Source organism: uncultured Intestinimonas sp., assembly GCF_944387245.1.
Classification (GTDB): Bacteria; Bacillota; Clostridia; order Oscillospirales; family Oscillospiraceae; genus Intestinimonas.
This window is the reverse complement of record NZ_CALXEE010000005.1, coordinates 1-54,777: the sequence shown is the minus strand read 5'-3', so window position 1 is coordinate 54,777 and position 54,777 is coordinate 1. Positions and strand designations below refer to the sequence as shown.

Below are 54,777 nucleotides of genomic sequence, written 5' to 3'. Positions count from 1 at the left end.
AATTTCCTTCATAATTATCTCCATGGGCAGAAAAAAGCCCGCCGCAGAATCTTTCGATTCTGCGACGGGCCCTTTCTTATGTAAGAAAAGCGTAATGCCCGCGGCCTTGCTTTTGGGGGGAGGCCGTTGTAAAATGGAGCTTGTTTTCAAACTCTCTCGCGAAAAGGAAAGAAACTGCCATGAGCGTCATGACCCCATCCCCCGCCAAGCTCCGCCGCCCCGTCTTTTACCGCCGGGACCGGCTTCTCCCCGCCGCAGTCCTGGCCGCCGCGATTTTTGCCGGCCTGGCTCTCTACGGACTGCCCCTGTGGCAGTGCGCCTGCTGGGCCCTGGCCTTTGGCGGCCTCCTCCCGCTGGGCGTGACATTGGAGGACGGGGCCGCCGCCCGGTGCCGCTGGGCCGCCTTCGTCATCGGTCCGCTGCTCGCCTTCGTGCTGGTGGAGCAGATGAACTACAACTACCTGGTCTGGGAGGAGCTCTCCGCCCTCCAGATTGCGCTGAACCTGGTGTGGTACTACATGGCCGCCGGAGTGCTCTACCTGGTCACCGGCCGGGTGCGGCTGACGGCGGGGCTCACCACAGGGCTCTTCACCTTTGTGGGCCTGGCCAACCGGTACGTCATCCACTTCCGGGGCCGCACCATCTTTCCCGGCGACCTCCTCACCCTCCAGACCGCCGCCAACGTGGCGGGGAATTACGATTATACCCTCGATGTGGTCCAGCTCCGGTGCCTGCTGGTGCTGGCCCTCTTCCTGCTGCTGCTGTGGAAGGTACCCAAACGCCCGGGGCGGCAGCGTCCCCACTGGCGGGCGGTCATCCCGGTGGCCGTCCTCTCCGCCGCCTACCTGACGGTCTTTTTCCAGACCGACTTCCTCCGGCAGCTGGGGATCGAGCCCTCCCTGTGGACCACCCGGGGCAACGGCTTCGTCCTCAACTTCTCGGTGTGCCTGCGGTACAGCACGGTGGAGGAGCCGGAGGACTACTCCCAGGAGACCCTCTCCTCCATCCGGCTGGAGACGGAGGAGGAGTGGCAGGCCGACCCCGACGCCGCCGGGGCGGAGACGCCGGTGAACCTCATCGTCATCATGAACGAGTCCTTCTCCGACCTGGCAGAGGTCTTTGACCTGGAGACCAACGCCGACCCGCTGCCCTTCTTCCACAGCCTCACTGAGAACACCATCCGGGGCACGGCCTATTCCTCCGTCTTTGGCGGCACCACCGCCAACTCGGAGTACGAGTTCCTGACGGGCAACACCATGGCCTTCCTTCCCGAGGGCACGGTGCCCTTCCACATGTATGTGGGCGCCGACGAGCCCAATCTGGGCGCCCAGCTGGGGAGCCTGGGCTACCGGACGGTGTTCATGCACCCCTATCTTTCCTCTGGCTGGAACCGCCGGGCGGTATACCAGAGCTTCGGCTTCGACGAGATCTATTTCCAAAATGATTTTACCGATGTCAGCTACATGCGCAATTACATCACAGACCAGGCCAACTATGAGAATCTGGTGCGGCGCTACGAGGAGAAGGAGGACGGCGAGCCCCTCTTTATCTTCAACGTCACCATGCAGAACCACAGCGCCTACAACGTGGCCTGGACGGGTTTGGACAGGACGGTGTGGCTCACCGGGGACATGGAGGGCCGCTACTCCACCGTGGACCAGTACCTCTCCCTGCTGCGGCAGTCGGACAGTGCCCTGGAATACCTGATCAACTACTTCTCCCAGGTGGAGGAGCCCACCATGATCCTCATGTTCGGGGATCACCAGCCCCAGGTGGTCACCAACTTCTACACCGAGGTGCTGGGGGGCGACTTTGAGAAGGTGGACATCGCCGCCGCCCAGCAGCGCCAGGAGGTGCCCTTCCTCCTGTGGGCCAACTACGACATCCCGGAGGCGGACGGGGTGACCACCTCCCTCAACTACCTCTCCGCCATGCTTATGGAGACGGCCGGCCTGCCTATGACGGAGTACCAGCAGTTCCTGCTCCGGCTCCGGGAGACGGTGCCCGCCCTCAACTCCGTGGGCTACATGGATACCGACGGCACCTGGCAGAAGAGCCGGGAGGACCTCTCGGAGGCGGCCCAGGAGGGGCTCCTCCAGTACGAGTCCCTCCAGTACAACCTGCTTTTTGACAGTGAGGAGGACCGGCTGCCCGACTTCTTCACCCTGCCCGATCAATAAGGAGGATCAGATGGAACAGGAATTTTATCTCCCGGTGCTCTCCCACTATGAAAACGACAACGGCTGGTCGGGGAGCCGGGGCCTGCTGTGCTACGAGATTGAAAAGCCCCAGGAAGGGGCCATGCGCGTGGTGATCTGGCAGGGACCTTTTTGCCGGAAATACGCCCGGCAGGAGGGGGAGGCCACCTTCCCGGTGAGTGAGGAGGGCATTGCCGCCATGCGGACCTGGCTCCTGGAGCAGGCCGACGCCATGAACGCCCATCCGCCCCGGACGGCGGCGGAGTGCCGGGCCTATTATGAGGAGTTGGCCAACGGCGCATCCAAGCCGGAGGCATAGACGGAAAAAGGAGGAAGGAACATGGAATGGAAACGGATGCTCAGCGGGACCCTGGCGGGACTCATCCTGGTGCCCGCCCTGACCCTGCCCGCCCTGGCCGCCCGGGAGACCGGAATGGCGGGGGAGACCTTTGAGGAGAAGGCCTTCCACGCCATTGAGCTGGCAGGCCAGTACGGCGGGGCCACCTCGGTGCGCTACGCCCTGTGGGAGGAGGGCGCCATCACCGCCCAGGGGGGCTGGGGGGTCTACTCCAAGACGGAGAACCGCCTCCTCACCGAGGACATCCTCTATGGCGTGGGTTCGGTGTCCAAGACCTATACCGCCGCCGCCGTCCTCACCCTGGCCCAGGACGGCAAGCTGTCCCTGGAGGACCCGGTGACCAAGTATCTGCCCGGGTTCACCATGGCCGACGAGCGGTATAAGGACATCACCGTCCGCATGCTGCTGGACCACTCCTCCGGCCTCATGGGGGACACCACCCGGGACGCATTCCTCTTCGGCGACACCGACGAGCGCGCCGCCGATGACCTGCTGGAGCGGCTGTGCACCCAGCGGCTCAAGGCCGACCCCGGCGCCTACTGCGTTTACTCCAACGACGGCTACACCCTGGCCCAGCTGGTGGTGGAGGCTGTGAGCGGCATGGACTATATGGGCTACCTCCACGCCGCCATCCTGGACCCGGCGGGCCTCGCCGACACCTATGCCCCCGGGGACGACTTTGACACCGGCCGTCTGGCCAAGACCTACGCCTCCGCCGAGGACACCCGGGACCTGCCCCAGGACACCATCGGTATCGTGGGCACCGGCGGCCTCTACGCCACGGCCGCCGATCTGGCCGCCTTCGGCGGCCTCCTGTGCGGCACCGACCTGCTGAGCCAGGAGTGGCTGGACCTCATGAACACCGACTGGGCGGTGAAGGGCCTGTGGCCGGAGAACAGCGAGAACGACACCCTGGCCTACGGCCTGGGCTGGGACAACGTCCACCAGTACCCCTTCAACCAGAGCGGCGTCACCGCCCTGGTGAAGGGGGGCGACACCCTGCGCTACCACGCCTCCCTCGTCGTCCTCCCGGGGGAGGAGAAGGCGGTGGCCGTCCTCTCCTCCGGCGGTGTGAGTACCTATAATCAGCTGGCGGGGGAGCGCATCCTCATGGACGCCCTGGCTGAGGAGGGGGTGACGGTGGACGAGAGCCTGCCCGCCCTCCCCGACGGCCAGCCCGCGGCCATCCCCCAGGAGCTGAAGGCCAACGCCGGCACCTATGTCTCCCTGGGCATGGTGGCCACCGTGGCCTTCCCCGACGACCAGACCATGACCCTGACCAACGCCGCCGCCTTGGGCGGGGCGGTGCAGACCTTCACCTACCGGGACGACGGAACCTTCCTGGACGAGACGGACAGCTTCATCGTGAAGTTCGTCACCGGGGACAACGGCCGGACCTACCTCTACCAGGAGGGCTATGCCGCCGTGCCCGGCCTCACCGTCTCCGGTACCGCCAATTACGCCCTGGAGAAGCTGGAGCCCAACACCGAGGCCGACCAGGCCGCCCTGGACGTCTGGGCCGCCCGGGGCTCGGAGCTCTACCTCATCGTCAATGAGAAGTATACCTCCCAGGTCTACCTGTCGGGGCCTTTTGCCGCCGTGGCCTCCATGCCGGAGACTCCCGGCTACGCGGCCGGCTTCCAGCGCATCGTGGACGAGACCCTGGCCCGGCAGTATGTCCAGCTCCCCGGCACCGGCAGCCGCAACGGCGCCGATTATGCCGCCGTCACCGTGGACGGCAAGGCCTACCTGAAGGCGGGGGACTACATCTGCGCTCCGGCCTCCGGCCTGGGAAACCTCTATGCCGGCACGGGGGCCTACTGCACCATCCTCAACGATGGCTACGCCCGGTGGTTCAATGTGGGGGATCTGGCTGGGCGGACCCTCGCTGTGACCCTGCCGAAGGCGGGCGGCTTTACTGTCTACGACGCCAACGGCGCCGTGACGGCCAGCTCCGTGGCTTTTGGGGATACCTCCGCCGTGCTGCCGGAGGGCGGCTGGGTGGTCTTTGCCGGTGACCCCGGCGCCCGGTTCTACCTGGGTCTGTCTGAATAAATGGCACAAGGACCCGCCGACTGTGTCGGCGGGTCCTTGTGCGTCCTGGCCAAAATGTAAACTTTCTGGGATGCCTTTACAGGGGGGCAGTCAGGGGGTAGAATGAAGGTGACCAAAGAAACAAAGGAGGTGCCCCATGAAGCTCACATTTTTCGGCGCGGCCAAGGCCGTCACCGGGAGCTGCCACTGCCTGGAGGTCAACGGAAAACGCATCCTCATCGACTGCGGACTCCAGCAGGGGCGGGACGAGCGGGACAACCGGGTGTTGGACTTCGCCCCCGGCTACATCGACTGTGTCATCGTCACCCACGCCCACATCGACCACACCGGCCGCATCCCGCTGTTGGTGAAGCAGGGCTTCCACGGCAGGATCGTCACCACCCGCCTCACCGGACAGCTCATGTCCATCATGCTGCGGGACTCGGCACACATCCAGGAGTCGGATGCCCAGTGGCAGAATCAGAAGGGCCGGCGGGCCGGCCGGGCGCCGGTGGAGCCCCTCTATACCATTGCCGACGCGGAAAACGCCATGGGATTGGTGGAGACCTATGAGTACGGCGAGATGGTGGACCTCTGCGAGGGGGTGCGGCTCCGGTTCACCGACGCCGGCCACCTGCTGGGCTCGGCCTGTGCCGAGCTGTGGCTCACCGAGGAGGGGGTCACCCGGAAGATCGTCTTCTCCGGCGACCTGGGCAACGTGGACCAGCCCATCATCCGGGACCCACAGCCCATCGACGAGGCCGACTATGTGGTCATGGAGAGCACCTACGGCGACCGGCTCCACGAGCCGCCGGAGAGCTATACCGAGGCCCTGGCCCAGATCATCGACGAGACCTTTGAGAAGGGCGGCAACGTCATCATCCCCTCCTTCGCCGTGGGCCGCACCCAGGAGCTTTTGTACTTCATGCGGGAGATGAAGGAGGAGGGCATGGTGAAGTCTCACCCCGACTTCCGGGTGTGCGTGGACTCTCCCCTGGCCAACGAGGCCACCCGCATCTACTCCGGTAACCTCCACGGCTACCTGGACGAGGACGCCATCGAGGCGTTGAAGGGGGGCGCCCTCTTCCAGTTCCCCGGCCTTACCCTCACCGAGAGCAGCGAGGAGTCCAAGGCCCTCAACCTGGACACCAGCTCCAAGGTCATCATCTCGGCCTCCGGCATGTGTGACGCCGGACGCATCCGCCACCACCTCAAGCATAATCTGTGGCGGAAGGAGTGCGTGGTGGTCTTTGTGGGCTACCAGGCCGAAGGCAGCCTGGGCCGGGCCCTCCTGGAGGGGGCCAAGTCGGTGAAGCTCTTCGGAGAGGAGATCGCCGTCAACGCCCGCATCGTCAACTTCAAGGGTCTCTCCTCCCACGCCGACCGGGACCATCTCTTGGCCTGGGCCAAGCACTACGCCCCCAAGCCCCGGCACATCTTCGTGGTCCACGGCGAGGCGTCGGTCACCGAGATCTTTGCCCAGAAGCTGCGGGACGCCGGTCTGGCAGCCCACGCCGCCGAGTATGAGGAGGTCTACGATCTGGCTGCCGACCGGATGCTCTCCGCCGGTGTGCCCCTGCCTCCCAAGCCGGTGTCGGCGTCCGGCTCCCCCGCCTACCGGAAGCTGGAGGCCGCCGGTCAGGACCTCATGGAGGCCATCCGCCACAACAAGGGCGGCACCAACAAGGACCTGGCCCAGTTTGAGAAGGAGCTCATGGCCCTCATCCAGAAGTGGGACCGCTGAGCCGAACTCCCTCCGAGATAGAAAACGGGCGCACCATGTATGGTGCGCCCGTTGGCGTAAGAAGGATACAAATCACTGTGCCGCCTGGGTCTCCGGCTCCTGCTCTTTCTCCGGCGGGCGTCCGAAATTCTGCACCCATCCGATGAGGAAGGAGGAAATAGTGACAGTGATGAGGGAGTATAGGATGCGGGTGAAGGGGATATAGCTCAAAGAGAGGGCCAGCACGGTGAGGTCAGTGATGAGATAGCACCGGGCAATGGGCCACTTGGAGAGGTGGGAGATGGTGAGGGCCAGGGCGTCGTCGCCGCCGCAGGCGCCGCCGATGCGGACCACCAGTCCCACGCCGATGCCCACAAAGGCCGCGCCCAGGATGGCGGCGGCCACCGGCCAGGCGCTCAGATCGGGGAGAATGGGCGGGAACTGCTCCCAAAGGCCGTGGAACACGGCAAAGGCCAGACTGGCGGTGATGGCGTAGCGGGCGAAGGAATTGCCCAGGAAGCGCCAGGCCAGCAGGTAGCAGGCGATGTCCATAACGGGGCTGGTGATGGCGGGGGAGAGCCCCAGCCAGTGCTGGAGGAAGAGGGTCATGCCCAGCACGCCGCCCTCGGTGACCTGGGTCCGCTCGTGGATGTTGTAGAGCCCGAAGGACAAAATAGCGGAGCCCAGCAGGATGATGCCGTAGGTGTACAGGAGGGACTTTGCTTTTTCCCTGGGGGAAGACATGATAAAACTCCTAACTTAAGATAAATTATATAAGATTATATCAAAAAAGTGCCGTACAGGCAAGGGGCCCGGATGGGCGAAAGGATGGGAGAGCCATGCTGGAAAACGAGGAACGCCGGACACATACCAAGGCCGAGCAAAAGGCGTGGAAGGCGGAGCGCAAGGAGCTGGAGCGGGCCCTGGAGGCTCTCCAGCAGCCGCTGAAGGAGGCGGGGATTCCGGTGATGCTGGTCTTTGAGGGCTGGAGTGCCGCCGGGAAGGGGGCGGTCATCGCCCGGACCATTGCCCGGCTGGACCCCCGGAACTACCAGGTGCTCACCTTTGGTCCCGCCACCGACGAGGAGAAGCGCCGCCCCCTGCTGTGGCCCTTCTGGAAGGGGCTGCCCGCCAAGGGACAGATCGCGGTGCTGGAGCGGAGCTGGTTCGGCCGGGCGCTGGAGCGGATGGAGGAGGAGCCGAAGGAGACGGCTCAGCTGGTGGAGGAGATCAACATCTTCGAGCGGCAGCTGTGCGACGACGGCTATCTGATCCTGAAATTTTTCCTCCACATCGGCCAGGCCGAGCAGCGCCGGCGGCTGGAGAAGCTGGCGGGGGATGACGACACCGCCTGGCGGGTCACCGACCGGGACTGGCGGCAGAACCGGGACTACGTGCGCCGTAAAGAGAAGCTGGACCTCCTCCTCCAGGCCACCAGCACCCCCTACGCTCCCTGGCACGTGGTGTGGAACGAGGAGAAGGGGAGCGGTCCCCTGGAGGTGCTGCGGACGGTGAAGGCGGCCCTGGACGACGCCCTGGACCACGGCGTCCCCAAACCGGCCCCGGTGGAGCGGGCCCCCTGGCCCCTGCTGGAGATGCCGCGGCTCAGCCAGGTGGACCTGAGCCCCCGGCTCTCCGATGCCGACTACGACGCCGCCCTCAAGAAGGAGAAAAAGCGCCTGTCTAAGCTCCACAGCCGGCTCTACCGGGAGAAGGTGCCGGTGGTCATCGGCTTCGAGGGCTGGGACGCCGCCGGCAAGGGGGGCGCCATCCGCCGCCTCTCCTGGGCCCTGGACCCCCGGGGCTTTGATGTGGTGCCCATCGCCGCCCCCACAAAGGACGAGCTGGACCGGCACTACCTGTGGCGGTTCTGGCGGCAGCTGCCCAAGGACGGCCACATCGTCCTCTTTGACCGGACCTGGTACGGCCGGGTCATGGTGGAGCGGCTGGAAAATCTCACTCCGGAGGCGCGCTGGTCGATGGCCTATGACGAGATCAACGAGTTCGAGCGCAGCCTCACCCGCTGGGGGGCGGTGGTGCTGAAGTTCTGGCTCCACATCGACCCGGACGAGCAGCTGCGCCGCTTCCATGACCGGGAGAACACCCCGGAAAAGCGCTACAAGATCACCGATGAGGACTGGCGCAACCGGGAGAAGTGGCCGGCCTATGAAAAGGCGGTGGATGAGATGCTTCAAAAAACCTCCACCGAATACGCCCCCTGGGTCATCGTGGAGGGCAACGACAAAAAATACGCCCGTCTCAAGGTGCTGCGGACGGTGCGAAAGGCCCTGGAGGAGCGGCTGGACAGCTGAGGTGTCCAGCCTCCGTTTTGTAACCAACAGGAGGTGGACAGCCCAAAGCCGGGGTGCTACAATAATGTCTACCCGAAACCCTTGCGCCTGAACAAAGCCCGAAGCCTTGGCTTTCAAGGCGTTTGGCTTTGTTTGGCAAGCGTTGCAATGGAATGACCTGATTCGGCAAAGGAGAGCTTGACCCATGAAAACAAAACTGCCTGTACGCGCGGCGGCCCTGGGGCTGACGCTGACCCTGGTGTTGAGCCCCATGGCCGGCGCCATCACCGTGGAGGAAGCCCGGGACCTGCTCCGGGGAAATTACATCGATGAGATCCCCGAGGAGATCCTGTCCCTGCCCACCATCGAGGAGATCACCACCGCCCTGGGGGACCCCTACACCTACTATATGACAGCGGAGGAGTACACCGCCTTCCAGAACAGCTTGGAGGGCACCAATGTGGTGGGCATCGGCGTGTCTGTACAGACGCGGGAGGACGGCCTGCTGGTGACCGGCACGGCCCCCGACTCCCCCAGCCAGAAGGCCGGCATCCTGCCCGGCGACCGCATCGTGGCCGTGGACGGCACCACCCTCCAGGCCGCCGGCTCCCCCGAGGCCCTCACCGCCCTGGTGACCGGCGAGGCGGGGACGGAGGTCACCGTCACCGTGGTCCGGGACGGGCAGGAGCTCACCTTCACCATGGCCCGGGCGGCGGTGGTCTTTCCCAACGTCACCGGAGAGGTGGTGGACGACCACATCGGCTGGCTGACCTGCAGCAGCTTCGGCAGCACCACCGGGGAGCACTTCCAGAGCTACATCCTGGAGGAGGATGAGGAGGCCGACCGCTGGGTGGTGGACCTGCGGGGCAACCCCGGCGGCGCGGTCAACGGGGTGGTCCAGGCGGTGGGCTATGTGCTGGGCAGCCGGGAGGTGGGCTATGCGCTGGACCGCCGGGGCAATCTGTCTGTCTGGCGCCCCAACGCCCTGCTGGCGGGGGAATCCGGCCTCATCCAGGAGCCTCTGGTGGTCCTGGTGGACGCCAATTCCGCCAGCGCCGCCGAGCTCTTCACCGCCGCCATGCGGGATTACGGCTACGGGCTTATCATCGGTACCCGGACCTTCGGCAAGGGCGTCGCCCAAAACGTCTTTGAGCAGGCCGACGGCTCCGCCTTCAAGATCACCACAGAGCGGTACTACTCTCCCAACTATGTGACACCCGACCGCTCCGGCGTGCTGCCCCACCTGGTGGTGGACGCCAACCTGGCCGATGAGGTGGCCCGCCTCCTGTGCGGCACCGCCGAGGAGCAGGCCTCCGGGGATGTGCTGGTCCTCCAGCTGGCCGGCCAGACCTGGTACATCCACCGGGAGGAGGCGGTGAGTGAGGATTATGCCCCCGCCTTTGCAGAGCTCCTGGCCGCCATCGCCCCCAACACCCCCATGACGCTGGACGGCAAGGCGGTAACCCCGGCGGAGGTCTCTGAAGCCTGGGGGGTGGATTACGTCTCCCGCTGGTTCGGCGATGTGGCCGATTCTCCCTACGGCGATGAGATCAACACCCTGGCCTCCCTGGGCGTTCTCCTGGGCAACGAGAACGGCGACTTTGGCCCTCAGGCCCCGCTCACCCGGGGCGAGCTGGTGTCCATGATGGTCCAGGCCATGGGCTACTGGTGCTGGCAGAGCCAGGGCAGCGCCCCCTTCACCGATGTGGACCGGGAGGACTGGTATGCCACCTCTGTGGATATCGCCTATAACCTGGGCCTCATCCAGGGCGACGAGAACGGCGAGTTCCGGGCCGACGACCCGGTGGACCACCAGCAGTTTTTGACCATCCTGGCCCGGATGGGGGAGCGCGCTGACCTCTCCGTCGAACGCCGGCTGGAGCAGGTGACCGGGGAAGATCTGGCGACCGAGGCGGTGCAGGCCTATGACGCCTGGGCCCGGCCCTATGTGGTGACAGCGGAGGACCTGGGCTTCCTGGCGGTGCCTCTGGAGAAGCTGGACCCGACCGTCCCCACCACCCGCGAGGAGGCCGCCGCCATGCTCTACAGGATGCTGGAGTACATCGGCATTCTCACCCCGGTGACGGAGGAATAAATGCCCGAGGCGGGCGGGAAGAGCGGGAACCATTTTCCACATTCGCCGTCCAAGAAGGCAGAACCACTGAATAAGGAGGATCTTCCGCTATGAAGCAGAAAAAGATCTTGACCGCCGCTCTGGCGGCGATGTTGACGCTGTCCCTGAGCGTGCCCGTCCTAGCGGTGGAGCCTGTCAGCACTGACGCAGCCGCTGAGACGACGGCCTATGAGCTGGTCCAGCGGGGGGAGAACTTTCCCGCCCGGGTGTGGGGCAGCGCTGTGGAGCTGGGCGATATGAGCCTCACCCTGGAAAACAGCAATGAGAGCGACCCCTATCAGAAAATCGTGGTCAATGTGGCTGAGGATACCGTCATCCTGGATGCCGTCACCGGTGAGACAAAAACCTTTGCCGACATCAAGGCGGGGGAGACCGTCTATGCCTGGGTGGGGCCGGACATGACCAAGAGCCTGCCCCCCATCAGCACCGCCCGGGTTATTCTGTGCGGCGTCCCCGCCGGTTTCGGTGTGCCCACCTATGCGGAGGTGGAGACCGTCACCGCGACCGAGAGCGGTGTGGACGTCTATATGAACAACGATGTGGTCCTCCACCTCACCGGCGACACCGGGTATCTGGCCGCCCCCGGCTGGGAGAAGGCGACTGTGAGCGCCGCTGACATCGTACCCGGTACCCGGCTCGTCTCCTGGTACAATGCAGCCACCATGAGCCTGCCCGCCCAGGCATCTCCCAGCAAGGTCATGGTATTTCCCGCCGGTTACGCCGGCTGGGTGTCCGCTGACGGCCTGGAGGTCACCATCAACGGCGAGGCCCTGACTCTGGAGGGCGCCTCCTCCGCCAAGGTGGAGAACGGCCGCCTGATGGTACCGGTGCGGGCCGTGGCCGAGGCCCTGGGCTGTGAGGTTGCCTGGGAGCCCTACACCAACCAGGTCTCCGTCACCAGAGACGGTGCGGAGCGCTACCACTTTGCCATCGGCGCAGATCAGGCTGCCAAGGGCGACGTCACCGTGGGCCTGGTAGCCTCTGCCGAAGCCGCAGATGGAGTCACCTTCATGGCTCTGGACGACCTCATCGTCCTCCACGGCCTGAAGCTCTCCCAGGGCTGAACAGAAGAAAAACTGCCCCGGACCGCAACGGCGGTCCGGGGCAGTTTTCTTTTGCGGTGTAGGCGGGGGCTCAGCCGCAGTGGCCGCAACGCTGGCAGGCGCTGGGGGTGACGGCGCAGCCGCCCAGGGCGGTCTCACGCAGCTCGGCGGGGATGTGGCGGCCCACCTGGTACATGACGGCCAGCATCTCATCAAAGGGGATGAGCTGACGGATGCCGCTCAGGGCGATCTCGGCGGCCACCAGGGCGTTAGCCACGCCGGCGGCGTTGCGGTTCTGGCAGGGGTACTCCACCAGGCCGCCCACCGGGTCGCACACCAGGCCCAGCATATTCATGAGCACGGTGGAGGCGGCGCCCAGACACTCCTCGGGGGTGCCGCCCATGAGCTCCACGGCGGCGGAGGCGGCCATGGCGGCGGCGACGCCCACCTCGGCCTGACAGCCGCCCACGGCGCCGGCCACGGTGGCGTTGCGCATGGCCAGATAGCCTATGGCGCCGGCGTTGAAGAGGCCGTCCAGCAGCCGGTCGTCGGAGATGTGGTAGTGCTCCTGGAGAGCCAGCAGCAGTCCGGGTACCACGCCGGAGGAGCCGGCGGTGGGGGCGGCCACGATGAGCCCCATGGAGGCGTTGACCTCCAGCACTGCCATGGCATAGGTAATGGCCTTTTGGAGCACCGGGCCGCAGATGTCCTTCTTCTTTCCGGCGTGGGCGGCCAGATGCTTGGCCTCCCCGCCGATGAGACCGCCCATGGAGCGGCCGGGGTTCTCCAGGGGGATGGTGGCCGAAGAGCGCATGATGGACAGGGCCTTGGCCATACGGCGTTTGACGGTGTCGGGGGTAGTCTCCCCCAGGATGCACTCCCGGCGGCGCATGATCTCGGAGATGGGACAGCCCTCCTGTCGGCACAGGGCCAGCAGCTCGTTGGCATTTTTGAAATCCATTGTGTCCCCTCCTTACGGCTGGACGATCATGACGTCGTGGATGTGTGGATTGGTCTTGAGCTGTTCCGGGATGCCGTCGGGCAGGATGCCGTCCGACTCAATGATGCTGTAAGCGGTGTCACCCTTGCCCTCCCGGAACAGACGCATAAAGGCGATGTTCACATTGCGGTCACTGAGCACCTTGGTGATGTGGGCCACCACGCCGGGCTTGTCCTGCTGGACCACCACCACCGAGGCGTACTCGCCGCTGAAGTCCACGTGGACGCCGTTGATGCGCACGATGTGCATCTTGCCGCCCCCCAGGGACTCGCCCCGGACGGTCATGACCTGTCCGTCGGCGTTCTCCATGCGGATGTCCACCGTGTTGGGGTGGATGTCGGTCTCGGTCTCATTGGGGGTGAAGGAGAAGGCCAGCCCCCGCTCGTTGGCGATGCGGAAGGAGTCCCGGATGCACAGATCGTCGGTGGAAAAACCCATGATGCCGCCCAGCAGGGCCCGGTCGGTGCCGTGGCCGTGGTAGGTCTTGGCGAAGGAGCCGTAGAGGGTGAAGTCCACCTTCTTCAGCGGCGGCGCCAGCAGCTTGTGTGCCACGTTGGCAATGGCCACGGCCCCGGCGGTGTGGGAGCTGGAGGGGCCGACCATGTTAGGGCCCAGTACGTCGAACACGCTGATAAAGGACATAAGCTCACTCCTTCACAGGGGTCTTGTTGATGAATTTGCGGTAAATGGTGTCCACGATGGTGCCGATGGCGTTGTCGCCGGACACGTTGCAGGCGGTGCCGAAGGAGTCCTGGGTGATATAGAGGGCCACCATGATGGCGCAGATGGGGCCGTTCACGTCACCGGCCTCAGTGCCGAACACCATGTAGAGGAAGGGCAGGGCAGTCATGATGGAGCCGCCGGGTGCGCCGGGAGAGGCCACCATGGCGATGCCCAGGGTCATGATGAAGGGGACCACAGTGCCCAGGCTGATGGGCAGCTGGTACATCAGGCACACGGCGGTGGCGCAGGCGGTGATGGTGATCATGGAGCCGGCCATGTGAATGTTGGCGCACAGGGGTACCACGAAGTTGCGGATCTCCTCCAGGATGCCGTCCTTCGCGGCGCACTCCAGGTTGACGGGGATGGTAGCGGCGGAGGACTGGGTGCCGATGGCGGTGGCATAGCCGGGGATCTGGTTGCGGATGAGGGTGATGGGGTTCTTGCCGGAGATCACGCCGGCCACCAGGAACTGGATACAGATATAGATGAGGTGCATGGCGATGACCACCAGGAACACCTTCCACAGGATGCCCAGGATGGCAAAGGTCTTTCCGGAATAGGTCATGTTGGTAAAGGTGCCGCAGATGTAGAGAGGCAGCAGGGGGATGATGACGGTGTGGAGTACCTTGTCAATGATGGCGGAGAAGTCCTCCATACCGTGGTAGAGGCTGTCGCCGATCTCCTTGCCCCGCATGGTGGAAAGGCACAGGCCCAGCACAAAGGCCAGGGTGACGGCGGACAGGGTGTCCAGCAGGGGCGGGATGGACAGAGAGAAGTAGCCGGACAGGGAAACGTCAGCGGTGGCGGCGATCTGGTCCAGAGCCCCCGCGCTCATAAAGGAGGGGAACAGTCTGGAGGAGACCAGGTAGGAGGCGGAGCCCGCCACCAGGGTGGAAAAGTAGGAGAGGATCACGGTGATGACCAACAGCTTGCCCGCGCCGCTGCGCAGATTGGCGATGCCCATGGTCACGTAGGCGACGATCATCAGGGGGATCACGAAGGAAAGGAAGGTGCTGAAAATCGAAGAGAAGGTGACCACCACGCGGTTAAACCACTCTGGCATAAAGGAGCCGAAGAGGATACCCAGGATGATGGCGATGATGAGCTTCGGGATCAGCCCGATGCGGAACTTCTTTTTTTCCATAATGTTTCCTCCTATTTACATTTTGCTCTTTTGCTAAGTTTCCCCGTTGACTTTGTGGTGGCTTTAGTCTATCATGACAATAACGTTTAATCAAATAAACCGTTTTTATTATTTTAATTAAAAAAATTCATACCACTTTTTAAGGCAGAAGGGAGGAGTTGGCATGGAACTTCGGCAGATCACCACGTTTATCCGGGCGGCCCAGTTTGAGAGCTTTTCCAAAGCAGCGGCCAGTCTGGGCTACTCCCAGTCGGCGGTGACGGTGCAGATCCGCCAGCTGGAGGAGGAGCTCCACGTGCGCCTGTTTGACCGCATGTATAAGCGGGTGGTGCTCACTGCCCAGGGAAAACAGTTTCTGGACAGCGCCTACAACATTATCCAGGAGGTCAACCATGCTGCCCTCTCCCTGTCCGTGGAGGGGGAGCTGAACGGGCAGCTCCACATCGGCACGCTGGAGTCCCTGTGCTATGCCCGGCTGCCGGGGATCGTGCGGCGGTTCCGGGTGCAGCACCCCAAGGTGAGCATCCAGATCACCACAGGCATCCCGGAGGAGCTCATCGCCAAAATGGAGCGGGGAGAGCTGGACATCATCTACATCCTGGAGGAGCCCCTCTACAACAACAGCTGGTGCAAGGTGCTGGAGCGGCAGGAGGAGGTGGTGGTGGTGGCTTCGGCGGAGCTGGGACGGGAGCTGGGACCCGGCCCCCACCATCTGGTGGATCTGCTGGACCGGCCCTTTTATCTCACCGAGCGGGACGCCAACTACCGCCGCCTGCTGGACCGGCGGCTGGCCACCCTGGACCGGGCCATCACACCGGCGCTGGAGAGCAGCTACGCCTCCTTCCTCCTCCGGGTGCTGGAGGAGACGGAGGGGCTTTCCTTCCTGCCACGCTTTCTGGTGGAGGAGCCGGTACAACAGGGCAAGCTGACGGTGGTGGAGGTCAGCGACCTCCAGGCGGTGATGTACGAGCAGATCTTCTACCATCGGGAGAAATGGGCCACCAGGGAGATGGAGGCCTTCATCCGCTTCTGCGCGCCGGAGGCCGCGGCGTGGGTCGGAGCGGCGGCTCCAGGTGCCGCAGGTGAGAGCGGAGCAGAGTTATAAAAGAAACAAAAATGCCGCTGCCTCCCGCGAAAACGCGGAAGACAGCGGCATCGTGCTGCCTGGGGATACGTGCTCAGCCCAGCAGGAGCTTGTCGTCGGCTTCGTCCGATCCGCTGGCCTGGCTGAAGAGGGAGAGGAGCTGCTCCACAGTGAGGTTCTTCTTCTCCTCGCCGGAGACGTCCACCGCCACCCGTCCCTCATACATCATGATGAGGCGGTTTCCGTGGGCAATGGCGTCACGCATGTTGTGGGTGATCATCAGGGTGGTGAGCCTGTCCCGCTGGACGATCTTCTCGGTGGCGTCCAGCACCTTGGCCGCCGTCTTGGGGTCCAGGGCGGCGGTGTGCTCGTCCAGGAGGAGGAGCTTGGGTTTGACCAGGCTGGCCATGAGGAGGGTGAGGGCCTGGCGTTGTCCGCCGGAGAGAAGCCCCACCTTGGCGGTGAGCCGGTCCTCCAGGCCCAGGTCCAGGATCTTGAGGAGCTCCCGGTACTCCTTCCGCTCGCTGGCGGTGATGCCCGCCTTCAGGCCCCGGGGCTTGCCCCGGCGGGCGGCAAGGGCCAGGTTCTCCTCGATCTGCATGGTAGCGGCGGTGCCCATCATGGGGTCCTGAAAGACCCGGCCGATGTACTGGGCCCGCTTGTGCTCAGGCAGGCGGGTGACGTCGATGCCGTCGATGGAGATGGTGCCGGAGTCCACCGGCCACACCCCCGCCACAGCGTTGAGCAGGGTGGATTTGCCGGCGCCGTTGCCGCCGATGACGGTGACGAAGTCCCCGTCGGCCAGGGTGAGGGAGACCCCGTTGAGGGCCCTCTTTTCATTGATGGTGCCGGCGTTGAAGGTCTTGTAGATCTCTTTGAGCTCAAGCATTGCGCGCCGCCTCCTTTCGAGCCGTTTTGGTGAAGTACTTGCCCTTCCAGTAGGGGATGGTGAGGAAGAGGGCCACCACCACGGCGGAGAGCAGCTTCAGGTCGGTGGACTCCAGGCCCAGCCGGAGCACAAACTGAAGCACAATGTAGTAGATGATGGAGCCGATGACGGCGGAGAGCAGTTTGAGGGCGAAGTTGACAAAGACCTTGCCCAGGAGCACCTCGCCGATGATGACGGCGGCCAGGCCGATGACGATGGCGCCCCGGCCCATATCCACGGTGGAGCTGCCCTGGTACTGGGCCAGCAGGCCGCCGGAGAGGGCCACCAGGCCGTTGGAGACCACCAGACCCAGCACCTTGGCGGTGTTGGTGTTGATGCCCTGGGCCCGGGCCATGTTGGGGTTGGCGCCGGTGGCCCGGAGGGAGCAGCCCAGCTCGGTGCCGAAGAACCAGTAGAGTACGGCGATGACCACCACGGTGAGGACGGCCAGCAGCAGCAGGGGGTTGCGCAGGCTCATCTCACGGATGTAGCGGGAGGAGACCAGCAGGGGCTGCTTGTCCACGCTGAGGGCCAGGGTGGCCTTGGTGCTGGCGCCGCTGCCGATGGCCATGATGCGCAGGTTGATGGAGTAGAGGGCCAGCTGGGTCAGGATGCCGGAGAGGATGGCGGGGATGCCGCAGGCGGTGTGGAGCAGTCCGGTGACCAGACCGGCCAGCATGCCGGCGATGACGGCCATCAGGAGGGCCAGCCAGGGATTGAGGCCCATGGTGATGCCCAGGGCGGCCACCGCGCCGCCGGTGGCCAGGGAGCCGTCCACGGTCAGGTCGGCGATGTCCAGAATCCGGAAGGTGATGTACACCCCGATGGCCATGATGCCCCAGGCCAGGCCCTGTCCGAAGGCGCCGGGCATGGAGTTGAGGAAAGAGAGCAGGAAATCCATAGTTCGATACCTCCAAAAGGTGGATTCCGCCTCGGGCGGGAAAGGCGCAAAAACAGCGGAGGCGCAGAGCGCCCCGCTGTTCAGCGTGTAGAGAAAAGCGCATGGGTCAAATGACGTGCAAGAGCCTCGCAGAGTTCTGTCGTCCGCAGACGACGGAATCAAATGAAGTCTGTTTTTTCCGGGGACATGTGCCTCGGAAAAAACACTGCTCAGGCCGCGAGTGTGGAATTTGGCCTTAGGCCAAATTATGCGCGTGGCGGCCTGCCTCCCTTCGAAAAAATGCTTGCATTTTTGAGAGAGGCTGCCGACAAAGTCGGCAGCCTCAACAGCGGAGGCGCAGAGCGCCCCGCTGTTTTTACGATTTTAGAAGGGGGAGAGAGGATCAGGCGATGGGCTCGTAATCCTCGGGCATGGTGAGACCCAGGGCCTCGCAGTTGGCGGCGTTGTACATCTTGGTGACGTTGGGAGCGTACTCCACAGGCATGGTGGAGATATCGGCCTCGCCGGTGAGGATCTGGGCCGCCATCTCGCCGGTCTTGTAGCCGATGTCGTAGTAGCTGATGGAGAGGGTGGCCACGCCGCAGCCGGAGCAGATGCCGGACTCACCGGCAATGACGGGCACGCCGGCGGGGATCACCACGTTGGCGATGGTCTCGGTGTTGGCGGCGGCGGTGTTGTCGGTGGGGATGTAGATGACGTCGGAGTTGTCGCAGGCGGTCTGGGCCACGGAGGACAGGTCGTTCACGTCGGTGAAGGCGTACTGCTCACAGGTGTAGCCCATGTCCTCCAGGTAGCCCTGGATGGTCTCCACCTGATAGACGGAGTTGGGCTCGCCGGAGCAGTAGAGGAGACCCACGTTGGTGGCGTCGGGGAAGAGCTCGTTGAGCATGGCGGCCTGCTGGTCCAGGGGGGCCAGGTCGGAGGTACCGGAGATGTTGCCGCCCACGGTGCCGGTCCAGTCGTCGATGGACAGGGCGGTGGCGTAGTCGGTCACCGAGGTGCCCAGCACGGGGATGTTGGCGGTGGCGGAGGCTGCGGCCTGGAGGGGATAGGTGGCGTTGGCCAGAATGAGGTCCACACCCTCGGAGACGAAGCCGTCCATAATGGTGCCGCAGTTGGCGTACTCGCCGCCGGCGTCCTGCTCCTCAAAGGTCACCTGGCCGGGCAGCAACTCGTTGAGGGCGTCCTTGAAGCCCTGGGTGGCGGCGTCCAGCGCGTCGTGGGTCATCTGCTGGCAGATGCCCACGGTGTAGGCGGCGGTGCCCTCGGCGGAAGCGGAGGACGCGGGGGCAGAGGACTCAGGGGCGGGGGTGGTGGTGCTGGTGCCGCCGCCGCAGGCGGCCAGAGACAGGACCATGGCGCTGGCGGCGGCCAGTGCGGTCACTTTCGACAAAATATTCATGCTTCTCATCCTTCCGATTTGTGCAAGTAAAGCACTTCATTGCTTTTTTGCGCTAAAGTATTGTCTGTATTATAATCCCTTTTCCCGAAATGTCAATGCTTAATTTTTCATGAAGATACGGAGGGAGCGGGCAGGTTCCGATGGACTTTTGAGTGTTCCTGTGGTATGATGGCCTGGAATGATAAAAATGGAGGCATGCGCCTTGCGGACAGAGATCATGGGGGTCAGTTTTGATGACCTGACCCTGGACGAGGCGGCCAAAGCGGCCGCCGGGATGATAGAAGCGGGTGGATTCCACTATGTGGTGACCCCCAACCCGGAGCTGGTGGACCGGGCACGGCGGGAGGAGCCCTTCCGGCAGGCCCTCAACGGGGCGGACCTGGTGCTCCCCGACGGTATCGGCGTGGTGTACGCCGCCAGGCTCCTGGGCCGGCCGCTGAAGGGCCGCTGCCCCGGCATCGACTTTGCCGGGAAGCTCATGGAGCACATGGCGAAAACCGGCCTGCGGCTCTACCTGCTGGGGGCCAAGCCCGGGGTGGCCGAGGCCGCCGCCGCCCGGCTGGAGGCCAAATACCCCGGCCTTACCATCTGCGGCACCCACGACGGCTACTTCAAGGAGGACGGCCCCGTGGTGGAGGCCATCCGGGCGGCCGAGGCCGACGTGGTCTTTGTCTGCCTGGGCGCCCCCAAGCAGGAGTACTGGATGGTGAAAAACGGCCCCGCCACCGGCGCCAGGCTCATGGCTGGTCTGGGCGGAAGCCTGGACGTCTTTGCCGGCGTGGTGGAGCGGGCGCCGGAGGCCTGGCAGAAGCTGGGCCTGGAGTGGCTCTACCGCCTGACCAAGGAGCCCAAGCGCATCGGCCGCATGGCCCGGCTGCCCCTTTTCCTGGTGGCCGCCCTGGGCGAGCGGGGAAAGGCGGGGAAGCGGGCATGAAGGGCAGACTCATCGTGCTGGAGGGCACCGACGGGTCGGGCAAGTCCACCCAGTTCGGCCTCCTGTGCCGCCGGATGGAGGAGGCGGGCAAGCCCTTCCACCGCATCGTTTTTCCCCAGTATCAGGAGCCCTCGTCGGCCCTGGTGCGGATGTATCTGGGGGGCGAGTTCGGCTCCCACCCCGACGACGTGAACGCCTACGCCGCCTCCACCTTCTACGCGGTGGACCGGTACGCATCTTACAAGAAGGTGTGGGGGGAAGACTACGAGGGGGGCGGACTCATCCTGGCCGACCGCTACACCACCTCCAACGCCGTCCATCAGACCAGTAAGCTGCCGGAGGAGGCGTGGGAGCCCTTCCTGCGCTGGCTCTTTGATTTTGAATACCACAAGCTGGGGCTGCCCGCCCCGGACCTGGTCCTCTATCTGGACATGCCCACCGACCGGGCGGTGGAGATGCTCCGCCGCCGGGAGGGGGAGACCCACACCACCGGCGACATCCACGAGGTGGATACCGAATACCTCCGCCGCTGCCGGAAGGCGGCCCTGGCCGCCGCCGGGCTGTGCGGCTGGGAGCGGGTGTCCTGTGTGGACGAGACGGGGGCGGTGCTCCCGCCGGAGGTCATCCATCAACAGATCTGGGGCCGGGTCAGCGCCCTGCTGTGACAGGGACCATCAAGTATATTTGGAGGAGAATGATCCATGGTATATATTCTGCTGGGAGAAGGTTTTGAGGAGGCCGAGGCCATCGTCCCCGGCGACCTGCTGCGGCGGGCCGGTGTGGATGTGGCCTATGTGGGCCTGGATGGTCTCGCGGTGAAGGGAAGCCACGGCATCACCGTCACCGCCGATATGACTCTGGAACAGGTGAAGACAGAGGATATGGAGATGCTGGTGCTGCCCGGCGGGCTGGGCGGCGTGGCCTCCATCCAGATGGATCTCTTCGCCACCGCCCTCATCCAGAAGGCCCGGGACCTGGGCTGCTGGCTGGCGGCCATCTGCGCCGCCCCCTCCATCCTGGCCCACATGGGCATGCTGGATCGCCGTCCCGTCACCTGCCACCCCTGCGTGTGGGAGGAGATGGGCTCCGCCGCCGTGGACCATGAGGCCCAGGTGGTGGTGGACGGAAAGTTCGTCACCGGCCAGGCCGCCGGCGCCGCCTTCCCCTTCGGACTGAAGCTGGTGGAGGTGCTCAAGGGCGCCGAGGCGGTGCAGAAGGTCCAGAATGGTATCCTGTACCGGAGCTAAGGCCGCCCTTCGGAGCGCCGTCCGGGCTCAGGCGGCGGCCATACGCCCCGCCGAGCGCCGGAGGAGCGACGTGATTCTGCTCCAGCGGTTCCTGGAGCTGCCCTGGGCGGCGGAGGCCAATACCCTGCTGCTCTTTTACGGCGTGGGTATCGAGCCGGACACCGGCCACCTGCTCGTGGAGCTGTGGCGGCTGGGAAAGCGGGTGCTTTTGCCGAAGTGTCTGCCCGGCCGGGCCATGGAGGCCCGGCTGGTCCGGAGCGGGGACGACCTGCGGCCCGGGGTGTTCGGCATCCCGGAGCCTTTAGACGCCTGTCCCGTTGTGGACAAGGGGGAGATCGACCTCATTCTGGTCCCAGCCCTCTGCTACGACCTGTCCTGCCAACGGCTGGGACAGGGGGGCGGATACTACGACCGCTACCTGGCCGATTATGGCGGCCGGACGGTGGGCCTGTGCCGGGAGCGGCTGCTCCAAGAGAAGCTGCCCGTAGAGAACCACGACAGAGCTGTGGACCTGGTGTTGACGGAGAAGCGCCGGCTGGAGGGCATGTCCCATATTCTGACGAACAGACGCTGAGGAAAGACCACAGCCCTTGCCGGGGCGGGGGAGTGCGAGGGGGCGGCAGCCCGCCTCGCGTGGGATCGAATGCCCCGCCCGGAGGGCGGCGAGCACGGCGAGGACTTTTCCGGACCGAAGGGGACGGAAAAGTAACGGCATTTTTAAAGGGCGGAGCCCAAAGGCTCCGCCCTGGAGGGACACTGTAGGTTTCTAAGTAGGCCGGGGAGGCGGCGCGGTGGGCTTAGCAGCAGGGATCGCAGCCGCAGCTGTTGTTGTTGCCGCAGCCGCAGCCGCAGCCACAGCCGTTGTTGTTATTGTTGCAGCCGCAGCCGCAGCTGTTCCCGCCGCCGCAGCAGCAGCACACCAGGATGAGGATCAGGATAATCCAACAGCAGCTACCATTGTTACCGAACATGAACGACACACCTCGTTTTTAGAGTTTGGAGGCGCCGCCGGCGGGAGACCGGGGCTTTTGCCCTCCAACTGGCCTATTCTATGTAGCGGGAACACCATTGGTTCCCCTATGGAGCGATCCGGAAGGAGAAAAACTGCCTATGTCACAAGAGGAAAGAAGAAGCTCCGGCGGAAGGCGAGAGCAGCCCCGGGAGCGGAGCGAGCGCCCCGCCACCCGGAGACGGCGGAAGAAAAAGGGGTTCAGCCTGCTGGGTACCCTGCTGTACGTGGCTTTCGTCATCGGAATCTCCACCCTGCTGGCGGCGGTGGGCTGGGTGGCGGCCAACGACGTGCTGGCCCTCAACAAGGCCGAGCACTCGGCCATCATCACTCTGCCCGAGGACATCTTTACCGAGAAAGAGGTAACGGTAAAGACCGACGAGGGCACCGAGACCGAGACCGTTGAGGTGGTGGATCTGGACTACGTGGCCGACCAGCTCAAGGAGAACGGCATCATCGAGTTCAAGCTGGTCTTCCGGCTCTTCTCCGTCTTTTCCAACGCCGATGAGAAGATGGCCCCCGGCACCTACCAGCTGGACACCGACATGGACTACCGGGCCATCGTCACCAACCTGGGCTCCAATTCGGCCAGCCGTCAGATGGTCACCGTCACCATCCCCGAGGGCTATACGGTGGACCAGATCTTCCAGCGCCTGGAGGAGAACGGCGTCTCCACGGTGGAGAAGCTCCAGGATATGGCGGCCACCCACGACTATGCCTTCTCCTTCCTGCAGGAGATCCCCCTGGGGGACTACCACCGGCTGGAGGGCTACCTGTTCCCCGACACCTATGAGTTCTATATGGGCGAGGACCCCAAGACGGTCATCAATAAGATGCTGGTGAACTTCGACCGCCGCTTCACCGACGAGATGCGGGCTGAGGTCCAGGAGAAGGGGTATACCGTCCGTGACATCGTCATCATCGCCTCCATGATCGAGCGCGAGACCGACGGCAACGACCGGGCCACCATCGCCTCTGTCATCTACAACCGTCTCAACAACCCCAACGCCGGGACACAGGGCTATCTGCAGGTGGACGCCACCCTGGTCTACGCTTTGGGCCGCCCCATCACCTCGGCGGACTATACTGCCGACACGTCTTATAACACCTATACCAATAAGGGGCTGCCCCCCGGACCCATCTCCAACCCCGGCCTGGCCTCCATCCAGGCCGCCATGGAGCCGGAGAGCACCAACTATTACTACTACGCCCTGGGCAGCGACGGCGCCCACTCCTTCTTCAAGAGCCTTGAGGCGCAGCAGGACTTCATCGCCCAGCAGCGGGGCAACTAAACACTGGGGCGGCCGCCTTTGGGCGACCGCCCTTTTGACAGGAGGAACAAGCGATGAGCATCGAGCTATTGGCCCCGGCGGGGGATATGGAGCGGCTGCGCATGGCCGTGGCCTACGGCGCCGACGCGGTGTACCTGGCGGGCAGCGATTTCGGGATGCGGGCCTTTGCGGGTAACTTTGACCAGAAAGGGCTCCGGGAGGCGGTGGAGCTGTGCCACAGCCGGGGGGTGCGGGTCCATGTGACCTGCAACACCATGCCCCGGTGCGACGAGGTGGACCGGCTGCCGGAGTGGCTGGAGTATCTGGACAGCGTGGGGGTGGACGCCGCCATCATCGCCGACCTGGGGGTGTTCCGCATGGCCCAGAAGTACGCCCCCCACCTTCAGCTCCACATCTCCACCCAGGCCGGCGTCACCAACCACGCCGTGGCCCAGGCCTGGTACGATATGGGGGCCAGCCGGGTCATCCTGGCCCGGGAGCTCTCCCTGGAGGAGATCCGCACCATCCGGGCCAAGACCCCCAAGGACCTGGAGATCGAGGCCTTCGTCCATGGGGCCATGTGCGTGAGCTACTCGGGGCGGTGTCTGCTCTCCAACTACATGACCGGCCGGGATGCCCAGCGGGGCATGTGTGCCCAGCCCTGCCGCTACAAGTACGCCCTGGTGGAGGAAAAGCGGCCCGGAGAGTATTTCCCCGTCTATGAGGAGAACAATGAGACCTTCATCATGAACAGCCGGGACATGTGCATGATCGACCACCTGTCCGACCTGGTGGAGGCCGGCCTCAGCTCGCTGAAGATCGAGGGGCGGGCCAAGTCGGCCTACTACGCCGCCGTGGTCACCGGGGCCTACCGCCACGGGATCGATGCCGCCCTGGCAGGGGAGCCTCTGGACCCGGTGTGGCGCGCCGAGCTGGACAAGGTCTCCCACCGGCCCTACTCCACCGGCTTTTATTACGGCCCGCCGGGACAGTATACCGGCGACGCCAGATACATCCGGGACTACCAGGTCTGCGCGGTGGTAGAGACCTGCTCCCCCGACGGCACCGCCGTCCTCTCCCTGCGGAACAAGTTTTCCGCCGGAACCCGGGTGGAGCTCCTGGCCCCCGGCCTGGACCCCATGACCTTTGAAGCGCCGGAGATGGCCGACATGGACGGCCTGCCCCTCCTGGAGCCCAAGAAGCCGGAGATGCGCTTCAAGATGCGCCTGCCCCGTCAGGTAAAGCCCCTCTCCATCCTCCGCCGCCAGATGGATTTGAGCCCACAATAGTTCTGCACAAAAACTAGGGCTGGAAATCCAATTGTTTTGTGCTATAATATTGTCTGCTGAATCGGGCAGCCGGTGATTGAGGCCGGTCATGCCTAAGAAAGGGGGGACGACCTGCCATGAAGCGGCTGCTGCGGCCCATTATGCTGGAATTCTGCCGGAGCCACCTGATCCTGACGGCCCTCGTCGCCCTCCTTACTGTCCTCGTTCTGACGGCAAGTGGTCTGTTGGGCCTGGGAAACGCTGTGAAGGGTGTCCTCCCCTTCCAGCTCCAGAGAGTATCGTCGGAGCTGAGCGGTACCCTGCCCGCCCTGATCCCCTTGGTTCTGGGGCTACTGGCCTATCTCCCGGCCGGCCGCTTCGCCCGTAAGCGGAACTTCCTGCCCCGCCCCGATGCGGAGGAGGCCATCCTCTTGCTGTTGGTGCCCGCCGCCGCCTTCTGGCTGCTGTTGGCCCTGGCCTACCTCATCCCTCACGGTAGCGGACTGCTGGTGGCCGCCATGCTCCTCAACTGTCCCGCCTACGGCCTTTACAGCCTGCTGGCCCAGTTCCTGGGCTGGGGAAGCGGCGGTTCCCTGTGGACGGTCTATGTAGGTGGTCTGGTCACCGGCCTCCTGCCTCCGCTGCTCTACCTGATGGGCAGCTATCTCCCCATCGCCGCCCTGGACCAGGAGGAGGACGCCGACGAGGAGTTTATTGAAAAACAATAAAAATAGATTGACTTTCAATAATGACAGTGATACGATACCCTTGAAAGGGGTGATCGTATGGCGAAGCATACCTCCCTCCGTGCCCGGTTCGCCGGTTTTGCGGGGGGACATTTTACGCTCTCCGCCCTGGGGGCATTAGTCGCCTTTGCCATGTTCGGGGCGGCGGAGGCCGGCGTGGGGCTGATGGTGGCTCTGGCCGCCCTGCTGATGCTCCTCTATGTGCCCGTTGGGGCCTTTACTGCCCGGCTCATGGAGTGGGAGCGGCCCACGGTCCGGGAGTGGCTCCGGGCGGTGGCCCTGACGGGGGGCATCGCCTGCCTGTGGGGCTTCGGCGGCTTTGCCCTGTGTATGGCGGAGCCCACGGCCCTGCTGGGCTTCTGCCTCCTCATGTCCACGGCCATCCTGGCCAGCCCCTCCTTCTGCCTCATGTTTCTGGTTCTGATCCAGGTGCTGGAGGTCAACAGCCTCGGCTGGGCCCTTTTGTGGTTTCCCGCCATCGCCGCCGCCGCCCTGCTGCCCCCGGTGCTCTTCTTCACGGGAGCCCTGTTAATACCCCAAAAACAGCCTCAGACGGGACTGGACGAAGGGAGGGAGGCATCATGACCTGGCTGCTGTTAGGAGCCCTGGCCTTCCTGCTGGCCCTGGTGAATCTGGCCCTGGCCCTGCTGGGAAAGGGGAGTGGACAGCGCGCCCTCCTCTTCGGAAGCCTGGCCTGCGGCGTGCTGGCCATGCTGGAGGAGTACCGGCTGGCGGTGGGGTGGGTACAAAAAGAGGACTGGTCAGCCCTCATGGACGTGCTGCCGGGCATGGAAATGGTGCTGACGGCTGCCGTATTCCTGGGGCTGGGGTTGAACCTGGCCGCCATGGTGCTCCATCAGGTACGGAAAAAAGAAAAAACCAGTTGACAATGCCCTGAAAAGTGATAAAATAAAACAGCTTAAAAAGGCAAGGACGAAGCCAAGCGGGCCACGCCGCGACGAGCGAGAGGGGACGGTGAGAGCCCTCCGCGACACGGACCCGTACGCCACTTCACCAGCCGCCCGGGAGGACCGGGACGGATCATCCCCGTTACAGGATGGAATGAGATGCGCTTTTTCAACGAAGCGTAATCAGGGTGGTACCGTGGAAATGCTTTTCCGCCCCTGGCCGAAGCCGGGGGCGGTTTTTCTTTTCCCGCCGCCAGGATCACTGAGTCGCAAAATAAATTCAGATAAACGGAGGTAATACCCATGCCCACCAAGCCTTACGGCCTCAATGAGCTGCGCGAGATGTTCCTCTCCTTCTTCGAGACCAAGGGACACCTGCGTCTGCCCAGCTTCTCCCTCATCCCCCAGAACGACGCCAGCCTGCTGCTCATCAACTCCGGTATGGCGCCCATGAAGCCCTTCTTCACCGGGGAGCAGGAGCCCCCCCGCCACCGGGTGACCACCTGCCAGAAGTGCATCCGCACCGGCGACATCGAGAACATCGGTCACACCGCCCGCCACGGCACCTACTTTGAGATGCTGGGCAACTTCTCCTTCGGCGACTACTTCAAGACCGAGGCCATCCACTGGGCCTGGGAGTTCCTGACCAGCCCCGAGTGGGTGGGCCTGGACCCCAACCGGCTCTACCCCTCCGTGTTCGCCGGCAACGAGACCACCCCCGCCGACGACGAGGCCTTCCGCATCTGGAACGAGGAGATCGGCATCCCCGCCGAGCGCATCTTCAAGTTCGGCAAGGAGGACAACTTCTGGGAGCACGGCTCCGGTCCCTGCGGCCCCTGCTCCGAGATCTACTACGACCGCGGCGAGCAGTGGGGCTGCGGCAAGCCCGGCTGCACCGTGGGCTGCGACTGCGACCGCTATATCGAGGTCTGGAACGTGGTGTTCTCCCAGTTCGACAACGACGGCGAGGGCCACTACACCGAGCTCAAGCAGAAGAACATCGACACCGGCATGGGCCTGGAGCGTCTGGCCTGCGTGTGCCAGGACGTGGCCTCTCTCTTCGATGTGGACACCGTCATGAACATCACCAACAAGGTGTCCGAGATCACCAACGCCCACTACGGTGAGACCGCCGCCAAGGACGTCTCCCTCCGGGTCATCACCGACCACATCCGCTCCGCCACCTTCATGATCTGCGACGGCGTGCTGCCCAGCAACGAGGGCCGGGGCTACGTGCTCCGCCGCCTCCTGCGCCGGGCCGCCCGCCACGGCAAGCTGCTGGGCGTCAACGACCCCTTCCTCTATGAGGTGTGCGACACCGTCATCCACGAGAACGAGGGCCACTACCCTGAGCTGCGGGAGCGCCAGGACTATATCACCAAGGTCATCCGCACCGAGGAGGAGAACTTTGCCCGCACCATCGACGGCGGCATGAAGATCTTCAACGACCTCCTCTCCGAGCACAAGGCCAAGGGGGAGACTGTGTTCTCCGGCACCGACGCCTTCAAGCTCTACGACACCTACGGTTTCCCCATCGACCTCACCATCGAGATGGTGGAGGAGCAGGGCATGACCGTGGACCAGGATGGCTTCAAGGCCCTCATGCAGGAGCAGAAGGAGCGTGCCCGGAAGGCCCGTGAGGCCCTGGGCGACCTGGGCTGGGCCGGCGTGGAGTTCGGCAAGGACGTGCCCGAGACCGAGTTTGTGGGCTACGCCAACACCGCCGTGGACGACGCCAAGGTGGTGGCCCTGGTGGTGGAGAACGAGCAGGCCGAGGAGCTCATGCCCGGCGTGGAGGCCATCGTGGTCCTGGACAAGACCCCCTTCTATGCCGAGATGGGCGGCCAGGTGGCCGACCACGGCACCATCACCGCCGGCGACGCCGTCTTTACCGTCACCGACGTGCAGAAGAACAAGGGCGGCAAGTATATGCACTACGGCAAGCTGACCGGCGGCGTCCTGAAGCTGGGCGACACCGTCACCGCCGCCATCGACGTGAAGCGCCGGAAGGCCGTCATGCGTGCCCACTCTGCCACCCACCTGCTGGATAAGGCCCTGCGCACCGTGCTGGGCGACCACGTCCAGCAGGCCGGCTCCCTGGTGGAGGAGGACCGCCTCCGCTTTGACTTCACCCACTTCTCCGCCATGACCGCCGAGGAGCTGGGCCAGGTCTCCGCCTTGGTCAACGAGGCCGTGCTGGAGGGTTACGACATCCACACCGACGTGCTCCCAATCGAGGAGGCCAAGAAGCGGGGCGCCATCGCCCTCTTCGGCGAGAAGTACGGCGACACCGTCCGCGTGGTGGACATGGGCGAGGGCTACTCCGTGGAGTTCTGCGGCGGCACCCACCTGGACAACACCGCCAAGGTGGGCGTGTTCCACATCTCCAGCGAGTTCTCCGTGGCCAGCGGCGTCCGCCGCATCGAGGCCACCACCGGCCTTGCCTCCCTGGAGGTCATGAACCGGAACCAGGAGCTACTCTTCCAGGCTGCCGCCGCTCTGAAGGCCAAGCCCGGCGAGCTGCGGGAGAAGGCCGTCCAGAACATGGAGGAGCTCAAGGAGCTGCGCCATATGGTGGAGGCCTTCAAGGCCAAGGAGGCCGTCAGCGAGGCCGGTCAGTTCCTCATGGGCGCCAAGGAGGTGGGCGGCCTGAAGGTGGTCACCGCCACTCTGGCCGATGCCGACTCCGACCGTCTGCGCAAGATGGGCGACTTCCTGCGGGATAAGAGCCAGGCCGTGGTGGCCGTCCTCTCCGCCGTGAAGGACGGCAAGATCACCTTCCTGGCCGTCTGCGGCAAGGAGGCGGTCCAGAAGGGCGTGAAGGCCGGCGACCTCATCAAGCACGTCACCGCCATCTGCGGCGGCAAGGGCGGCGGTAAGCCCGACTCCGCCATGGGCGGCGGCACCGACGTCCTCAAGCTGGACGACGCCCTGGCCACCGTGGACGACTTCGTGGCCGGAAAGCTGGGGCTGTGAGTATGCTGCCCCAGGACCCCATGATCTTATATAGCGTGGTCAACGCCCGGCTCCGGGACACCTATCCCGACCTGGAGTCCTTCTGCGACGACCACGACACCACAACCGAGGCCCTCTGCGCCGTCCTGGCCGCCGCCGGCTTCACCTACCATCCAGAGCTCAATCAGTTTCGATAATGAGCAACGTGTGAAAGGAGGTTTCTGCACATGAGCGATTGTCTGTTCTGCAAGATCGTGGCGGGGGAGATCCCCTCCAATAAGGTCTACGAGGACGAAACGGTCTACGCCTTCTACGACATCGACCCCCAGGCGCCCACCCACTTCCTGGTGATCCCCAAGACCCACATCGGCTCCGTGGCCGATGTAACCCCGGAGAACGCCACTGTGGTGGCCCACATCTTCGCCGTCATCTCCAAGGTGACCAAGGAGCTGGGGCTGGAGAGTTACCGGGTGGTCTCCAACATCGGCGAGCAGGCCGGTCAAAGTGTCCACCATCTGCACTTCCACGTGCTGGGCGGACGGGACATGACCTGGCCTCCCGGCTGATCGCATACGCCCATCCTCATCCCCCGGCGGCACAGCCGCCGGGGGATGGTTTTTCCATGGCAGCAGGTTTTGCCTATGGGCATATCGACACGGGACCTCATTTGTGTGGGGCGCGGCTTCCCAGACGCACCCACAGTACCACGCTTTTTTGTGGGGCGCGACGACCCCGGCGCGCCATCGGATGGAGCACCGGCGGCGCTGCGGCAGACCGTCGATGGTCCCCCAGCCCCCCGGGCACCGGCGGCGTTACGGAGTAAGCCGACGGTGCGAATAACGCAACGATAGAAGAGCCCCGGGGGGTACATCCAATAGGGGGGCCGCAGCCCCCCTGTGTTGGCCGTTTTAGGGGGAGAGTCCAGAGAGGGGGGAAATCGGAATCCCCCCTCTCTGGGGTGTCTTTGGTTCCTTTCTGCACAAGCAGAAAGGAACGCCCCCGGCAGGGCGGACAACACCTCAAATAGAAATCGCTTCTGTTCAAAAGAAAATCGTTCTGCTGCCATCTCCGATGGAGAACGGCCTCCGGCGGGCCCCTTTCTGAATGACCAGAAAGGGGCGAAAGAGTCAGTCAAGGAGGGGGATTTCGATTTCCCCCTCCTTGACAATCCACCCCTTAAAACGACCAAGCACAGGGGGGAGCTGCGGCTCCCCCCTATTGGATGTACCCCCCAGGTCTTCTATTGCTACGCTGCTTGCACCGTCGGCTTACTCCGTAACGCCGCCGGTGCATGGGGGCCGGGGGACCACCGCTTGAGGCTTGTAGGGCGGCAACAAATTTGCTAAAATAACGCCGTATGGCAGTATCTCGAACGGTAAATGCTACTGAATGGTAGGATTTTACCGGGTGATCGTATGTACTTTCGCAGATTGGGAGACCTGAGAAACGATAAGGACAAGACACAACGAGATATTGCCGAATACCTTCATATGAATTTAGAGGTCTACCGCCGGTATGAAAAGGGGCTGCGGGAGATTCCGGTTTGGGCCCTCATCAAGCTGGCTGACTACTACCAGACCTCCACCGACTACCTGCTGGGCCGCACCGACGACCCCTCGGCGCCCCGTGCGTAAGCTGGCGGCGGTGGCCGCCGGCTTTGCCGCGGCGGTCTTTCTGAGCTGCCAGGGACTATGGGTGCTTGCCCTGCTCCTGCCTCTGCCGGCCCTCCTGAAACGGGAGGACCGGTGGTGCCGCTGCGCCCTGGTGTGCCTGGGCGTGGCGGCGGGGCTTGCCTGGACGGCGGGTTACAACGCCCACTTTCTGGGCGGGGCCCGGGAGCTGGACGGCGTCCGGAGTACCCTCCCCGCCGCCGTTGCCGACTGGCCCTATGAGACCAACTACGGGGCCGGGATGGAGGCGAAGGTGACGCTGGAGGACGGCATGGTCCTCCGGGCTACCCTCTACGGCGATGGGGAGGACCTGCTGGACCTGCGCCCCGGCGACGCCCTCGCGGTGACGGCGGACTGGTCCGGTCCTCCCCAGACTGCCACGGAGAGCTGGACCTACCGCCTTTCCCAGGGTATCCACCTGACGGGGAGCGTGAAGGCGCTGGAGGTCCGGCGGCCGGAGACGGTTCCCCTGTGGGCCCTGCCCGCCCACTGGTCCCAGGCCGTCAAGGAGGCCGTAGCCGCAGCTTTCCCGGCGGAGAGCGCCGGACTGGTCACCGCCCTCCTCACCGGAGATACCGACCGCCTGGACCAGGGGGACTACAATGCCCTCCGACGGGCGGGACTGGCCCACGCCGTGGCGGTGTCGGGGCTCCACATGAGCTTCCTGGTCCAGCTGGCGGTGGCCCTCACCGGCAGCCGCTACCGCCGCCGCACGGCTCTGGTGGTGCTGCCGCTGATGGTGTGCTACGCCCTGGCGGTGGGGTGTACCCCCTCGGTGGTCCGGGCCGCCGTCATGAACGGCCTGCTGCTGTTGGGGCCTCTGCTGGGCCGGGAGAACGACTCCCCCACCAGCCTCTCCCTGGCCCTGCTGCTGCTCCTGCTCCAGGACCCCTGGGCCTCGTTGAGCGTGAGCCTTCAGCTCTCCTTTGCCTCGGTGGCGGGGATTTTGGCCTTCTCCGGGCGGGTGCGGAACTACGTGACCGGGTTCTTTCCCGCGCCGGAAAAGAAAGAGAACAAAAGGCCTGGCCCGCTCCGCCGGCTGGGCTGGTGGGCGGCTGGCTCCCTGGGGGTCACCGTGGGCGCTATGGCCTTCACCGTGCCCCTGCTGGTGTGGTACTTTGGCAGTCTCTCGGTGATCTCCCCGGTGTCCAACCTGCTGTGCCTGCCCCTTTTGCAGCTCACCTTCCAGGGCGGGCTGCTCACCGCCCTGGTCCAGCTCCTAGTCCCCGCCCTGGGGTCTGCTCTGGGTCAGGTGGTGGGGCTGCTGCCCCGGCTGGTGCTGTGGCTGGTCCGGGGACTGGCCGCCGCCCCATTTGCTTCGGTGGCCATGGCGGGACCTTACCTGATAGGCGGCCTGGCTACGGTCTATCTGCTGTGGCTCTGCTACCTGGGATTGAAGGGCCCACGCCGGCCCCTGGTGCCCCTGTGCTGCTCAGCCATCGTGCTTGCCGCCGCCCTGGTGCTCAACCACGCCGCCTATTGGGCGGGAAGCATTACCATGACGGTGCTGGACGTGGGCCAGGGCCAGTGTGTGGTGCTCCGCTGCGGGGACCGGGTGGCGGTGGTGGACTGCGGCAGCACCGGGGAGGACGCCGGTGATCTGGCGGCGGGCTACCTGAGCACCATGGGGATTGAGCGGGTGGATCTGCTGGTGCTCACCCACTGCCACAACGACCACGCCAATGGAGTGGACACCCTCATGGACCGGGTGGAGGTGTCCAACCTGGCCCTGCCCCAGGTCATCGAGGCGCCGGAGCTCCAGACCGAGCTCGTGGCCCGGGCGGAGGAGGCAGGTATCCCCACCCTGATGGTGTGGGACGACGTGACTTTGGAGTTCGGGGACGCCCTGCTCACCCTGTACGGCCCGCTGGGGAGCGGCGACACCAACGAGGAGGGGCTGAGCCTGCTGTGTGAGACGGAGCGCTTCTCCACCCTCATCACCGGGGATATGGACCAGATCGTCGAAGGACGGATGGTGAAGTACGGAAACCTGCCCGACATCGACGTGCTGCTGGTGGGCCACCACGGCTCCAAATACGCCGCCTCCGACCTGCTGCTGGAGACGGTGACGCCGGAGACGGCGGTAGTCTCCTGCGGCTATAATACCTACGGCCATCCCGCCCCGGAGACCCTGCTCCGGCTGAGCGAGGCGGGCTGTGACATCTACCGCACCGACTTACAGGGAAACGTCACCATCACGGTGAGATAAGGAGGTCCCCTATGGCCAAGACCAACAACGCCGACGCCGCGGCGGTGAAACAGCTCAAAAGCGACCTGTCCGCCGGGACGCTGGGACAGCTCTACATCTTCCACGGGGAGGAGGCCTATCTCCGGGACTTCTACCTGGGGCAGATGAAGAAGAAGCTGCTCCCCGGCGGCATGGAGGCCTTCAACCTCCACACCTTTCAGGCCAAGGAGTGCGACCCCAAGGCCCTGGGGCAGGTCATCGACTGCCTGCCCATGATGAGCGAGCGCACCATGGTGGTGGTCTACGACTACGACCTCTTCAAGGCCCCCGCCGACCAGCGGGAGGCCATGACCGCCCTCTTTGCCGACCTGCCGGACTATGTCTGCCTGGTTTTCGTCTACGACCTCATCGAATATAAGCCCGACGCCCGCACCAAGCTGGCCGCCGCCATCAAGGCCCACGGCGCGGCGGTGAAGTTCACCCGGCAGGAGCAGGGGGATCTGGTGGACTGGATACGTCGCCGGTTCAAGGCTCTGGACCACGACATCGACTCCGAGTTGGCCCGGTATCTCATCTTCCTGTGCGGGGATCTGATGACTGGCCTCATCTCGGAGATCGGCAAGATCGGCGCCTATGCCCAGCACCGGGCGGTGACCCGTGCCGACATCGACGCCGTGGCCATCCCCCAGCTGGACGCGGTGGTCTTTCAGCTCACCGATGCCATCGCCGCCGGGGACTTTGACAAGGCCTCGTCAGTGCTCTCCGACCTCCTCCACATGGGGGAGCCGCCCATCAAACTCCTCTCGGTGCTGGGGCGGCAGCTGCGGCAGCTCTACTCCGCCCGGCTGGCCATGGAGGAGCGGAAGGGGGCGGGCTACCTGGTGGAGCTGTGGGGGATGCGCTCGGCCTACCCGGCCCAGAAGCTCATGGACGCCGCCCGGCGGTTCGACCGGAACTGGTGCCGGTATGCCGTGCTGGAGGCCGCCCGCACCGACCTGGCCATGAAGTCCCAGGCGGGTGCCGACGGGGAGGAGCTCCTCATCGACCTCATTCTGAAGCTGGCCAACCGCCCGCCCAAGACGGGCATCGCATGAGCGGGGGAGAGAGGGGAAACAGGGATGAAGCGGATCTATAATGTGGACGGAGTGCGGCTGGCCCTCACCTGCGGGGAGGAGGAGGCCGAGACGGCCAACTTCCTGGCCGCGGTCCTGCGGAAGCAGTCCACTCTGGGTCCCATCCTGGCCCCGGGCAAGCGCATCCAGGTGGGGTGGAATTTCTTCCAGCTGGCGGAGGCGGAGGACGGCCTGGCCCTTCTGGCTCCGGACTACCGGAAAAATCCCTTTACCGACAACACCGAGGATCTTACCCTGGCCCTGGAAGTGTTTCAGGGCCAGCTGACCGCCCTGCGCCGGGCGGGGCGTCCGCCGGTGGTGGACGTCTCCTTTCAGGACACCATGGTGGTCCGGTGGAAGGGACTCCAATCCCCCCTGCTCTATCTCCAGCGACTGACCGCCTCCCACCCGCCGGACTCCGGCTGGTATTTGGCTCCGCTGGGGGAGCCTCGCAGCGACGACCCCAAGGACTATGTCCGCATCTATACCTATCAGCTCCTGGATATCTGCCCTCAGGGGCTCTCGCTCCTGCCCTTCCCGCCGGGGACGCTGGCGGTTTTCGACCGCGGCACCCTGGTGGAGGCGGTGGACGGGGAGAACCAAAAACTGCTGTAACAGGAGGAAGCCCATGCTGCACATACAAGAGGCCATCGTGGTGGAGGGCCGCTATGACAAAAACACCCTCTCCCAGGTGGTGGACACGGTGATCCTGGAGACCGCCGGCTTTGGAGTGTTCAAAAATCAGGAGCTGGTGGCCCTGCTGCGGCGGCTGGCGGAGGAGCGGGGGCTCATCGTGCTCACCGACTCCGACGGGGCGGGCTTTCTCATCCGCAGCCGTCTCAAAAGCGCTCTACCCCAGGACAAGGTGAAGCACGCCTACATCCCCGACGTCTACGGCAAGGAGCGGCGCAAGCGCGCCCCCGGCAAGGAGGGCAAGCTGGGGGTGGAGGGCATGTCACCGGCGGTGCTGGAGGAGGTCCTCCGCCGGGCGGGGGCCACCTTCCTGGAGGAGCCGGCCAACGGAAGTGCGCCCAAAGAGGCCATCACCAAGGCCGACCTCTACCTGCTGGGCCTCACCGGCACCCCCGACTCCGCCCGGCGGCGAGGCGCCCTGCTCCGGCATCTGGACCTCCCGGAGCACATGAGCACCAACGCCCTGCTGCCGGTGCTCAATGCCCTCTATGACCGGGAGGCCTTTCTGGAGGAGGCGGAGTCATGGATGTGAACACCCCCCTGCGGGAGCTCCCCGGGGTGGGGGAGGCCCGGGCCAAGGGTCTGGAAAAGCTGGGCCTCCGGGTGGCCGGAGACCTGGTGGGCTACTTCCCCAGAAGCTACGAGGACCGGCGGCAGGTCTATACCATCGCCGAGGCCCCGGTGGGGGAGCTGTGCTGCGTCCGGGTCATGGCGGCGGAGGAGCCCCGGCGCATGCACATCCGAAAGGGCCTGGACGTGACCCGGCTCAAGGTGGTGGACGGGGCCTCCGCCATGCTGGTGACCTTTTTCAACCAGGGCTATGTCCGGCAGGCCCTCCACCGGGGGGAGGAGTACATCCTCTACGGTCGGGTGGAGCTCATGGGCAGCCACCGGCAGATGACCAACCCCCAGTTTGAGGGGGCGGAGCGGCCCTGGGCCTGCGGGCGCATCATGCCGGTCTACCCCCTGACGGCGGGGATCACCAACCACCTGCTGGCCGGGCTGGTGGAGAGGGCCATCCAGGAGTTGCCGCCCCCGGCGGAGACTCTGCCCGACGATCTGCTGGCGCGGCACCGGCTCTCCCCGGCGGCGGACTGCTGGCGGAGCATCCACTTTCCCGCCGACGAGGCCGCCCTGGACGCCGCCCGGCGGCGCTTCGCCTTCGAGGAGCTCTTCTACCTCTCCCTGGGACTGGCCCTGCTGCGGGAGCGGCGGAGCCGGGGCCATGGCCCCGCCTTTGGGGAGACGGATCTGGAGGGCTTTTATCAGCTGCTGCCCTTCACCCTGACGGGGGCGCAAAAACGGGCCCTGGAGGAGTCCGCCGCCGACCTGGCCCTCACCCGGCCCATGAACCGGCTGGTCCAGGGCGACGTGGGCTCGGGCAAGACGGCGGTGGCCGCCGGCTGCGCCTGGCTGGCCGTCCGCTCCGGCTGGCAGTGCGCCATGATGGCTCCCACAGAGATTTTGGCCGAGCAGCACGCCAAGACCCTCTCCGCCATGCTCGCCCCCGCGGGTATCCAAGTGGGGCTCCTCACCGGCTCCATGAAGGTCTCCGAGAAGCGAAAGGTCCTGGCCGCCCTGGAGACGGGTGCCCTCCCCTTCGTGGTGGGCACCCACGCCCTCCTCTCCCAGGGGGTGGCCTTCCGACGCCTGGGGCTGGTCATCACCGACGAGCAGCACCGCTTCGGCGTGGAACAGCGGGCCGCTTTAGCGGCCAAGGCGGGGGGAGAGGAGGACTTTTCCCCCAACGTGCTGGTTATGTCGGCCACCCCCATCCCCCGGACCCTGGCCCTCATCATCTACGGGGACCTGGATGTGTCGGTCATCGACGAGCTGCCCCCGGGCCGTGTGCCGGTGAAGACGGTGCTGGTGGGGGAGAGCAAGCGGCAGCGGATGTACGGCTTTGTCCGGGACCAGGTGAAGGAGGGGCGGCAGGTCTACATCGTCTGCCCAGCCGTGGAGGAGAACCCGGAAGGGGCCTGGGACCTGAAGGCGGTGACCGAGTACGCCCGTGTGCTGGGGGAGCAGGTCTTTCCCGATTTGAGGGTGGGCCTGGTCCACGGCCGCATGAAGGCAAAAGAGAAGGAGGCCGCCATGGCCGCCTTTACAGCCGGGGAGACCCACATCCTGGTGTCCACCACCGTCATCGAGGTGGGGGTGGACGTGCCCAACGCCAGCCTCATCATCATCGAGAACGCCGACCGGTACGGTCTTTCTCAGCTCCACCAGCTCCGGGGCCGGGTGGGCCGGGGGAAGCACCAGTCCTGGTGCGTCCTGGTCAGCGACAACCGGAGCCCGGACACCCGGGCCCGGCTGAAGGTCCTCACCCAGACCAACGACGGCTTCAAGATCGCCGAGGAGGACCTGAAGCTCCGAGGGCCCGGCGACTTCTTCGGACAGCGGCAGCACGGCCTGCCCGCCCTGCGGGTGGCCGACCTGGAGACCGATACCCGGGTGCTCAAGGAGGCCCAGGACGCCGCCGCCGAGGTATTGGCAGCCGACCCGGCCCTCACCCGGCCGGAACACCGCCCCCTGCTGGAGAAGGTGCGGCGGCTCTTTGAAGAGGACCCGGACCGGTTCAATTAACAGAGATAGAATGGAGAGAACAACAATGGATTTGAAGAAACGGGCAGAGGAGCTCCACCACACCCCGGAGCCCCATTACAACTGTGCCCAGGCCACCCTCATTCCCTTCGCCGAGGAGCTGGGTCTGGACCGCCAGACCATGTATCAGGTGGCGGCCCAGTTCGGCAGCGGGATGCGTCGGGGCTCTGTGTGTGGGGCGGTGACCGGTGGCCTCATGGCCCTGGGGCTCCGGGGGGCGGACAACCACACCGCCGCCGAGTTCCAGCGCCTCTTCAAGGAGCGGACGGGCGCCCTGGACTGCGCCCAGCTCCTCCAGAACGCCAAGGAGCGGGGGGAGGAGCGCGGCGCCCACTGCGACCGCATGGTCCTCACCGCCGTGGAGCTGGTGGAGGAGCTCACCGCCGCTAAAAACTAAAAATGAAAAAGATCCCGTTTTCCAGCCGGAAAACGGGATCTTTTCGTTCTGCTTAGCCCAGCGCGGTCTTTCGCCCCACCTTAGCCATCCGGACCGGCGGGACGACAGCGGGCGTCTTAGGGTCCCGGGCCAGGGCCCGGCGGCGGACGCTCAGGTGGACGCACAGGGTGATGAGACCGCTGATGAGGAGGAAGCTGTAAAAGCTGATGCCCCGGGCCACCATGACGGCGGGGGCCACCAGACCGGCGCCGAAGAAGAGAGTGAAGGCATGGAGGGCCACCCCCTCAGCGGCGCCCACGGCGCCGGGCAGGGGGAGGGAGCCCACGGCCAGGGAGACCAGGGCCTGGGTCCCCACCATCTGGAAGAGGGAGGCGCCGCTGAGGCCGAAGCCCAGGTACACGGCAAAGGGCACGGCGTAGAGAGCGGTGAGCTGGAGGAAGGTGAGGCCCAGGAGGACGGGCACCAGGCTCAGGTTGGCCCGGAGGCAGTCGGCCCCTTCCCGGTAGGCCTTCATCTGGCGTTCCAGACCGGAGCGGACCTTGTCCTCATGCTTCACCAGGCCCACCCGGACGCCCAGCGTCACCAGGCCGCCGGTGAGACGGCGGGCGGCGTTGGGGAGGAACATCATGGAGAGCATGCCGGCGGTGAGAACGATCATCACCACGCCGCCGTAGAGGAGCAGCAGCCCCAATCCGCCGCCCAGTCCGGCGCGGACCTGGGGCAGGAGGAAGAAGGAGAGGGCGGCGTAGAGGAAGGTGACGGTCTGGTAGCAGACGGCAATGACCATCATGTTGAGGGAGCCGTGGGCGGCGGGGATGCCGTCCTTGGACATGTAGAAAATCTGGGCGGGCTGTCCGCCGGTGGAGGAGGGGGTGATAGAGCTCACATAGAAGCCGGCGAAGGAGTAGCCTAGGCATTTCCGGTAGGGCATGGCGTGTCCCAGGCGGCCCAGGATGAGCTTGGTGCACAGGGCCTCACAGCCCACGAAGCAGAACATGAGCCCCAGGCCCAGGAGCACATATCCCGGCCTCACCGAGCGGAGGACCTGGAGCAGGGTGGAGAGGGGCTGCTGCCTGAGCAGGAAGAAGAGGGTGCCGCCGATGAGGGCGGCCAGGAGAGAGAAGCTGAGGATGCGCTTGCGGTCCATCAGAGGGCCTCCTTTCCGGCGCCCACGGTGAGGGCGGCCATCAGCCGCTCCAGGCTCTGGGCTTCCAGCTGGCCCTTCAGGCGGCGCATGTTCTGCCCCATCCGGGCCAGGGCGATGTCGTCGGTGAGCAGCCGGGCGATGGCCTCCAGGCAGGCCTCGGGCTCCTTGGGAGCGATGCGGCCGATCTGGTGGCGGATAAGGAACCGGGCGTTCTCCCGCTCCTGCTGGAGGAAGGGCTCCCAGGCCAGAATGGGCAGCTCAGAGAAAATGGTCTCGAAGAGGGTAATACCGCCGGGCTTGGAGAGCATCAGGTCGGCCTGGGCCATGTAGTCGTACACCCGGTCGGTGAAGCCCACTACTTCAATATTCTCGTAGCGGCCGTGGAGGCGATCGTAGAGCTTCTGGTTGCCGCCGGTGATGATGGTGGTGCGCACGCCGGGCATGGCGTTCAATTCCTCGTAGAACTTGTCCTTTTTGGGCAGCAGACCCAGGCCACCCCCCATGATGAGGAGGTGTCGTTCCCCCAGACCCCGGTGCCCCCGCCGGGCGGGGCGTTTGAACTCCGGCTTCACGGGGATGCCGGTGACCAGGATGCGCCCGGGCTCCACCCCCTTGGCCACCAGCCGGTCCCGGATGTCCCGGGAGCCCACCAGGTAGCAGTCGGTGGCGTCGTTGAGCCACTCGGAGTGGGAGGAGAGGTCGGTGATGCAGGTCACCAGGGGGAGGTCGGAGGCGACCTCCTCCTTGTAGTCGGCCACCAGCCGGGCGCAGAAGGGGTGGGTGGCGATGACGGCGTCGGGCCGCTCCTCCCACAGCAGCTCACCCAGCTTGTCCTGGAAGAGGTCGGCCAGCAGGGGCCGGGCCTTCAGGGTGGCGTTTTCCGTGGCCTTGTAGTAAATATTGTAGAGACCGCTCCCTCTGGTCACCAGCAGGGAGAAGGCCTTGTAGATGGCCTCAGAGGCGTCGGGAATGGCGTAGGCGGGCAGGTCCACCACCTCCACCTGGGAGCCGGGGAAGGCGCCCAGCAGCTGGAGGCGCAGCGACTGGGAGGCGGAGTAGTGCCCCATACCGAATTTTCCGGTAAGGATCAGGATCTTCATGGCTGTTCCTCCTTCTCTTGATGAGAACAGTATACAGAGAGAACTTTTAGAAAAACCTGTTCCAGTTCTTAAAACTAGCTTAAGAATCACCGATACATTCTATAAGAGGGCCTGTTTCCATGGCGCAGAGGGCGGCCCGCCAGCCCTCACCGGCGTAGGCGGTGAAGGTGAGGCCATCCAGCCGGGCGTGCTGTCCGGGGTCCAGAAGGGGGACGGCGATATCCCGGGGCGGACGGGTGAGGCCGGTACCGGTGTACTTCACCCGGGCCTCCTTTAATGTCCACAGGGTGTAGAAATCTTCCCAGCGGTTTCCACGGTCCTGAAACCAGGCAAACTCCGGCTCGGATAGGACCTTTTTGGGGAGAAAGGGGCGGCGGGGCCGGACCACCTCAATGTCGGCGCCCACCTCTCCGTCGCTGAGGGCGCACAGGGCGTAGGGGCCGCTGTGGCTCAGATTGAATCGGTATTGGGGTATACTGTGGAAAAAAGGCTTACCGCCGGGGGCACGGTCCAGATCCGGCAGCTCCTTCATAGCCCAAACCAGCCCGGCGGCCTGCCGGAGCAGAGCCTGGGCATCCACAGCCTGTGTGAAAAATAACCGCAGCAATGCCATTCCTCCCTTGCCCCCCTATTGTACCATGTCCGGGCGGGGCTGCCACCGGGAATTTGTAAAATCGCGGTCTGGCTCTGGTATTCTGGAGGGACATCCTGTACAATGGTGGGTGTAGTCCGGCGCGCTTACGCGCCGGGATCACAGGAGGAACAACAGCATGAAATTCATCTCATGGAACGTCAACGGCCTGCGGGCCTGTGTGCAGAAGGGATTTTACGACTATTTTCAGGCATCTGATGCCGACGTTTTCTGCCTTCAGGAGACCAAGATGCAGCCCGGTCAGGCAGAGATCGAGACGCCGGGCTATCTCCAGTTCTGGAACTCGGCGGAGAAGAAGGGCTATTCCGGTACCGCCGTCTTTACCCGGAAGGAGCCTCTGGCGGTGACCTACGACATCGGCGACCCCGCCCACGTGGGCGAGGGCCGGGCTATTACCCTGGAGTTCCCCGAACTCTACCTGGTGACGGTGTACACCCCTAACTCCAAGGACGGCCTGGCCCGGCTGCCTTACCGCATGGAGTGGGAGGACGCCTTCCGGGCTTATCTGAAGGGTCTGGACGGGAAAAAGCCGGTGGTGGTCTGTGGGGACCTGAATGTGGCCCATGAGGAGATCGACCTGAAAAATCCAAAAACCAACCGGGGGAACGCAGGCTTCTCCGACGAGGAGCGCGCCAAGATGACGGAGCTGCTCGCCGCCGGTTTTACCGACACCTTCCGCTACCTCAACCCCGATCTCACCGGCGCCTACTCCTGGTGGAGCTACCGTTTCAAGGCCAGGGAGAAGAACGCCGGCTGGCGCATCGACTACTTCCTGGTCTCCGACCGGCTGCGGGAGCGCATCGAAGCCGCAGAGATCCACAGCGATATAATGGGCAGCGACCACTGTCCGGTGAGCCTCACTCTGGCGGACTTGGCATAATCCATTCCAAGTCATTCCAGTCCTCCTCCCTGTATAGGCAAAAGAATCCTGCGGATACTAAGGTCCGTGACCAAATATCACCGCGGGAGGAGAAAGATAGATGAAAGCAACTGGCATTGTACGCCGCATCGATGATCTTGGCCGGGTCGTCATTCCCAAAGAGATCCGCCGCACAATGAGAATTCGGGAAGGTGACCCGCTGGAGATCTACACGGACAAGGACGGCGGCGTCATTTTCAAAAAGTATTCCCTGATGGGGGGACTGAGTGATTTCGCGCTCCAGCTGTGCGAGAGCCTGAACAAGACCACGGGCCGGGTGGCGGTCATCACGGACCGGGACACCTGCATCGCCGTGGCGGGAGCCGCCCGGCGGGAGCTCACCGACAAGCGGATCTCCGCCGAGCTGGAAAATATCATGGAAGGCCGCCAGATCTATCAGCACCAGAACGGAGAGAACCCGCTGCCGGTCTGCGAGGAGAACGACAAGTACCGTCTGGACGCCGCGGCACCCATCCTGTCCGAGGGGGACGTGCTGGGCAGCGTGCTCTTTGTCTCCCAGGAGGGGAGCGAAGCCGGAGAGGCGGAGTACAAGCTGGTGCAGATGGTGGCGGCTTTTCTGGGCCGGCACATGGAGAGCTGAACGCCGCAGCGTGTGGGAGGGAGAGAACGTGCGTCTGTTTGTGGCGCTGGTGCCGCCGGAGGAACTCCGGCGGGACCTGGAACGGCAGGGGAGGGGGTTGCGTGCCCTCTGTCAGAGGGGCAGGATGGTTCCCTGGGAGAACATCCACCTCACCCTGGCCTTTCTTGGGGAGACCGACCGCCGTGCTAAAGCGGAGCGGGCCATGGAGCGTGCTGCCGGCGCACCGTTTTCCCTCCGCATCACCCGTCCCGGCCGGTTTTCCGGCAAAAAGGGAGACCTCTGGTGGATGGGGGTGGAGGAGTGTCCACCCCTCCGGGCGCTCCGCCGTCGGCTGGTCCGGGCGCTGGGGGAGGAGGGGGTGTGGCTGGATGACACCAAGTCCTTCCGGCCCCATCTCACCCTGGGGCGTGACCTGCGGCCGCTGCCCGGCGCCGATCTCACGGCCTGGGCCGCCGCCTGCCCCACAAACGTCTGGCGGGCAGAGGAAGTGCTCCTGATGGAGTCCCGGCAGGACGAGGGCGGCCTGCGCTACATACCGCTGTCCCGCTGTGCCATGAAAAAATAAGGAGACCACGATGGAAAAACAGACATTTCTGGAGCTGCTGGAGGCATCCGGCATCCAGGTCCGGCAGGCGCTGGACCGTTTCATGGGCAATGAGGAGCTGTACCTCTCCTTCCTGGCAAAGCTGCCGGGACAGCTGCATTTTGAGGACATCCTCCGGGCGCTTGGGGAGGAGGACGAGGAGGCGTTCTATCTCGGCGTCCACAACCTGAAGGGCCTGACGGGCAACCTGGGCCTCACGCCCATCCACGACTGTGCCCAGGCCATCCTGGTGGAGTTCCGGGCGTCCCGGTTCCAGCACAGGAACAAGCTGACCGCGCTCACCTGGGAGGCCAAGCGGGAGAGCGAGCACGTCGCGGCGCTGATTGAAGGATATTTTGGAGAGGGGGCCCGGGCATGATACGGGACACACTGCTGGTGATCGATGACTCTGAGCTGGATCTGGCCATTTTAAATGAGATCTTCAAGCACCACTTTCGGGTGGAGTGCGTGCTGGATGCTCACCGGGGGCTTACATACCTCAAACACGACCGGGACCGCATCTGTGCCGTGCTGCTGGACATTTGCCTGGGCCGGCGGGGAGCCGGCTTCGCCGTCCTCCACCAGCTCCAGCTGGACCGGGACACGTCAGAATTGCCGGTGATCCTCATCACCACTGACGCCAATGAAAAGGATGTGCGTTCCAGTGTGGAGCGGGGGGCGGCGGACTTTCTGGTAAAGCCGGTGGACCCCCACACGGTCCAGGAGCGAGTATGCGATGTGGTGCGGAAATCCTGGCCGCCCAGGTCCACCATTCTGGACCATCCCAAGGAGGAGGAGAACTCACGACCGGCCGAGGTACCCGGACGGGGCCTCCTGGTCTCTGACCTGACCTTGGAGGAGTCGGAGGTGTTGGCCCGGCGTTGGTTCGGGAAACTGGAGCGGTTCTGCCGATTCCGCCCCGTTCTGGACCCGGCGCGCTGCCGTCAGCTGGGGGCGCTCACCGCCTGCCTGGCCAAGGCATATGCCGAGGCACACCCGGAGGGGCCCTTGACCACTTTTGACGCCGCTCTCATCGGCATGGCGGCGCCCTTCTGCGACATTGGCATGCTGGGCTTGCCCGATCCGGAGAGCCCTCAGGAGGAGGGGGACCCCCGCCACACTGCCCTGGGCCATGAGCTCCTCACGGCGGAGGAGGACGTGCCCCTGCTCCGATATGGGGCGGAGATCGCGCTCTGGCACCACAGGAACGCCGATGGGTCCGGCTGGCCTCAGGATACGGAGGGCGACGCGCCGCTGAGCGCCATGCTGGTGCATACCGCCCTGCGGCTCCAGCACTATCTCCACTACTACCAGGGCTACGAGGATGCGCTGGACCGAGGCATCCGCACCATGGCGGGCGAAGTGGGGAGCGTCATCACCGGAGAGATGTATGAGCTTCTAAATGGGGAGCGGCAGCAGCTGCGTGAGGCCTTGAGGCAGTGATGCCCAAACTGTGGAAAAGCAAAGTGCCCGGACCGATTTGAGCGGTCCGGGCACTTTTTGTCTATCGTGGGAGATACGTTGGCTCAGAAAACAACACAACCCCCCGGCCATCCAACGTGACCGGGGGGCTACAGCTGATTCTGAATTTCTACCAAATTGTGTACCTCTGACTTTCTACGGATTTTTAACGCGCTCAAAATCCATCGCTCGGGAAAAAGACCTTTGCTGTGCAGTTACCACTCGAACAAGCTGTGACACATTCGGTTCCGTCGTCCGCGATATTTCGCTTGAGGTTTGCCGTGTGCATTCTCACTTCAGTGAGCTTTGTTGGGGAACTTGCTGCGTAGGGGACTTTTTCTTTCTGCTGGAATCTTCAACGCGGTGGGCGCCACCTAGGTTTGACACCCGGGATAAGGACCCTTGCCTGGTACCGATCAGTACATCGGACTCACCTCATCCTTTCTGGCTATATAGTACAATACAGACGATAAAATGTCAATAGGTTTTGTGAAAAAATGTATAAAATTTTGTAAAGGAGGTCACTGCCTGTTATGGGGCAAGAGGCGGGAGCGCACAGAACCTCTGTGATCGACATCCTCGGCCAGCAGAACGCCATAGGGCAGGGGACCGCCACCCGGCTGGACGGAAAAATGAGGCGCGCTTTTGTACCATGGTGACAATGTCACGGTAAGGCATTGAAAAACCTGATAGGCTATACAATCAGAACGAAGCGCATTCCCAGTTTAGGCCGCCGGGGGAAGCCCGGCGGCGGAAAGGCGGTTATGGATGGAAAAGACGGAGAGAAGACGCCGCAGGGCCTTTGTGTCCACGGGGGACTGTGTGGCCTGCGGCTGCTGCGTCAAGGTGTGTCCCCTTGGGGCCATCGCCGTGGTGAAGGGCATCGCGGCCCGGGTGGACGAGGGGCGCTGCGTGGGCTGCGGCAAGTGCGCCAAGGAGTGCCCCGCCACCGTCATTGAGATCCGGGAGGTGGGGGCATGAAAAAGCACTGGTACGACTATCTGTGGGTTCTGTCCCTGACGTATCTCATTCTGGGATTTTTCAACATCCTGTTCGCATGGCTGGGACTGCTGTGCTTTTTTATCCCCCTCCTCATCGCCATCATCGGGGGGAACAAGGGCTACTGTAACCGCTATTGCGGCCGGGGCCAGCTCTTCGCTCTGGTGGGCGGCCGCTTCGGCCTTTCCAGGCGGAAGGACGTGCCCCGGTGGCTCAAAAGCAAGGCCTTCCGGTACGGTTTTCTGATCTTTTTCTTCGCGATGTTTTTCCAGATGCTGTGGACAACTTTCCTGGTGTTCAGCGGCGCCCAGGACCTCAGGCAGGTGGTCACCCTGCTGTGGACCTTCCGGCTGCCCTGGCACTGGGCCTATTCCGGCGGTGTGACGCCCTGGGTGGCCCAGTTTGCCTTCGGCTTTTACAGCGTCATGCTCACCTCCACGGTGCTGGGCTTTCTCACCATGATCCTCTTCAAGCCCCGGTCCTGGTGTGTCTACTGCCCCATGGGCACCATGACCCAGCTTATCTGCAAGGCGCGGAACCGGGAGAAGACGGAGGTGTGACGGCTCAGGCCTGACTCAGGCGGCGGAGGCGCTCCGGGTCTGTGAGCTCCACGGTGCCCCGGGTGAGGCGGACCATCCCCTCGCCCTGAAAATAGCGGAGCATCCGGGTGACCACCTCCCGGGCGGTGCCCAGGTGGTTGGCGATGCGCTCGTGGGTGAGGTGGAGGGAGGTCGTACCCTCCAGCAGGCTCTCCTCCAGCAGAAAGGCGGCCAGCCGGGCGTCAAAGCTCTTCCACATGACCTGCTCCATGAGCCACATGACCTCGGAGAAACGGCTGCCCATGAGGTCGTTGGTGTAGTTGGCCACGGCGGCCGACTCCTCCATGAGAGACTGGTAGATGTCGGAGGGGATCACCCAGAGCTGGGTGTCCTTCTCGGCGGCGATGGTGACGTCGAACTGGATGTTCCGCAAGAGGCAGGAGGCGGAGAACAGGCAGATGTCCCGTTCGAAGAGACGGTAGAGGGTGATCTCCCGGCCCTGGTCGGAGAGGATATAGGCCCGCAGCTGGCCGGTGCGTACCGCCAGCAGGCCCTGGCAGTCGCCGCCCTGGTGGAGCAGGGCCCCGGCCTTCACCGTCCGCAGGACGGCCCCGCCGGTGAGCCGCTGCCGCTGTTCCTCTGTGAGCTTCTCCCAGAAGGGAAAGACGTTGGAAAGATCCATGCCGATACCTCCGCCCGGTTGAGATCGTCCGGCCCTGCACGGGGGAAATCCGCCCCTTGACAGGCAGAGCGCTTTCGGTATAATGGGGGAACAGCGCCGCCGGACGAAGCCATTGTACCACAGATCCGGTCCCGCTGTCATCCCGCCTGGGCGGGAGCGAGACAACAAAAGGAGCGTGACAACATGCAGTATCTGATCTCCTTCCTGGAAGGGATCATCACCTTCATCTCCCCTTGCCTGCTGCCGATGCTGCCCATCTACATCACCTACTTCGCCGGGGGCGGCGAGCGGACCACCCGCCGGACCCTGGCCGGTGCCGCCGGCTTCGTGCTGGGCTTTACTCTGGTCTTTGTGGCCATGGGCGCCCTGGCCGGGACGGTGGGGGGCTTCCTCAAGGGCCACCAGACCGCGGTGAACGTGATTTCCGGCGCGGTGGTCATTCTGTTCGGCCTCAATTACATGGGGGTCCTGAAGCTCCCCTTCTTCCAGGGCGGCGGACACGGCAGGGCCGCGGGGAGCATGAACTTCTTCTCCGCAGTGGTCTTCGGCGTCATCTTCTCTCTGGGCTGGACCCCGTGTGTGGGGGCCTTCCTGGGCTCGGCGCTGCTGCTGGCCTCCCAGCAGGGGCACGTGCTGGAGGGCATGGCCATGCTGCTGGTCTACTCCCTGGGCCTGGGTATCCCCTTCCTGCTCAGCGCCGTGCTCATCGACAGGCTCAAGTCTACCTTTGACTGGATCAAGCGCAACTACCGTGTCATCAACCTGGTCAGCGGCGCCCTGCTGGTGCTCATCGGTGTGCTCATGGCCACCGGCACCCTGGGCCGCCTGCTGGAAGTGCTAAGCTGAGGAGGATGCGTCATCATGAAGAAAAAAAGTTCCGTCTGGATCCTGGTACTGGTGTTCGTCCTCTTCATCGGCGGCGCCTCTGTACTATATAGCCGCCTCAGCGCCGACGCAAAGCCGGAGCAGCTGTCGGTGCAGGCCGATCCCACCACCCCGCCCGCCCAGAGCGGCCAGCCCGCCCAGGAGAGCGAACCCCCCAAGGTAGAGGCCCCCGACTTCACCGTGGAGGACGCCGACGGGGAGGAGGTCAGGCTCTCCGACTATGTGGGCAAGCCCATCGTGCTCAACTTCTGGGCCAGCTGGTGCTCTCCCTGCAAGAGCGAGATGCCGGAGTTCAATGAGGCCTGGGAGGAGCTGGACGGTGAGGTCCAGTTCCTCATGGTCAACATGACCGACGGCGCCCGGGAGACGGTGGACACCGCCAAGGAGTACGTGGAGGGGCAGGGCTTCTCCTTCCCGGTCTTTTTTGACACCGGGTCGGAGGCGGCCATGGCCTACGGTGCCTACTCCCTGCCCACCACCTATTTCATTGATGCCGAGGGCTACGTAGTGGCCAGGGCGGTGGGGGCCATTGATGGGGACACCCTGCAAAAGGGACTGGACCTGATCCATCTCCAGGAGTAAATCCATCAGAATCAAAGGTAGGCGGGCGGCGCATTTTGCGCCGCCCGCCTACCTTTTTCTGTCTCACACAGGTGGGGGGTGCGGTTGTATTTCCAGTGAAAAGCAGGTATAATAAACTGGACAACTGTTCCGGGCCGCCTGGCCCGGCAGAGATTCAGAAAGAAAAGGAGCGTGTCCTCATGTCCAACATCTGGCACGATATCAGCCCTGACCGCATCAAGCCCGAGGACTTTGTGGCCGTCATTGAGATTCCCAAGGGCAGCAAGAAGAAGTATGAGCTGGACAAGGAGACCGGCCTCATCATCCTGGACCGGGTCCTCCACACCTCTACCCACTACCCCGCCAACTACGGCTTCATTCCCCGCACCTACGGCGACGACGGAGACCCGCTGGACGTGCTGGTCCTCTGCTCCGAGGCCATGGACCCCCTGACCCTGGTGCGGGTCTATCCCATCGGCTTCATCTCCATGCTGGACGGCGGGAAGAACGACGAGAAGATCATCGCCATCCCCTTCTCCGACCCCACCTACAACAACTACAACGACATCTGGGAGCTGCCCGCCCACATCTTTGACGAGATGGCCCACTTCTTCTCGGTCTACAAGGCGCTGGAGGGGAAGGAGGCCGTAGCCGGCGACGTCAGCGACCGGAAGGCCGCCGTGGAGGTCATCCAGCGGGCCATGGAGCATTACAGCGAAAGCTTCCTGGGCGTGACCCGAAACTCCGTCGGAAAGCCTAGTTCCAACCGCTGAGCGGGGCGGTATTTTCATCAAACCTTAAGACTTTTTTCGTTCCCTTTTATACTTTCCTGTGGTAAAATATAGACCATTGACAGGAATACACGCCTCTTTTTGCCGAAGGGCGGAGGCGGAGAAAGTGAGGACAACGGATGGAGCGGACCTTTGACTGTCTGGTGATCGGCGCGGGCTATGCGGGCGCCGTGGCGGCCCGGGAGCTGGCCGAGCGGGGCGGAAAGCGGGTGCTGGTGCTGGAGCGCCGGGACCATGTGGGCGGCAACGCCTATGACTGCCTGGACAAAAGCGGCGTGCTCATTCACCAGTACGGGCCCCATATCTTCCACACCGCCAGCAAGCGGGTGTACGACTGGCTCAGCCGGTTCACACAGTGGCGGGACTACCAGCACCGGGTGCTGGCCAACGTCCACGGCACGTACATGCCCGTCCCCTTTAACCTGACCTCCCTCCACATGGCCTTCCCGGCCGAGCAGGCCCAGCGGCTGGAGGACAAGCTCCTCGCCGCCTACGGGGAGGGCGCCCGGGTCACCATTCTGAAGCTGCGGGAGAACGACGACCCGGAGATCCAGGCGGTGGCCGACTACGTGTATGAAAACGTCTTTGTCCACTACACCATGAAGCAGTGGGGACAGACGCCTGAGGAGATCGACCCGGCCACCACCGCCCGGGTGCCCGTGCTGCTGAGCCGGGACGACCGGTATTTCCAGGACCCCTACCAGGGCATGCCTTTGGAGGGCTACACCCCCATGTTCCAAAAGATCCTGGACCACCCGAACATCACCGTGGAGCTGGGGGTGGACGCCCGGGACCGGCTGGCGCTCACCGAGGGCGGCATCAAGCTGGACGGCGAGCCCTTCACAGGGACGGTGATCTACACCGGTCAGGTGGACGAGCTCTTCGGCTTCCGGTACGGCCGTCTGCCCTACCGTACCCTGGACTTCGGCTTTGAGACCCTGGCCATGGACCGGTTCCAGCCGGCGGCCACGGTGAACTATACGGTGAGCGAGGACTACACCCGCATCACCGAGTACAAGCAGCTCACCGGCCAGGAGCTGCCCGGGGTGACCACCATCATGAAGGAGTACTCCCGGGCCTATACCGGCGCGGCGGGCGAGACCCCCTACTACGCCATCATCAACCCGGAGAACAACGCCCTCTATGAGCAGTACCGGGCCCTGGCCGAGGGCTGCGGTGACCTCCACCTGCTGGGGCGGCTGGCCGAGTATAAATACTACAACATGGACGCCATCGCCCTCCGTGCTCTGGAGCTGTGCGACGGGCTTTTACAGAAGTGACAGGAGCGGATTTTGTGAAATTACTGACATTCGCGGTGCCCTGCTATAATTCCGAGGCCTATATGGAACACTGCATCCAGACCCTGCTGGAGGGCGGGGAGGATGTGGAGATCATCCTCATCGACGACGGCTCCAAGGACAACACAGGCGCCATCGCCGACCGTTACGCGGCGGAGTACCCCACCATCGTCAAGGCGGTCCACCAGGAGAACGGCGGCCACGGCGAGGGTGTCAACCAGGGCCTGCGCCGGGCCACCGGCCTCTACTACAAGGTGGTGGACTCCGACGACTGGGCCGACGTGGACGCCCTGAAAAAGGTCGTTGAAAAGCTGCGGGAGTTCTCCCAGATGGAGAAGCCCGTGGACCTGCTGGTGTGCAACTACGTCTATGAGCACGTGGAGGACAACACCCAGAAGGTCATGCGCTACGCCAATGTATTCCCCCGGGAGAAGGTCTTTACCTGGGAGGAGATCGGCCGGTTCCGGCCCTCCCAGTACCTGTTGATGCACTCGGTGTTCTACCGCACCCAGCTGCTGCGGGACTGCGGCCTGGAGCTGCCCAAGCACACCTTCTATGTGGACAACATCTTCGTCTATCAGCCCCTTCCCTTCGTGGAGACCCTCTACTACATGGACCTGGACTTCTACCGCTACTTCATCGGCCGGGCCGACCAGAGCGTCAACGAGCAGGTGATGGTCAAGCGGGTGGACCAGCAGGTCCGGGTGACCAAGCTGATGATCGAGGCCCACGACCTCCGGAAGGTGGCGGCCCAGCACCGCCGTCTGAGCCGGTATATGTTCAACTATCTGGCCATGATGATGACCATCTCCTCCATCTTCCTTCTCATCGACGGCTCACCCGCCGCCCTGGGGAAGAAGACCGAGCTGTGGGAATACATGCGCACGGTGGACCCGGGTATTTATCACAAGATGAAATACCGGGCCATTTCCGCCGTGAGCAATTTCCCGGGCTATCAGGGGCGCAAGCTCTCCGTGAGCCTGTACCGTCTGGCCCGGCGGATTTACAAGTTCAACTGACGTAAGGCAGAGAGCGCGGCCCAGTCACGGGCCGCGCTCTTTCAAAGAAAATGTGGGAAAGGAGGAGTGGGTATGTCGCCATGGCTGATCGTGTTTCTAACGCTGCTGGGCGGCGGACTGGTGCTGGCCGCCGTCTTCTACTGGACCGCCCGACGGCGGGATCTGGTCCGGCGACCGGTGGAAAAGCAGGTGGGTTACGGCGCCCGGAAGGTTCTGCTCATCTACCAGCCCTCCAACCGGGGCAGAAACCACGCCATCGCCTGGGCCCTGGCCCGAGCCCTGGCCAAGGCGGGCCACACCGTCACCCTCAACTACCCCTCCCCGGTACTCAGCTACGATCCCCAGAGCTATGACCTGCTCGTTTTCGGCGGCAGCGTCTATATGGGGGAGGTGGGCCGGCCACTGAAGAACTACCTCTCTTCCCTGCACTTCCAGGGCAAGCAGGTCCTCCTCTTTGTGGTGGGGGATCTGGAGCAGTCGCCGGAGCTGGCGGGGCTGCGGCTGTGTGTTCCCGAGGGGAACCAGATCCGCTCCATCAAGATTCGTCCGGGGGAGGAAAAGAAGCTCTGCCAGTTTGCCCTGGGATGAGGCCTTGCATTTTCCACAGCCTGTGGGTAAAATAATGTCTGCCAATGTCTGGTGCAGAACGTGCCCCGATGCCGGGGCGGAAAGGAGGGCGGGCAGTCCGCCATGACCCGCGAGGAAGCCTTTGAATTTTTGGACCGGGCGGCCCGGGGCATCGCTGAGATGTTCGGGTCCTCCTGCGAGACCCTGGTCCACGATATGGGAGTGCCCAGCCATCCCATCCTGAGTATCTATAACGGCCACGTCTCCGGCCGCACTGTGGGGTCCACTCTGGACATTCTGGGCACCGACCGGGAGCTGGAGCCGGAGGCCCGGACCAGCGACCAGGTCAACCTGTACGCCACCACCCCTTCCGGGGCCCAGATCAAGTCCTCCACCTTTCACCTCATCGGAGAGGACTACAACCTGGCCCTGGGCATCAACTTTGACTACACCTCCCTGGTGTACGCCAACCGCATCCTGGTGGATCTGATGAGCGCCGAGGCCGACCTAAAGACGGCCTTGTGGCAGGGGGGCGACAGCGCCCTCAGCGACCTTTTTGACGAGTGCCTGGCCGCCCTGGGCAAGCCGGTGGACGCCCTGGGCAAGGCCGACCGGCTCAAGCTGGTGGCCATGCTGGAGCAGAAAAACGCCTTCTCCTACCGCAAGAGCGTACCCTTTGTCTCCCGCCGCCTGGGGGTGAGCCGCTACACGGTCTACAAGTACCTGGACGAGCTGGCCAGGAAGGACGGAGAAGCATCTCAATGAAACAGCAGACGGAGGGAAGTCCCTCCGCTGGAAAGGAAGGATCAGCAATGTATCAGGAAAAGATCGAAGCCTATTGGAGCGACCCCGCCCGGGAGCGGGAGCTGGTGGCCGCCATCTCCCGGCTGGTGGCCGTGAAGAGCGTGAAGGGGGAGGCCGAGCCCGGCAAGCCCTTCGGCGCCGGCCCCGCCGCCGCCCTGGACGAGGCCCTGAAGCTCTGCGCCGAGCTGGGCTTCACCACCACCGACTACGACCACTACGTGGGCCTGGCCGACCTCAACGACAAGGAGACCCGACTGCACATCCTGGGCCACCTGGACGTGGTGGGGGAGGGCTCCGGCTGGTCCACCGACCCCTACACCTGTGTGGAAAAGGACGGCATGCTCTATGGCCGGGGCGTCAGCGACGACAAGGGCCCCGTGGTGTGCGCCCTGCTGGCCATGAAGGCCGTCCGGGACCTGGGCCTGCCCCTCACCGCCAACGTGCGGATGATTCTGGGTACCGACGAGGAGAGCGGCTCTGAGGACATCGCCTACTATTACAGCAAGGAGCCCTACGCCCCCTATGCCTTCACCCCCGACGCCGACTTCCCTGTCATCAACATCGAGAAGGGCCACTATCACCCCGACTTCGGCGCCCAGTGGGAGCAGAGCGCCGCTCTGCCCCGGGTGGCTGCCATGACCGGCGGTTTCCGCACCAACGTGGTGCCCCCGGAGGCCGAGGCCATGGTGCTGAGGATCTTCCCCGCCGACGTCCAGACCCTCTGCGACGCCGTGTCCGCCCGTACCGGCGCCGTCTTTACCGTCAATGGCTCCGCCAGCGGCTGCCATATCCACTGCGCCGGCAAGAACGCCCACGCCGCCTCTCCCGACGACGGCATCAACGCCATCGCCGCCCTGCTGGAGGTCCTCTCCGGTCTGGAGCTGGCCGACTGCGGCTCCACCAAGGCCGTCAAGGCCATGCATGAACTCTTCCCCTTCGGCGATAACCGGGGCAAGGCCCTGGGCATCGCCCAGGAGGACGCCGAGTCCGGCCCCCTCACCCTGAACCTGGCCATCATGAAGCTCACCGAGACCGGCTTCACCGCCAAGTTCGACGTGCGTTTCCCCCTGTGCGCCAATGAGGAGAACTGCAAGAAGGCCTGCGAGGCCAGCTTTGCCGCCCACGGCATCGCCGTCACCGGCTCCCCTGATATGACCACCGTCCACTGTGTGGAGGCCGGCTCCCCCCTGGTGCAGACCCTGCTGAACTGCTACTCCACCTATACCGGGGTGAAGGACCCCAAGCCCATCGCCATCGGCGGCGGCACCTACGTCCACGACATCCCCGGCGGCGTGGCCTTTGGCTGCGACTTCCCCGGCTTCGACCCCAAGATGCACGCCGCCGACGAGCAGGCCAGCATCAAAAACCTCCTCCTCTCCTGCAAGATCTTCACCCAGGCCATCGCGGAGCTGTGCCGGTGAGAGGGCGTACCATCCGCCGCTGGGGCGCCGCCGGGGCGGCCCTGGTGCTGGGCCTGTCCCTCACCGCCTGCCAGGGGGAGACCATGACCGCCTTTGACGCCACCGCCTATGTGCAGGGGGTGCTGGACGAGACCTACAAGGGCACCTGGGACAACGCCTTTCTGGAGCTGGTGGACCTGACCGACGGGGAGGCCCAGGACGCCTATGAGGCCTCCCTGAACGAGGAGTACCGGCGTTTTGCCTACCAGTTCGACCTCAACGACAGCCTCCTCACCGAGGAGACCCGCCAGTCGGCCCTGGACCTGCTGGCCGAGGTGTCGGCCAAGGCCCAGTACACCGTCCGGCAGGCGGTGGCCCTGGACGACACCCGGTACGCCGTGGAGGTGTCGGTGCGGCCCATGGACCTCTTCATCCAGGTCCGGGAGGATGCCCTGTCTGATTTCCAGACCCAGTTTACCGAGCAGTACGCCGATGTGGACCTGGACGATCTGTCGGCGGAGGAGCAGACGAGCCTCCAGACCGAGTATGAAAACGCTTGGGCCAACGGCATTGTGGAGTTGTGCCGGAGCCGGCTGGGCCTTGTGGGCTACGGCGATGTGGAGAGCATTCTGGTGCTGGTGGCCCCCGACGACGACGGGCTCTACACCATGGGCAATAACGACTTCTCCAACCTCTCTGCCCTGATCCTGCCCTACTGAAACAAAAAACGGCCGCGCCTTTTCAAAGGCGCGGCCGTTTTGCATATCCGGCTTACAGGATGTCAATGTGCTCTCCGCTGAGGGC

Annotated in this window: 55 protein-coding genes; 43 read left to right on the top strand and 12 right to left on the bottom strand. The window is 64.4% G+C overall.

The features are described 5' to 3' along the window. Positions 1 to 179: 179 nt before the first annotated feature. From Q0K15_RS01840 to Q0K15_RS01825, 4 genes are all read left to right on the top strand, one after another. Entirely contained in the window at positions 180 to 2,180 is a 2,001-nt protein-coding gene (locus tag Q0K15_RS01840; RefSeq protein ID WP_294511260.1) for an LTA synthase family protein, read from the top strand. Between the two features lie 10 nt (positions 2,181 to 2,190). Beyond that, positions 2,191 to 2,517, top strand: coding sequence for a hypothetical protein (locus Q0K15_RS01835; RefSeq protein WP_294511257.1), 327 nt, complete (start codon positions 2,191 to 2,193; stop codon positions 2,515 to 2,517). A 21-nt stretch (positions 2,518 to 2,538) separates the two neighbouring features. Next, positions 2,539 to 4,611 carry a serine hydrolase domain-containing protein gene (locus Q0K15_RS01830; protein WP_294511254.1) on the top strand — a complete coding sequence of 691 codons (2,073 nt, stop codon included), beginning with the start codon at positions 2,539 to 2,541 and terminating at the stop codon, positions 4,609 to 4,611. Between the two features lie 136 nt (positions 4,612 to 4,747). Then, positions 4,748 to 6,334 carry an MBL fold metallo-hydrolase gene (locus Q0K15_RS01825; RefSeq protein ID WP_294511251.1) on the top strand — a complete coding sequence of 529 codons (1,587 nt, stop codon included), beginning with the start codon at positions 4,748 to 4,750 and terminating at the stop codon, positions 6,332 to 6,334. A gap of 72 nt (positions 6,335 to 6,406) precedes the next feature. Here Q0K15_RS01825 and Q0K15_RS01820 read toward each other — a convergent pair whose 3' ends face one another. Continuing rightward, positions 6,407 to 7,057: a YitT family protein gene (locus Q0K15_RS01820; RefSeq protein ID WP_294511248.1), complete on the bottom strand. Its 651-nt coding sequence runs from the start codon at positions 7,055 to 7,057 to the stop codon at positions 6,407 to 6,409. A gap of 95 nt (positions 7,058 to 7,152) precedes the next feature. Here Q0K15_RS01820 and Q0K15_RS01815 point away from each other — a divergent pair, with 95 nt between their 5' ends. The 3 genes from Q0K15_RS01815 to Q0K15_RS01805 all read left to right on the top strand — a co-directional run bounded on the left by Q0K15_RS01815 (position 7,153) and on the right by Q0K15_RS01805 (position 11,802). Next, positions 7,153 to 8,625 carry a phosphate--AMP phosphotransferase gene (locus Q0K15_RS01815; RefSeq protein ID WP_294511245.1) on the top strand — a complete coding sequence of 491 codons (1,473 nt, stop codon included), beginning with the start codon at positions 7,153 to 7,155 and terminating at the stop codon, positions 8,623 to 8,625. A 184-nt stretch (positions 8,626 to 8,809) separates the two neighbouring features. Continuing rightward, the gene (locus Q0K15_RS01810) at positions 8,810 to 10,699 is read left to right on the top strand and encodes a S41 family peptidase (protein ID WP_294511242.1); all 1,890 of its coding nucleotides are present in this window, start codon (positions 8,810 to 8,812) and stop codon (positions 10,697 to 10,699) included. 89 nt (positions 10,700 to 10,788) lie between these two features. After that, positions 10,789 to 11,802 carry a copper amine oxidase N-terminal domain-containing protein gene (locus tag Q0K15_RS01805; RefSeq protein WP_294511239.1) on the top strand — a complete coding sequence of 338 codons (1,014 nt, stop codon included), beginning with the start codon at positions 10,789 to 10,791 and terminating at the stop codon, positions 11,800 to 11,802. A 70-nt stretch (positions 11,803 to 11,872) separates the two neighbouring features. Here Q0K15_RS01805 and sdaAA read toward each other — a convergent pair whose 3' ends face one another. The 3 genes from sdaAA to Q0K15_RS01790 are packed head-to-tail and all read right to left on the bottom strand — an operon-like array spanning position 11,873 to position 14,648. Further along, on the bottom strand, positions 11,873 to 12,742 hold the full coding sequence (gene sdaAA / locus Q0K15_RS01800; RefSeq protein ID WP_294511236.1) for an L-serine ammonia-lyase, iron-sulfur-dependent, subunit alpha: 870 nt from the start codon (positions 12,740 to 12,742) through the stop codon (positions 11,873 to 11,875). A gap of 12 nt (positions 12,743 to 12,754) precedes the next feature. Further along, positions 12,755 to 13,423 carry an L-serine ammonia-lyase, iron-sulfur-dependent subunit beta gene (gene sdaAB / locus Q0K15_RS01795; RefSeq protein WP_294511233.1) on the bottom strand — a complete coding sequence of 223 codons (669 nt, stop codon included), beginning with the start codon at positions 13,421 to 13,423 and terminating at the stop codon, positions 12,755 to 12,757. Positions 13,424 to 13,427: 4 nt separating this feature from the next. Next, positions 13,428 to 14,648: a dicarboxylate/amino acid:cation symporter gene (locus Q0K15_RS01790; protein WP_294511230.1), complete on the bottom strand. Its 1,221-nt coding sequence runs from the start codon at positions 14,646 to 14,648 to the stop codon at positions 13,428 to 13,430. Between the two features lie 163 nt (positions 14,649 to 14,811). Here Q0K15_RS01790 and Q0K15_RS01785 point away from each other — a divergent pair, with 163 nt between their 5' ends. Continuing rightward, complete coding sequence (locus Q0K15_RS01785; RefSeq protein WP_294511227.1) at positions 14,812 to 15,753, top strand: LysR family transcriptional regulator; 942 nt, start codon at positions 14,812 to 14,814, stop codon at positions 15,751 to 15,753. A gap of 73 nt (positions 15,754 to 15,826) precedes the next feature. Here Q0K15_RS01785 and Q0K15_RS01780 read toward each other — a convergent pair whose 3' ends face one another. The 3 genes from Q0K15_RS01780 to Q0K15_RS01770 all read right to left on the bottom strand — a co-directional run bounded on the left by Q0K15_RS01780 (position 15,827) and on the right by Q0K15_RS01770 (position 18,963). Further along, complete coding sequence (locus Q0K15_RS01780; RefSeq protein WP_294511224.1) at positions 15,827 to 16,621, bottom strand: ABC transporter ATP-binding protein; 795 nt, start codon at positions 16,619 to 16,621, stop codon at positions 15,827 to 15,829. Beyond that, positions 16,614 to 17,561, bottom strand: a complete 948-nt coding sequence (locus tag Q0K15_RS01775) for an ABC transporter permease (RefSeq protein WP_294511221.1) — start codon at positions 17,559 to 17,561, stop codon at positions 16,614 to 16,616. Before Q0K15_RS01775 ends, Q0K15_RS01780 begins: the two co-directional genes overlap by 8 nt. Before the next feature lie 382 nt (positions 17,562 to 17,943). Beyond that, on the bottom strand, positions 17,944 to 18,963 hold the full coding sequence (locus Q0K15_RS01770) for an ABC transporter substrate-binding protein (protein ID WP_294511218.1): 1,020 nt from the start codon (positions 18,961 to 18,963) through the stop codon (positions 17,944 to 17,946). A 202-nt stretch (positions 18,964 to 19,165) separates the two neighbouring features. On the opposite strand from Q0K15_RS01770, the gene Q0K15_RS01765 reads away from it, so the two are divergent. From Q0K15_RS01765 to Q0K15_RS01750, 4 genes are read left to right on the top strand one after another with little or no spacing between them, the layout of a single operon-like run. Beyond that, positions 19,166 to 19,897, top strand: a complete 732-nt coding sequence (locus Q0K15_RS01765; RefSeq protein WP_294511215.1) for a WecB/TagA/CpsF family glycosyltransferase — start codon at positions 19,166 to 19,168, stop codon at positions 19,895 to 19,897. Further along, the gene (locus Q0K15_RS01760) at positions 19,894 to 20,562 is read left to right on the top strand and encodes a deoxynucleoside kinase (protein ID WP_294511212.1); all 669 of its coding nucleotides are present in this window, start codon (positions 19,894 to 19,896) and stop codon (positions 20,560 to 20,562) included. The genes Q0K15_RS01765 and Q0K15_RS01760 overlap by 4 nt, the downstream gene beginning before the upstream one ends. 36 nt (positions 20,563 to 20,598) lie before the next feature. Next, on the top strand, positions 20,599 to 21,144 hold the full coding sequence (locus Q0K15_RS01755; protein WP_294511209.1) for a DJ-1 family glyoxalase III: 546 nt from the start codon (positions 20,599 to 20,601) through the stop codon (positions 21,142 to 21,144). Next, positions 21,122 to 21,718 carry a 5-formyltetrahydrofolate cyclo-ligase gene (locus Q0K15_RS01750; protein WP_294511206.1) on the top strand — a complete coding sequence of 199 codons (597 nt, stop codon included), beginning with the start codon at positions 21,122 to 21,124 and terminating at the stop codon, positions 21,716 to 21,718. The genes Q0K15_RS01755 and Q0K15_RS01750 overlap by 23 nt, the downstream gene beginning before the upstream one ends. Before the next feature lie 223 nt (positions 21,719 to 21,941). Here the strand turns inward: Q0K15_RS01750 and Q0K15_RS01745 are convergent, their stop codons facing one another. Further along, entirely contained in the window at positions 21,942 to 22,115 is a 174-nt protein-coding gene (locus tag Q0K15_RS01745) for a hypothetical protein (RefSeq protein WP_294511203.1), read from the bottom strand. Positions 22,116 to 22,254: 139 nt separating this feature from the next. Between Q0K15_RS01745 and mltG the strand changes: the two genes are divergently transcribed. The 15 genes from mltG (at position 22,255) to Q0K15_RS01670 (ending at position 37,965) form a co-directional block, all read left to right on the top strand. Further along, positions 22,255 to 23,445 (top strand): endolytic transglycosylase MltG, encoded by a 1,191-nt coding sequence (gene mltG / locus Q0K15_RS01740; protein ID WP_294511200.1) that lies wholly within the window; start codon positions 22,255 to 22,257, stop codon positions 23,443 to 23,445. Between the two features lie 53 nt (positions 23,446 to 23,498). Further along, positions 23,499 to 24,713 (top strand): U32 family peptidase, encoded by a 1,215-nt coding sequence (locus Q0K15_RS01735; protein WP_294511196.1) that lies wholly within the window; start codon positions 23,499 to 23,501, stop codon positions 24,711 to 24,713. 116 nt (positions 24,714 to 24,829) lie between these two features. Further along, complete coding sequence (locus tag Q0K15_RS01730; RefSeq protein ID WP_294511193.1) at positions 24,830 to 25,420, top strand: hypothetical protein; 591 nt, start codon at positions 24,830 to 24,832, stop codon at positions 25,418 to 25,420. 57 nt (positions 25,421 to 25,477) lie between these two features. Beyond that, positions 25,478 to 26,023 (top strand): hypothetical protein, encoded by a 546-nt coding sequence (locus tag Q0K15_RS01725; RefSeq protein ID WP_294511190.1) that lies wholly within the window; start codon positions 25,478 to 25,480, stop codon positions 26,021 to 26,023. Beyond that, complete coding sequence (locus tag Q0K15_RS01720; protein ID WP_294511186.1) at positions 26,020 to 26,325, top strand: hypothetical protein; 306 nt, start codon at positions 26,020 to 26,022, stop codon at positions 26,323 to 26,325. The genes Q0K15_RS01725 and Q0K15_RS01720 overlap by 4 nt, the downstream gene beginning before the upstream one ends. A 324-nt stretch (positions 26,326 to 26,649) precedes the next feature. Further along, positions 26,650 to 29,322, top strand: coding sequence for an alanine--tRNA ligase (gene alaS / locus Q0K15_RS01715; protein ID WP_294511183.1), 2,673 nt, complete (start codon positions 26,650 to 26,652; stop codon positions 29,320 to 29,322). 2 nt (positions 29,323 to 29,324) lie between these two features. Further along, positions 29,325 to 29,498 carry a DUF4250 domain-containing protein gene (locus Q0K15_RS01710; RefSeq protein WP_294511263.1) on the top strand — a complete coding sequence of 58 codons (174 nt, stop codon included), beginning with the start codon at positions 29,325 to 29,327 and terminating at the stop codon, positions 29,496 to 29,498. Between the two features lie 30 nt (positions 29,499 to 29,528). Then, positions 29,529 to 29,867, top strand: a complete 339-nt coding sequence (locus tag Q0K15_RS01705; protein ID WP_294511180.1) for a histidine triad nucleotide-binding protein — start codon at positions 29,529 to 29,531, stop codon at positions 29,865 to 29,867. 849 nt (positions 29,868 to 30,716) lie between these two features. After that, positions 30,717 to 30,935 (top strand): helix-turn-helix transcriptional regulator, encoded by a 219-nt coding sequence (locus Q0K15_RS01700; RefSeq protein WP_294511177.1) that lies wholly within the window; start codon positions 30,717 to 30,719, stop codon positions 30,933 to 30,935. Then, a complete protein-coding gene (locus Q0K15_RS01695; protein WP_294511174.1) occupies positions 30,928 to 33,180 on the top strand; it encodes a DNA internalization-related competence protein ComEC/Rec2 in 2,253 nt (750 codons plus the stop codon). Before Q0K15_RS01700 ends, Q0K15_RS01695 begins: the two co-directional genes overlap by 8 nt. 11 nt (positions 33,181 to 33,191) lie before the next feature. Beyond that, positions 33,192 to 34,253: a DNA polymerase III subunit delta gene (gene holA / locus Q0K15_RS01690; protein WP_294511172.1), complete on the top strand. Its 1,062-nt coding sequence runs from the start codon at positions 33,192 to 33,194 to the stop codon at positions 34,251 to 34,253. A gap of 24 nt (positions 34,254 to 34,277) precedes the next feature. Beyond that, the gene (locus tag Q0K15_RS01685) at positions 34,278 to 34,886 is read left to right on the top strand and encodes a hypothetical protein (RefSeq protein ID WP_294511169.1); all 609 of its coding nucleotides are present in this window, start codon (positions 34,278 to 34,280) and stop codon (positions 34,884 to 34,886) included. 13 nt (positions 34,887 to 34,899) lie between these two features. After that, on the top strand, positions 34,900 to 35,496 hold the full coding sequence (locus Q0K15_RS01680) for a DUF4093 domain-containing protein (RefSeq protein WP_294511166.1): 597 nt from the start codon (positions 34,900 to 34,902) through the stop codon (positions 35,494 to 35,496). Next, complete coding sequence (gene recG, locus Q0K15_RS01675; RefSeq protein WP_294511163.1) at positions 35,487 to 37,550, top strand: ATP-dependent DNA helicase RecG; 2,064 nt, start codon at positions 35,487 to 35,489, stop codon at positions 37,548 to 37,550. The genes Q0K15_RS01680 and recG overlap by 10 nt, the downstream gene beginning before the upstream one ends. Positions 37,551 to 37,575: 25 nt before the next feature. Further along, positions 37,576 to 37,965, top strand: coding sequence for a C-GCAxxG-C-C family protein (locus tag Q0K15_RS01670; protein ID WP_294511160.1), 390 nt, complete (start codon positions 37,576 to 37,578; stop codon positions 37,963 to 37,965). Positions 37,966 to 38,017: 52 nt separating this feature from the next. On the opposite strand, the gene Q0K15_RS01665 is transcribed toward Q0K15_RS01670, so the two are convergent. From Q0K15_RS01665 to Q0K15_RS01655, 3 genes are all read right to left on the bottom strand, one after another. Next, complete coding sequence (locus Q0K15_RS01665; RefSeq protein WP_294511157.1) at positions 38,018 to 39,112, bottom strand: lysylphosphatidylglycerol synthase transmembrane domain-containing protein; 1,095 nt, start codon at positions 39,110 to 39,112, stop codon at positions 38,018 to 38,020. Continuing rightward, positions 39,112 to 40,212: a glycosyltransferase gene (locus Q0K15_RS01660; protein WP_294511154.1), complete on the bottom strand. Its 1,101-nt coding sequence runs from the start codon at positions 40,210 to 40,212 to the stop codon at positions 39,112 to 39,114. The genes Q0K15_RS01665 and Q0K15_RS01660 overlap by 1 nt, the downstream gene beginning before the upstream one ends. Before the next feature lie 79 nt (positions 40,213 to 40,291). Then, on the bottom strand, positions 40,292 to 40,819 hold the full coding sequence (locus Q0K15_RS01655; protein ID WP_294511152.1) for a 4'-phosphopantetheinyl transferase superfamily protein: 528 nt from the start codon (positions 40,817 to 40,819) through the stop codon (positions 40,292 to 40,294). Between the two features lie 163 nt (positions 40,820 to 40,982). Between Q0K15_RS01655 and Q0K15_RS01650 the strand changes: the two genes are divergently transcribed. The 7 genes from Q0K15_RS01650 to Q0K15_RS01620 all read left to right on the top strand — a co-directional run bounded on the left by Q0K15_RS01650 (position 40,983) and on the right by Q0K15_RS01620 (position 45,987). Then, complete coding sequence (locus tag Q0K15_RS01650) at positions 40,983 to 41,744, top strand: exodeoxyribonuclease III (protein WP_294511148.1); 762 nt, start codon at positions 40,983 to 40,985, stop codon at positions 41,742 to 41,744. Positions 41,745 to 41,844: 100 nt separating this feature from the next. Further along, positions 41,845 to 42,384: a stage V sporulation T C-terminal domain-containing protein gene (locus Q0K15_RS01645; protein ID WP_294511145.1), complete on the top strand. Its 540-nt coding sequence runs from the start codon at positions 41,845 to 41,847 to the stop codon at positions 42,382 to 42,384. Positions 42,385 to 42,412: 28 nt separating this feature from the next. Next, the gene (gene thpR / locus Q0K15_RS01640) at positions 42,413 to 42,949 is read left to right on the top strand and encodes an RNA 2',3'-cyclic phosphodiesterase (RefSeq protein WP_294511142.1); all 537 of its coding nucleotides are present in this window, start codon (positions 42,413 to 42,415) and stop codon (positions 42,947 to 42,949) included. Positions 42,950 to 42,959: 10 nt separating this feature from the next. Beyond that, positions 42,960 to 43,346, top strand: a complete 387-nt coding sequence (locus Q0K15_RS01635) for an Hpt domain-containing protein (RefSeq protein ID WP_294511139.1) — start codon at positions 42,960 to 42,962, stop codon at positions 43,344 to 43,346. Beyond that, positions 43,343 to 44,410, top strand: coding sequence for a response regulator (locus Q0K15_RS01630; protein WP_294511136.1), 1,068 nt, complete (start codon positions 43,343 to 43,345; stop codon positions 44,408 to 44,410). The genes Q0K15_RS01635 and Q0K15_RS01630 overlap by 4 nt, the downstream gene beginning before the upstream one ends. A 786-nt stretch (positions 44,411 to 45,196) precedes the next feature. Next, positions 45,197 to 45,409 (top strand): 4Fe-4S binding protein, encoded by a 213-nt coding sequence (locus tag Q0K15_RS01625; RefSeq protein ID WP_294511133.1) that lies wholly within the window; start codon positions 45,197 to 45,199, stop codon positions 45,407 to 45,409. Continuing rightward, the gene (locus Q0K15_RS01620; RefSeq protein ID WP_294511130.1) at positions 45,406 to 45,987 is read left to right on the top strand and encodes a 4Fe-4S binding protein; all 582 of its coding nucleotides are present in this window, start codon (positions 45,406 to 45,408) and stop codon (positions 45,985 to 45,987) included. The genes Q0K15_RS01625 and Q0K15_RS01620 overlap by 4 nt, the downstream gene beginning before the upstream one ends. A 4-nt stretch (positions 45,988 to 45,991) precedes the next feature. Here Q0K15_RS01620 and Q0K15_RS01615 read toward each other — a convergent pair whose 3' ends face one another. After that, positions 45,992 to 46,648, bottom strand: a complete 657-nt coding sequence (locus Q0K15_RS01615) for a Crp/Fnr family transcriptional regulator (protein ID WP_294511127.1) — start codon at positions 46,646 to 46,648, stop codon at positions 45,992 to 45,994. A 183-nt stretch (positions 46,649 to 46,831) separates the two neighbouring features. On the opposite strand from Q0K15_RS01615, the gene Q0K15_RS01610 reads away from it, so the two are divergent. The 9 genes from Q0K15_RS01610 (at position 46,832) to Q0K15_RS01570 (ending at position 54,692) form a co-directional block, all read left to right on the top strand. Continuing rightward, positions 46,832 to 47,494, top strand: a complete 663-nt coding sequence (locus Q0K15_RS01610) for a cytochrome c biogenesis protein CcdA (protein ID WP_294511124.1) — start codon at positions 46,832 to 46,834, stop codon at positions 47,492 to 47,494. A 15-nt stretch (positions 47,495 to 47,509) separates the two neighbouring features. Next, positions 47,510 to 48,115 (top strand): TlpA disulfide reductase family protein, encoded by a 606-nt coding sequence (locus Q0K15_RS01605; RefSeq protein ID WP_294511121.1) that lies wholly within the window; start codon positions 47,510 to 47,512, stop codon positions 48,113 to 48,115. A gap of 179 nt (positions 48,116 to 48,294) precedes the next feature. Next, positions 48,295 to 48,867 (top strand): inorganic diphosphatase, encoded by a 573-nt coding sequence (locus Q0K15_RS01600; RefSeq protein WP_294511118.1) that lies wholly within the window; start codon positions 48,295 to 48,297, stop codon positions 48,865 to 48,867. 137 nt (positions 48,868 to 49,004) lie between these two features. Continuing rightward, a complete protein-coding gene (gene glf / locus Q0K15_RS01595; protein WP_294511114.1) occupies positions 49,005 to 50,165 on the top strand; it encodes a UDP-galactopyranose mutase in 1,161 nt (386 codons plus the stop codon). Positions 50,166 to 50,179: 14 nt separating this feature from the next. After that, the gene (locus Q0K15_RS01590; protein WP_294511111.1) at positions 50,180 to 51,202 is read left to right on the top strand and encodes a glycosyltransferase family 2 protein; all 1,023 of its coding nucleotides are present in this window, start codon (positions 50,180 to 50,182) and stop codon (positions 51,200 to 51,202) included. A gap of 72 nt (positions 51,203 to 51,274) precedes the next feature. Continuing rightward, entirely contained in the window at positions 51,275 to 51,790 is a 516-nt protein-coding gene (locus tag Q0K15_RS01585) for a flavodoxin domain-containing protein (protein ID WP_294511107.1), read from the top strand. Positions 51,791 to 51,892: 102 nt separating this feature from the next. Then, entirely contained in the window at positions 51,893 to 52,534 is a 642-nt protein-coding gene (locus tag Q0K15_RS01580; protein WP_294511104.1) for a helix-turn-helix transcriptional regulator, read from the top strand. 47 nt (positions 52,535 to 52,581) lie between these two features. After that, positions 52,582 to 53,994: a M20 family metallopeptidase gene (locus Q0K15_RS01575; RefSeq protein ID WP_294511101.1), complete on the top strand. Its 1,413-nt coding sequence runs from the start codon at positions 52,582 to 52,584 to the stop codon at positions 53,992 to 53,994. Further along, positions 53,991 to 54,692, top strand: coding sequence for a hypothetical protein (locus Q0K15_RS01570; protein WP_294511097.1), 702 nt, complete (start codon positions 53,991 to 53,993; stop codon positions 54,690 to 54,692). Before Q0K15_RS01575 ends, Q0K15_RS01570 begins: the two co-directional genes overlap by 4 nt. Positions 54,693 to 54,777 lie beyond the last annotated feature (85 nt).

Coding starts and splice junctions, on each gene's coding strand:
- Q0K15_RS01840 (WP_294511260.1), top strand. CDS start 180: ATGAGCGTCATGACCCCATCCCCCGCCAAGCTCCGCCGCCCCGTCTTT.
- Q0K15_RS01835 (WP_294511257.1), top strand. CDS start 2,191: ATGGAACAGGAATTTTATCTCCCGGTGCTCTCCCACTATGAAAACGAC.
- Q0K15_RS01830 (WP_294511254.1), top strand. CDS start 2,539: ATGGAATGGAAACGGATGCTCAGCGGGACCCTGGCGGGACTCATCCTG.
- Q0K15_RS01825 (WP_294511251.1), top strand. CDS start 4,748: ATGAAGCTCACATTTTTCGGCGCGGCCAAGGCCGTCACCGGGAGCTGC.
- Q0K15_RS01820 (WP_294511248.1), bottom strand. CDS start 7,057: ATGTCTTCCCCCAGGGAAAAAGCAAAGTCCCTCCTGTACACCTACGGC.
- Q0K15_RS01815 (WP_294511245.1), top strand. CDS start 7,153: ATGCTGGAAAACGAGGAACGCCGGACACATACCAAGGCCGAGCAAAAG.
- Q0K15_RS01810 (WP_294511242.1), top strand. CDS start 8,810: ATGAAAACAAAACTGCCTGTACGCGCGGCGGCCCTGGGGCTGACGCTG.
- Q0K15_RS01805 (WP_294511239.1), top strand. CDS start 10,789: ATGAAGCAGAAAAAGATCTTGACCGCCGCTCTGGCGGCGATGTTGACG.
- sdaAA (WP_294511236.1), bottom strand. CDS start 12,742: ATGGATTTCAAAAATGCCAACGAGCTGCTGGCCCTGTGCCGACAGGAG.
- sdaAB (WP_294511233.1), bottom strand. CDS start 13,423: ATGTCCTTTATCAGCGTGTTCGACGTACTGGGCCCTAACATGGTCGGC.
- Q0K15_RS01790 (WP_294511230.1), bottom strand. CDS start 14,648: ATGGAAAAAAAGAAGTTCCGCATCGGGCTGATCCCGAAGCTCATCATC.
- Q0K15_RS01785 (WP_294511227.1), top strand. CDS start 14,812: ATGGAACTTCGGCAGATCACCACGTTTATCCGGGCGGCCCAGTTTGAG.
- Q0K15_RS01780 (WP_294511224.1), bottom strand. CDS start 16,621: ATGCTTGAGCTCAAAGAGATCTACAAGACCTTCAACGCCGGCACCATC.
- Q0K15_RS01775 (WP_294511221.1), bottom strand. CDS start 17,561: ATGGATTTCCTGCTCTCTTTCCTCAACTCCATGCCCGGCGCCTTCGGA.
- Q0K15_RS01770 (WP_294511218.1), bottom strand. CDS start 18,963: ATGAATATTTTGTCGAAAGTGACCGCACTGGCCGCCGCCAGCGCCATG.
- Q0K15_RS01760 (WP_294511212.1), top strand. CDS start 19,894: ATGAAGGGCAGACTCATCGTGCTGGAGGGCACCGACGGGTCGGGCAAG.
- Q0K15_RS01755 (WP_294511209.1), top strand. CDS start 20,599: ATGGTATATATTCTGCTGGGAGAAGGTTTTGAGGAGGCCGAGGCCATC.
- Q0K15_RS01750 (WP_294511206.1), top strand. CDS start 21,122: ATGGTATCCTGTACCGGAGCTAAGGCCGCCCTTCGGAGCGCCGTCCGG.
- Q0K15_RS01745 (WP_294511203.1), bottom strand. CDS start 22,115: ATGTTCGGTAACAATGGTAGCTGCTGTTGGATTATCCTGATCCTCATC.
- mltG (WP_294511200.1), top strand. CDS start 22,255: ATGTCACAAGAGGAAAGAAGAAGCTCCGGCGGAAGGCGAGAGCAGCCC.
- Q0K15_RS01735 (WP_294511196.1), top strand. CDS start 23,499: ATGAGCATCGAGCTATTGGCCCCGGCGGGGGATATGGAGCGGCTGCGC.
- Q0K15_RS01730 (WP_294511193.1), top strand. CDS start 24,830: ATGAAGCGGCTGCTGCGGCCCATTATGCTGGAATTCTGCCGGAGCCAC.
- Q0K15_RS01725 (WP_294511190.1), top strand. CDS start 25,478: ATGGCGAAGCATACCTCCCTCCGTGCCCGGTTCGCCGGTTTTGCGGGG.
- Q0K15_RS01720 (WP_294511186.1), top strand. CDS start 26,020: ATGACCTGGCTGCTGTTAGGAGCCCTGGCCTTCCTGCTGGCCCTGGTG.
- alaS (WP_294511183.1), top strand. CDS start 26,650: ATGCCCACCAAGCCTTACGGCCTCAATGAGCTGCGCGAGATGTTCCTC.
- Q0K15_RS01710 (WP_294511263.1), top strand. CDS start 29,325: ATGCTGCCCCAGGACCCCATGATCTTATATAGCGTGGTCAACGCCCGG.
- Q0K15_RS01705 (WP_294511180.1), top strand. CDS start 29,529: ATGAGCGATTGTCTGTTCTGCAAGATCGTGGCGGGGGAGATCCCCTCC.
- Q0K15_RS01700 (WP_294511177.1), top strand. CDS start 30,717: ATGTACTTTCGCAGATTGGGAGACCTGAGAAACGATAAGGACAAGACA.
- holA (WP_294511172.1), top strand. CDS start 33,192: ATGGCCAAGACCAACAACGCCGACGCCGCGGCGGTGAAACAGCTCAAA.
- Q0K15_RS01685 (WP_294511169.1), top strand. CDS start 34,278: ATGAAGCGGATCTATAATGTGGACGGAGTGCGGCTGGCCCTCACCTGC.
- Q0K15_RS01680 (WP_294511166.1), top strand. CDS start 34,900: ATGCTGCACATACAAGAGGCCATCGTGGTGGAGGGCCGCTATGACAAA.
- recG (WP_294511163.1), top strand. CDS start 35,487: ATGGATGTGAACACCCCCCTGCGGGAGCTCCCCGGGGTGGGGGAGGCC.
- Q0K15_RS01670 (WP_294511160.1), top strand. CDS start 37,576: ATGGATTTGAAGAAACGGGCAGAGGAGCTCCACCACACCCCGGAGCCC.
- Q0K15_RS01665 (WP_294511157.1), bottom strand. CDS start 39,112: ATGGACCGCAAGCGCATCCTCAGCTTCTCTCTCCTGGCCGCCCTCATC.
- Q0K15_RS01660 (WP_294511154.1), bottom strand. CDS start 40,212: ATGAAGATCCTGATCCTTACCGGAAAATTCGGTATGGGGCACTACTCC.
- Q0K15_RS01650 (WP_294511148.1), top strand. CDS start 40,983: ATGAAATTCATCTCATGGAACGTCAACGGCCTGCGGGCCTGTGTGCAG.
- Q0K15_RS01645 (WP_294511145.1), top strand. CDS start 41,845: ATGAAAGCAACTGGCATTGTACGCCGCATCGATGATCTTGGCCGGGTC.
- Q0K15_RS01635 (WP_294511139.1), top strand. CDS start 42,960: ATGGAAAAACAGACATTTCTGGAGCTGCTGGAGGCATCCGGCATCCAG.
- Q0K15_RS01630 (WP_294511136.1), top strand. CDS start 43,343: ATGATACGGGACACACTGCTGGTGATCGATGACTCTGAGCTGGATCTG.
- Q0K15_RS01625 (WP_294511133.1), top strand. CDS start 45,197: ATGGAAAAGACGGAGAGAAGACGCCGCAGGGCCTTTGTGTCCACGGGG.
- Q0K15_RS01620 (WP_294511130.1), top strand. CDS start 45,406: ATGAAAAAGCACTGGTACGACTATCTGTGGGTTCTGTCCCTGACGTAT.
- Q0K15_RS01615 (WP_294511127.1), bottom strand. CDS start 46,648: ATGGATCTTTCCAACGTCTTTCCCTTCTGGGAGAAGCTCACAGAGGAA.
- Q0K15_RS01610 (WP_294511124.1), top strand. CDS start 46,832: ATGCAGTATCTGATCTCCTTCCTGGAAGGGATCATCACCTTCATCTCC.
- Q0K15_RS01605 (WP_294511121.1), top strand. CDS start 47,510: ATGAAGAAAAAAAGTTCCGTCTGGATCCTGGTACTGGTGTTCGTCCTC.
- Q0K15_RS01600 (WP_294511118.1), top strand. CDS start 48,295: ATGTCCAACATCTGGCACGATATCAGCCCTGACCGCATCAAGCCCGAG.
- glf (WP_294511114.1), top strand. CDS start 49,005: ATGGAGCGGACCTTTGACTGTCTGGTGATCGGCGCGGGCTATGCGGGC.
- Q0K15_RS01585 (WP_294511107.1), top strand. CDS start 51,275: ATGTCGCCATGGCTGATCGTGTTTCTAACGCTGCTGGGCGGCGGACTG.
- Q0K15_RS01580 (WP_294511104.1), top strand. CDS start 51,893: ATGACCCGCGAGGAAGCCTTTGAATTTTTGGACCGGGCGGCCCGGGGC.
- Q0K15_RS01575 (WP_294511101.1), top strand. CDS start 52,582: ATGTATCAGGAAAAGATCGAAGCCTATTGGAGCGACCCCGCCCGGGAG.